This is a genomic window from Pseudodesulfovibrio profundus (genome assembly GCF_900217235.1).
In the GTDB taxonomy this organism is placed as follows: Bacteria; Desulfobacterota; Desulfovibrionia; order Desulfovibrionales; family Desulfovibrionaceae; genus Pseudodesulfovibrio; species Pseudodesulfovibrio profundus.
This window is the reverse complement of sequence record NZ_LT907975.1, coordinates 3882822-3940492: the sequence shown is the minus strand read 5'-3', so window position 1 is coordinate 3940492 and position 57671 is coordinate 3882822. Positions and strand designations below refer to the sequence as shown.

The window sequence follows — 57671 nt, the reverse complement described above, 5'->3', positions numbered from 1 at the left end:
TGGTCTTCGCATTATTGGCATTCTGCTGAATACTTGACGTCATTTCTTCCATGGATGCAGAAACCATCTCAATGCTTGAAGCCTGTTCGGTTGCTCCTTGTGAAAGCTCAATGGCCGATGCAGCCAGTTCTTCACTACCGGCGGCCACCTGTTCCGTGGCCGAAGCCACATCGCCAACAACCCGCCGCAAGGCGACAATCATATTTGCCATGGCCTGCGAGAGCTTGCCGACCTCATCCTGACTCTTCACATTGATTTCGGTAGTGAGATCGCCATGAGCCATGCGATTGGAGACTTCAACCGCCTCCTGAAGGGGCATGACAATGCTTCGTACAACCAACGTGACAACAAGGGCAATCAGGATAATAGCAATAATGGTGGGAATGAGGATCTTGATTTGCAGACTCGCCACCTGCGCCTCAACGTCATCGACATAAATGCCACTGCCTACGATCCAGCCCCAAGGCTTGTAGAGCCTGACGAATGAAACCTTGGCAACAGGTTCCTTGGACCCCGGCTTGGGCCAGTGGTAATCAACGAAGCCCTGTCCCGAGCGCTGAGCGACCTGAACCATATCCTTGAAGAGGTAGACCCCATTCACATCCTTAAGGCCGTCGAGCTTCTTACCGTTGAGGTCGGGGTTGACCGAATGCATGACCATCACGTGGTCCGTGTCGTTGATCCAGAAATACTCCTCTCCCTTGTAACGGAAAGTGCTGATTTCCTTCATTGCCTGCTTCTTGGCATCGTCGACACTCATAGCCCCTGACGCAGCCTGATCGGCCCAGTAGTCGATGACATCGTAAGCCACATCGACCACACTGCTCGTCGCTATCCGCTTTTCTGCCATGAGCGAATCAGCCACTACAGGGATAAAATATCCAAAAAGACCGACCATTACCAAAATTATGGTTGCGGCAAAAAGGCTCAAGACCTTACTGCGCATTCCCCAATCCTTGAAACGCTTCATGGCAAATTCCTCCGTCAAGGTTGCAGAAGCATCTTCGATTCAACAGCTTCTATTTCTGCACAATCAATATGACACAATATACGTCGTTGAGTAATGATAATCTGAACGTAAACTGATGTTTGTTGAATTCTATCGAAAAAAGCCGATTCTACGGCAATTGCCCGCATACGGAAGGTGTGCTATGACCGCGCCTCCAAACGAGAACAACAGGGAGTTACCGTCATGAGTGATCTGAAAAAAATGTACCACACCCTTCAACAGGATCCGTTTCCTGAAGACCTCAAGCTGACTCTGGGCGACCAGGAGCTGACTTTCAAAAAACGGACCTGGGAAATTGATGGCGAGACCAAGGGGCTTCGCTATGGTGAAAACCCGGATCAGCCCGCAGCGCTCTATGAGCCGGTGGAAGGTCAGTTGGAAGTTGGTGGGGTAAAATTCATTGGCGCTGGACAGGGAATGGTATCCGCCCTGACCGAAGAACACATGCTTCAGGCAGGCAAGCATCCAGGCAAGACCAACCTGACCGATGTGGATAACGCACTCAATATTTTACAGTATCTCTCTGCGAAGCCGGCAGCGCTGATCCTCAAGCACAACAACCCCTGCGGCGCGGCTTGGACCGAAGAAGGCGTATCCGTAGCCCTCAAGCGGGCCTTTGAAGCCGACCGCATCGCCGCTTTCGGTGGCGCTGTTGTCGTGAACCGAAAGCTCGACCTGGCCACTGCGGAATTGATCAACTCCGTCTACTTCGAAGTTGTTGCCGCCCCTGATTTTGACGAAGACGCTCTGGCGGAACTCAAAAAGAAGAAGAACCTGCGCATCCTGCGGATTCCTGGCATCACCGAACTTGAAAAGCTGTCCAAGCAGCCTTTCCTTGATATCAAATCTCTGTCGGACGGCGGCATGGTTCTCCAGTTCTCTTTCCGCAATGCCATTCTGACTGCTGACGATTTCCTTCCGGCCAAAGCGGAAAAGGACGGCAATGTCTTTCTCGCCAGAACCCCCAACAAGCAGGAAGCTGACGACCTGCTGTTCGCATGGGCTGTGGAAGCAGGCGTGACATCCAACTCCGTTATCTTTGCCCGCGATGGCGTTACCACGGCCATCGGCACAGGCGAACAGGATCGTGTCGGCTGCGTGCTCCTCGCTACGACCAAGGCCTACATCAAATATGCGGATCTGCTCGCTTCCAAAGAGCTGAACATGTCCCTGTTCGAGTTGAAGCTTGCTGCAATCAAGGATGCCGAGATGAAGGCCAAACTCGAAGACATCGAAAAACGCACTGAAGAGGCTCGCGGCGGTCTGCCCGGGTCCGTGGTGGTTTCCGATGGTTTCTTCCCGTTCCGCGATGGCGTTGATCTCTGCATGGATCAGGGCATCACGGCTATCGCTCAGCCCGGCGGCTCCATCCGCGACTCCGAAGTCATCACAGCGGTAAACGAAGCATCCCCGCAGGTAGCCATGGTCTTCACCGGCCAGCGCTCCTTCAAGCACTAGTCATTCAAGTGAGTTCAAAAAAGGCTTTGCTGTTCATTCAGCAAAGCCTTTTTTATCAAGGATTACGATTGATTGATTTGACGGAAACACCTCGATATCGAATCTTCATGACAAGAACAGCCAAAGCGAGTACCAATGTCACCGCATTGGCCAGTATAACCGCTATGGATTCGACCAGAAGTCCGTAAACGAGCCAAAGAAAAACACCAAGGCACAGCAGCAGGTACATCCGCAAAGAGATGTCCTCAACCGACTTGGTTTTCCATGTTCGCACAACCTGAGGAAGGAATGAGGCTGTAGTACAACACCCTGCGACGATGCCAATAATTTCCATGGTTTCTCTTTCCATAGCTTTCTTTTACGCATGCCCACTTACACTGGCAACCGTTTCATGCTAAAGACTGTGCTTAACCACTCTGAACGATAAAGTAGTTTTCATGGCGAAAAAAACGATTCTCGGCCCCACTATCCGTCCCGGAACTGTTGTGGAATTCATGCACGGCGACCAACCTCAGCTTGCCTGGGTGCTGGAAGATATCTCCGGCAAACTCCGCATAATAACCATCAACAAGCGTGAGATGAAACTCCCCGCAGCCCGCCTGCTGCCTTGGCATGGGCCCGTTCTCAACGCAGAGGCCAACCGTCAGGAAATACAGGACATCCTGAATTCTCATCAGGAAAGACGCGGTGAAATCCAGGCCAGTCTGGATGTCATGGAGCTGTGGGACCTCTCTCAGGGAGAGCTGGAATCCGCGCCATTGACATGGTTTGCCGATCTACTGTGGGAAGAGCCTGACGCAGACCAGTTGGCCGCACTGGGACGTGGCATGCTCAACGCCAAGACACATTTCAAATTCCGCCCGCCCAATTTCGAGATATGGTCCGCTGAACAGGTGGAACTGAAGCTCCAACAGAAGGCCGAAGAAAAAGCTCGCGAAGCGATCACATCCGCCGGTCAGGTTTTGCTGCAGGAACTATGGTCCGCCTTCAATCAGGGCCGCAAGCCCAATCCTCCGGCAATCGACGACGAGTTATCCAAAAGCCTGGCAGGCATTCTGCGACGTAAAGTCGGCGATACACTCGATGAAAATGAACGTAAAATTTGGACAGCCATAAGCAAGGGATTGCCCGACACACCGCATATTGCTCTCCTTCTTTCACAGACATGGGGCATTCTTCCTCCACATCACAACTACCTTCTTGATGAAGCTGAGTATGAATGGGGAAACGAATGGTCTGAATCGTTCTCTAGTGAAATCAGTGAATTGGAAACACGACTTTCTAATCACCAGCATGAAATCGAAAGTGAAGACTTTGTCAGCATCGATGCCATCACGACCAAAGATATAGATGACGCCTTCCGGATTGAATCGACTTCGAATGGGTACAAGGTATCCATTGCCCTTGCCCGTCCAAATATTCACTGGGAGTTTGGCTCTCCTCTGGATCGAGCGGTCTTCAATCGCGCCACATCGCTCTACCTTCCTGAAGGCGATACCCACATGCTTCCCGAGCAACTGGGAACCGGGTTGTACAGCCTGCTGGCCGGAGAGGATCGCCCTGCGCTGATTACCGATTTTGAGCTTGATTCATCAGGCAATCTGCTGTCAGTCTCGCCCCGTCAGGCATGGATACGCGTTGCTGCCAACATTACCTACGAGAGCGCGCAGCAAGCCATCCTCGACAAGAGCGACGCGTCCCTCGTGCTTGCCCATGAGCTGGCAGAAAAGCTCATGGCTCGTCGCATTGAGGCCGGAGCCTGTGTTATCCGAAAGCCCGAGCCGGTGGTCAAAGTCGAAGGTGAAGGTGCGCAATCATCCATCACCATAGAACTGAAAGAGTCGTCCCCCTACTCGGAGTTGGTTGTCAGTGAATTCATGATTCTCGCCAATGCCGGCTTGGCTCTGTGGGCCGCGGACAATACAATACCACTGCTTCATCGCACGCAGGATATTGCCCTGCCGCAGGAATCTGCTGGAATCTTTACGGAGCCTGCCGAGATACTCCGGGCTGTCCGTCTTCTGCTTCCGCCGATTCTGGAGACCACACCCAAACGCCATGCAGCACTGGCCGTTCCAGCATATGCACCCATTACCTCTCCATTGCGGCGCTACACCGACTTCATCAACATGGAGCAGGTTTGCTCCTACCTGACAGACGGCACCCCCCGATTGTCGCTTGAGGAGTTGGACAAGCTCGCGACCAGTCTCGGCCTGCGCATCAAAACCGTCAGTACGGTTCAGCGTTTCAGACCGCGATACTGGAAGCTGGTGTACCTCGCCAAAAGACGCAAGCAGTTGCAGTCTGCCGTCCTTGTAGATGATAATGGCCCCATGGCAACCCTTGCCATGCCGCATCTGCAGGTGAATGTTCGTGCGCCGAAAAAACTGCTGGGTGACAAGCTCTACCCCGGTCAGCAATTTCAAATCAACTTTTCGCGCATCGATCCATTAACCAATGAGATTCGTATAGCCGAGGCTCTCGAAGAGTAGGCCGGTTAGAACAGTATCATTTGCCATAACAGACCGCTTTCACGAGCGGTCTTTACGGTGACTCATCGTTTACCCTAACAAGCAGCCCTCCTTCCATCTTTTCAAGGCTGCGTAAACGTGATATAAGACTCGCACATCAAGACTATTCAGGAGCAATTCATGGAAATAATCGTCTGGCCTATTCTCGCATTTGTTCTCGGTTCCATCCCGTTCGGGCTGCTTATCGCCCAAAAACTGTGCGATATTGATCCCCGTACTGCCGGGAGCAAGAACACCGGTGCTACCAATATAGCCCGCCTCTGCGGTTTGAAATACGGCATCGCCACCCTGCTACTCGACGTAGCCAAGGGCTTTGTTCCCGTTCTCATGGCAGCCGCTTGGGTGGAGAACGATTTCGCCCTCAGCTTCACTGTTCTGGGCGCCATTTTCGGCCACGCCTATTCCTGCTTCATGCAGTTCAAGGGCGGCAAGGCCGTAGCAACCACCATTGGAGCCTTCCTTGCCGTGTCCCCCTGGGGAACCATTTTTTCCGCAGCAGTCTGCCTCGGCATGGTCGCCCTTTCCGGTCATGTATCAATGGGCTCGCTGACCCTGGCGCTGGCTCTGCCCTTTTTCATGCTGGTCACCGGCAATGTGGCATTCGTCCCGGCCGCTCTGGTTGTTATGGTTTTGCTCTTCTGGCGCCATAAGGAAAACATCCACCGACTTGCTCGCGGCGAAGAGAACCCCTGGTTGAAGCCCAAGGTATAAGCATGCTCACGGACTCCCCAAAACGATATGCCATCTATTCGATCATTGCATCGATAGCCACCCTGGTATTGAAATTCGGGGCCTGGGCCATGACCGATTCCGTCGGCATCCTGTCCGACGCTACAGAGTCCATAGTCAATGTAACGGCTGCGATCATGGCACTCACTGCCATCACCATCGCCATGCGTCCGGCAGATTCGGACCATGCATATGGGCACGGCAAGGCAGAGTATTTCTCCAGTGGTATGGAGGGGATACTGATCATCATCGCGGCTTGCGCCATTGCTTATGCTTCCGTTGAACGTTTCTTCAATCCCCAGCCTCTCGGGAATCTTGAACTCGGGCTCGGACTGGCGCTGCTCTCATCGGTGATCAACTTCGTCACCGCCAAGTCCATGCTCGGTGCAGCCAAACGATTTGATTCGATCACACTGGAGGCTGATGCCAAGCACCTGCTGACGGATGTATGGACTTCAGCCGGGCTGGTGGCCGGACTTGCCATTCTCATATTCATCCCGCAGTGGCACTTCCTTGACCCGATCATCGGCTGCATCATGGCAGTGAATATCGTCTTCACCGGGATAGGCCTTCTTCGCCGATCCATCAGCGGTCTGATGGATGACGCACTGCCAGACGATGAACTGCAGGCAATAGCCGAAGCCATTCGCAAACATCAGGGTGAGGAGGCAACCTTCCATGAGCTGCGCACTCGTAAGTCAGGCCCTGAACGCTTCATCGATTTCCACCTGCTCGTGCCAGGGGAAATGTGTGTACATGACGCACATGACCTGTGCGAAATAATTGAAAAGGAAATCGAATCCGTACTGTCAGCAGTGACGGTCACCATCCATGTCGAGCCGCTTGAGTGCGACTCTTCCTATGATGATAGTGGCATCAAGGGAACGTGCGACCACTGTTTCGAAGAGTAGCCTCAGCCCTCTTAGTCCACACTTTTCAGAATCGCCTCTACCACAGGCTCCAGCGAAGAACGTTGTACGGCAACCGCGGGAATGCCTTCCGGGAAGACGTTCCGCATGGCTGCGCGCCCTTCTTCATCCAACCGATCCCACTTATTGAGGACAAGTATGGAAGGAATGTCGTCCAGATCCATTTCGTTGAGGATGGTCCGCACGGCATCAACCTGCTCCTCCACTTCCGGGTGCGACGCATCACAGACAAGGACGAGCAGATCAGCTGAATCAAGCTCTTCCAGCGTAGCTCGAAACGCTTCCTTGAGGTCCGGTGGCAATCGGCGGATGAATCCGACCGTATCGGTCAGCACTACTTCCCGTTCCTGGGGGAAACGAATGCGGCGACTTGTGGGATCAAGGGTCGCGAACAGCTTGTCTTCTGCAATGACCTTGGACTGCGTCAGGGTGTTGAGCAGCGTGGACTTACCGGCGTTGGTGTAACCGACAAGAGAGACAATGGGCAGTCCCGCCTTGGCCCGACGTTCGCGGGTCTGTGTCCGACGCTTGCGCACCTGCTTCAACTCTTTCTTGAGTCGAGTGAGGCGATCATTGGCGCGACGACGATCAATCTCCAGCTTGGTTTCACCCGGCCCACGGCCACCGATGCCACCCATGAGGCGAGACATGGCGCGGTTTTTACCCACTAGCCGAGGCAGGGTGTATTTGAGCTGAGCCATTTCAACCTGAAGCTTGCCCGAAGCACTGGTTGCGTGCTGGGCGAAAATATCAAGAATAAGCTGTGTTCGATCCAGTATCTTGCGCTCCGTAACCTTTGCCAGGTTACGTATCTGTGTGGGCGAGAGTTCCTGATCAAAAATAATGACGGAGGCGTTGGCCTGGAGTGCTTTGACTTCCAGTTCCGCGAGCTTGCCCTTACCCATGATGAACTTGGGGTTTTGCTTTCGCACCCGCTGGATCATGGTTCCGGCAGCGACCAAACCGGCTGTATCTGCCAACTCGGCCAACTCTTCCAATGACAACTCCTGAACAGGACGAGGAGTCTTATCGACACTGACCAAAAGAACCCGGTTTTCGTCGGAACCAATGGTTTTCGCGTCCAACTGCCGCCCGAACTCATCTTCCAGCGCCTCAACAATCTGCCCGAGGTCAAGGTCCATGCGATCCCATTGCACGGGCGCAAAAACTTCATAGCTTTTGTCTTCGGGGTTGGGGGGCAGCAGGTGTGCCGTCTGTGCCGAATCCGGGAACCCTTCGCGCACATTGAGCGCGGTCACGGAATCGAGCCGGAGGAAAACCATATCCATCAGGTCTTCCTGAGACAGGGTTTCCTCACCCAGATGTGTATGAAGCAGGCGGAGACCGCGCAAACGGCCGGAAGCCATTCGGGCGCGAGGTAATTCCGGGATGTAAATGGAGCGGGGATCGCCCACTAAAACCATGGCTACCTTGCCTTGCCTGTCGATAAGCAAAGCGAGTTGTCTGCCTATTTCAGCAGACAGGGCCGCAAGCTCCCTGGCCTGTTCATTGGTATAGTTACCATCGGTAGGGAACTGTCGTTGATAGAGACGCGAAAGTCGTTTGATCTGACTGGGCTTGAGCCCCTGCAGGTTGCCTTTTGGTTTCTGAGCTATGACGGACTCCTTTCCATTATCCTTACGGTAAAAACTGCTTCCAGCATCGATTTTCGGGCACGATCATCAAATGAACGCGCCCGAATGTTTATACGCTTTTCGCAGGTGATGCGCTAGGCATCGTTGTTGCTGAGATATTCCGTGATCATGGCATCGTATTCAGATACCAGCTTGAAGGTCAGTGCAGCCATTTCCTTGCGAAATTCCAGGGAAATGCCACCCTTCTCCTCAATCTCCTTGCGCACGACCGGATAGTATTTCGGGTCGGGAACAACACAGATGGAGTGAAAATTCTTGGCTGTTGCACGAAGCATGGTCGGTCCACCGATATCGATCTGCTCGACTGCCGCTTTCAGATCAAGCCCTTTGGCCACGGCATCGGCAAAATTGTACAGGTTGACACAGATCAGATCGAACGGTTCGATACCGAACTCACGCAAGGTCTCCATGTGGGACGGATCATCCTTATCTGCCAGGATGCCACCATGGATATGGGGATGAAGGGTTTTCACCCGGCCACCCAGGATTTCGGGAAAATCAGTAATGTCGCTGACGGATGTAACCGGCAGTCCTGCATCGGCAAGCATTTTTTTGGTGCCGCCGGTAGAAACCAGTTCGCAACCGTTATCAACAAGAAACGCACCGAAATCAGCAAGACCTGACTTATCGGTGACAGACAGAATAGCCTTTTTGACAGGCAAAAGATTCATACACAGCCCCCTGAATATTGTTTTGTGAGGCTGTTGCCAGATTTACCGCCGGAAATCAAGCTGGATGAGGCCTCCGAGGCTGCTAGCCCCCCAACGCACGACAACGTGGCAGGCTGTTGTCTGATCAACGAATACACCGCAACGCCAACAGTATCCACTGGCTAATCGCCATCGGACCTGCCAGGCATCAACGCCCATTCGCAGATGAGACAACAGTCTGCCGCCGAGGCTGATCCCCCGTCCCATCACCGAAGTGACGAGACAGGAGACCAACGGGGAGGGGAGACCGTGATTAAGACTGGATCGTATCCAGCATCTCGGTGGCTGCTTCAAAGTCAGGAGCCATTTCAAGAATCTTATTCAGATGATCCTTGGCAGCTTCCTTGTCTTCGAGGCAGAGATAGCATCCGGCCAGCGAGTATCGCACTTCATGCTTTGCCGGATCTACCTCAAGATAGTCCCTGAGATACGGGATGATATCCTGAACACGCTCCAGCTCATGGCCGAGTCTGATCAGTGAGAACAGAGCGACCATGTTTTCGGGGTTCATCTTGATGGCTTCGACGAAGAGAGAATACGCATTCTCCTTTTCACCGTTTTCCATCCGGATGAGAGCGATCCCGGAAAGACTCTTGTCTGTCGGTTCAATCTTGTGTGCCTTCTCGTACATGGCGATGGCGTCATCCAGCTGACCTCGCTGAACAGCCACAGTAGCCAGGCCGAGATAGGGATCGGGATGAATGCCATTGGAGCCGACGGCTTTCTTGTAATACTCTTCCGCCTTGTCCAGCTCACCCATAAACAGGTAGCATTCACCAAGTTCCTTGTTGATTTCGTAATCGAGATGTCCACTCATAACGTTTCCCCTCCGTTTCTCCTTTACCCGATGTGTCGGGTTCAAAAGATATTGTCAGATCACACTTGACCTGCACCCTCTGCCTAGCAACGAATGTGCCAACAATCACTCAAAACACTCAAACACACCTTTAAACGCTGATAAGATTAACTTTTTTATAAATACAGCAATATTGAGCAGGAAATTATTGCTTTCTCCTCCTCCGCTTACCTTCACCCATTACTTATAATAGATAGGGCTACCCTCCTCCTCTCAACGGCATCCCATATTCTGACACTCAAAAAAGAGTCACAAATGCAACAAGCTAAAATATATCAAATGGTTACATGTTTGGAACGCAAGTTGCTAATCCTCTAGCGTTATCGGCGGAAAAAAATGCCCGCCAGACGGGACAACCGCTAAAAACACAGGAGGATCAAGGCATGAAGGGAATAATCGGCAGTCACATACATTTGACATCCAAAGTCATGGACATGCGTCTGGAGCGTCAGAATCTTGTCATGGGAAACATTTCCAACGTGAACACGCCTGACTACAAGGCCCGCCGTCTTGAATTCGAAGAAAAGCTGCAGAGCGCACTCAACCAGGACGCTCACGGCAAGATGACCCGCACCCAGCAATCACATCTTCCGGCCGCATTCGAGGCCAACGGATTCCAGGGTGATGGTCTGAGAGATTTCAAGCCACGCCACATCTACGGTGAAGACGCCGTGGATCTCGATAAGGAAATGACCCAGCTGACCAAGAACGGGATGATGTACAACGCCCTCGCACAGGTTATTCAAAAGAATTTCCAGGGCATGAAGAAGGTCATTCAGGAAGGAGCTAAGTAATGGATTTCATGACAGCACTCGACATCGGCGCATCCGGGCTCAAGGCCCAGCGCGCCAATTTGAACGTCATATCCATGAATATGGCGAATATACGGACGACAAAGACACTGGAAGGCGGTCCCTACCAGCGCAAATCCGTGTCCTTCGAATCGTCCCCGGTCTATTCCCCCTTTGATACGGAAATGCAGAACCAGCTCAATCGCGAATTGCATGGTGTCAAAGTTCTGGGCGTCACCGCGGACCAGCGTCCCTTCAAGCAGGTGTACGAACCGCATCACCCTGACGCCAATGATCAGGGATACGTATTTTACCCGGACATCAACGTGGTTGAGGAAATGGCCAACATGATGAACGCCACCCGCGGCTACGAAGCCAATGTCCAGACTATCACTGCCGTAAAGCAGATGTTCCAGCGAGCATTGCGAATCGGCATGGGTGCCTAAATAACAAGGAGCAGGAATCATGGTTGTCAAAAGTGTCGCCATAAACGCCTATCAGAGCGCCATGGATGTGCGCAGCCGTTCTGTCCAGAACACTGTTGCCCAGTCCCTGAAAAAGGCTCCCAAGCCGGTTGAGGATTTTTCTGACACGCTGTCCAACTCGCTGAAGTCAGTCAACGAGATGCAGGCGGAAAAGAAGTCCATGATTGAAGAGTTCGCGTCGGGCAAGAACCAGAACGTACACGAACTCATGATCACCATGCAGAAAGCGGGCATGACCATGCAGATGACCAGTGCGGTCCGCTCGAAGCTCATGCAGTCTTATCAAGAAATCATGCGCATGCCCTTCTAGGCATTGAGACAAACAGTAACACGGACAATTAACGTCTTCGGGAGATAAACGATGCCACCGTCTGTATCCGAATACCTTCAGAAAGTAACCGGCTTCTGGTCTGACCGCACCATGTCGCAACGAATCCTCATCGCAGGACTCGCTGTGTCGGTCATCCTTGCTTTCGCCCTGATGATCTACTGGATGAACAAGCCTGACTACAAAACCCTCATGACCAACCTGTATCCCGAGGATGCAAACCGCGTTGTGAGCATGCTTCAGGCTGCCAAAGAAGATTACCGGCTCACGGACAACGGCAGCACCATCCAGGTACCAGCCGATCGTGTCTACGAACTGCGTCTTCAGGTGGCCGGAGAAGGCAACCTGCACGGCCAGGGCATCGGGTTTGAAATTTTTGATGAAGTACAGATCGGCCAGACCGACTTTGTGCAGCACATCAACTACCAGCGCGCATTGCAGGGAGAACTGGCACGAACCATCACTGAGTTCCCCATGGTCGACAAGACCCGCGTTCACCTGGTGCTGCCTCAGAAGTCGCTGTTCATCGAAGACCAAATGCCCCCGTCCGCATCCATCTTCCTGCAGCTCAAGGATGACGGCAAGCTCGGCGCCAATGAAGTTCAAGGCATCGTGAACCTCGTGGCAATGGCCGTTGAAGGACTGGACCCGAAGAACATTACTGTCACCGACATGAAAGGCCGTCCCCTCTATACACCCGAAGACGACTCCATGGGACTGGCTCTTTCCAATACCCAGCTTGAATACAAGGCGGAAATCGAACGCAAGATGCAGCGCCGCATCATGGAACTGCTCGGCCCGGTCGTCGGTCCTGAAAAGGTCATCGCCCGTGTCAACTCCGACCTCGATTTCAGCCAGAAGACCATCCGCAAGGAAGTATTTGATCCCGACGGTTCCGTGGTTCGCTCCGAGACACGTAGCGAAGAAACCACTGCCGGTGCTGCCAACCTCGCAGGTGGCGAGCCGGATGCCAACTTCCGTGGCGACGGATTCACCGGAACCCGCACCACTCAGGATTCAACCCGTGAATCGCGCACAACCAACTTCGAGATCAACAAGCAGGAAGAAAATATCATCGCCCCCGTCGGGGAGTTGCAACGCCTGAGCGTCGCGGTTATCGTGGACGGAACATGGCAGACCAATGAAGAAACCGGCGAATCCGTTTATGTGCCACGCACCGAAGAAGAGCTGCAACGCATTGAAAACCTGATCGCCAATGCCGTAGGATTTGACTCCGTACGCGGAGACACCATAGAAGTGTCCAACATATCCTTCGGTGAACCCGTACTGTACGACTCCGAGTCCCTGATGCGCACCATGCTGGAATACGCCCAGCGGCTCGGCAAGCCGTTCCTGAACGGTCTCCTGATCTTCCTCTTCCTGATCCTCGTGGTTCGCCCCGTGGTCATGGCTCTGATCCGACCCCGCGTCGCAGAGCAGGAAATCGAAGAAATGGCCGGTCTGCCCGGAGCCGAACGCCTCGCCCTCGAAGAGGAAGAGGTGGACGAAGAGGCCATGGATATCTCCAGACGCCTCGAAAACGCGAAAAACCATGCAGTACAACTGTCTGACGAAAACCTTGATCAGGCCGTTCATCTGCTCAAGACCTGGCTGACCCAGGAGGAAGGTGCGTAAATGGCCGACTTCACCGGACCCCAAAAGACTGCCATCGTGCTGCTCGCCCTTGGTGACAATTTCACGGCGGAAGTGTTCAAGCGAATGGAGCGAAACGAGATCGCCGCCGTATCCAAGGCCATGCTCACGACCGATTCCATTCCCCGTGAACAGGTGCTGGAAGTGCTCAAGGAGTACAACGACGCACTGGCCTATGGCGCGGAACTTCTTGTCGGTGGTCCGGAACAGGTCAAGCGTCTGCTGACCAAGTCCCTTGACAGTGAGACAGCCAAATACATCATGGACTCTCTGGATCTGGATACCGGACCTACCCCGTTCCAGGAACTCGAGAATGTCAGCCCTCGTATTCTGGCCCAGATTCTCCGCAACGAACATCCGCAGACCCTGGCCCTTATTCTGGGTCACCTGCACCCGGATCAGGCTGCGGAGCTTATCCAGAACCTCCCGGCAGGCGTTCGGGCCGAGGTGCTCATGCGCCTTGCCAAGCTCGAAGCCGTTGCAGAGGAAATGCTCATGGAAGTAGACAAGGTTCTCCAGAGCCAGCTCATTGCCATGGGCGGCAAGGAAGGCAAGAAGGTCGGCGGTGTTCCATCGGTTGCAGAAATTCTCAACGCCGTGGATCGCAACACCGAAGAAGAAGTGCTCTCCGAAATCGAAGAGGAATCCACCCAGATGGCGGAAGACATCCGCAACCTCATGTTCGTTTTCGAAGATATCAAGAGTGTCGACGATGTCGCCATCCGCGAGCTGCTCAAGGAGGTTTCCAACGAAGACCTCACCATCGCACTCAAGGGCGCATCCGATGAACTCAAGGATAAGTTCTTCAAGAACCTGTCTGAACGTGCCAGCGCAATGATCAAGGAAGACCTTGAAATCATGCCGCCCAAGAAGCTGTCCGAAGTCGAAGCGGCGCAGCAGAATATTGTCAAGACCGTCCGCCGTCTGGAAGACGAAGGCAAGATTGTCATAAGCCGAGGTGGAAGCGATGTCTTTGTCTAAGCACACTCCCGGCAAGCCCGCGCCCCGTTATACGGGCAAGGTGGTTGTCGGCATGCATACTCCCGGTCCGGATGAAATGACCATCCAGGAACTCGAAGGGAAGCGACGCCTCCAGTGGGACGAGTCGACCAACGAGGAGTATCTGGCACGGGTCAAGGCCAAGGCCAAGGAGAAGGCCAAGGAAATCATCTTGATGGCTGAACTGGAAGCAGAAGCGCTCCGTGCAACTGCCCGTCATGAGGGGTACGATGAAGGAATCGCCCAGGCGCAGGCCGACCTCGAAGCCCATACCCAGGCCATGTCTGCCGAGGTGGAGAATATCCTCTCCCAGATCGGCGCACAGGGAGCGACTATTTTCAATGAACGCCGCGAAGATATCATGGCCCTCATCAAACTCGCCGTGGAAAAGACACTGGACATCGAACTCAAGGAGTCGCGTCTTGAATCCCTGCAATCGCTGATGGCCGAAGCCCTTGAGCGTATCGAGTCACAGCGTCAGATTCTCGTCAAGTGTTGCCCGGAGGACGCTCCAGACCTTGAAGCTTTTATTGCCACCATCCAGGAGCGCAATCCCAAGCTTGAATACTGGACCGTCAAAGGCGATCCGGCTCTCCAACCGGGTGGTATCGTGGTTGAAAGTGCCGACGGCAAGGTCGACAACTCCATTGCCGGACGCTGGAAAGGCGTGGAACCCATTTTTGAACAATTGACCAAGCAGTTGACTGCCCCGGACGAGGGATAGGCATGAGCGGCTCGCCACTCCACATGCTGGAAGAGCTCGATCCGTGTCAGACGTTCGGCAAGGTCACCAAAGTCGTTGGCCTCATCGCCGAAGGACAAGGCATCAAGGCTCCACTGGGGTCGGTCTGCTACCTCATTCCGGAATCCAGTGATCCCATTCCTGCGGAAGTGGTCGGTTTTCGCGACGGAGCATGTTTGTTCATGCCCTACTCGGACATGCGCGGGATCGGGCCGGGTAGCTTGATTCAAAATGCTGCTACGCCACCCCATATCCCTGTCGGCAAAGAACTTCTCGGCCGTGCGGTTGATGCATTCGGCAAGCCCCTTGATGGCAAAGGACCGATTGCGGCTGAGACTTATGCTGCCCTGCACCGTGAGCCACCCAATCCACTGGATCGCCCTCGCATCAACGAACCGCTTGATGTCGGCATACGATCCGTCAATTCCCTGCTGACCCTGGGCAAGGGGCAGCGTGTCGGTATTATGGCGGGTTCTGGCGTCGGTAAATCCACCACCTTGGGCATGATGGCCCGTTACACCAAGGCTGACATCAATGTCATTGCACTGGTAGGCGAGCGTGGCAGAGAGGTTGTGGAGTTCATGGAGCGTGACCTTGGTCCTGAAGGTATGGCCCGTTCCGTGCTCATTGTTGCCACATCGGACAAAAGTCCGCTCATTCGTATGCGCGCAGCCTACGCAGCCACTGCTGTTGCTGAATTTTTCCGGGATCAGGGCAAGGATGTCCTGCTGATGATGGATTCCGTCACCCGTTTTGCCATGGCAGGACGCGAAGTCGGCCTTGCAGCAGGCGAACCCCCGACTCGTGGTGGGTACACGCCATCAGTTTTCGCTCACCTTCCGCAGTTGCTGGAACGAGCAGGCAAAGCCAAGACCGGTTCTATAACCGGTATTTACACGGTTTTGGTTGATGGTGACGACTTTAATGAACCCATTGCCGACTCCACCCGCTCTATTCTTGACGGTCACATCGTCCTCACCCGCGACCTAGCCGATCTCGGTCACTATCCGGCCATTGACGTGCTCAAGTCTGTCAGTCGTCTGCGTAGCGATATCACCAGTGATGAAGCGCAGGCAGACGGTCGAGCCCTGCTGCGACATATGGCGACATTCAAAAAAGTGGAAGACATGGTCAACATCGGCGCCTATCAGAAAGGCGCCAACCCGGAAGTCGACAAGGCCATCTCAATGGTTGGCCCCATCAACAAATTTCTCAGGCAGCTTGTGTCTGAAAATGAACCACTGGAATCAGCCATGCAGAAAATGCATGCGCTCGTCGGTGGACAGCCCTCCAATCAGACGCAGCAACGCCCACAGCAAAACGCTGCTCCCAACCAGCAGCCACAACAGCAGCCACAACAGCAGCAACGCAGACAGGAACCGATCCCTCCAGGGGATATTTCGGTGAAGATGGGATAACCGCTCGGCGGCTATTCGCTTAGATTATCCGGGATGCCGGATACCATGCCTTTGATTTCATCCCGAACCCGACGATAGACATCAAGCATTTCCTCGCCTTCAAGCCCTTGCTCTTTGACGATGGAGGGCGGGTCATCAAATCCGCGGTGAACACGTTTGCTCTGCGCCGGGAAGAACGGACAGTTTTCTGACGCATGTCCACAAAGCGTGACAATGTAATCGAACTTCACGTCAGGCAAATCATCGACGGTTTTGGATGACTGCGCCGAAATATCCACTCCGACTTCGTTCATCATCGTGGCAACATTGGGATTCATCCCATGCTTGACCACACCAGCCGACCAGACCCCGAAATCAGGGTGCAGTTGACGCGCCCACGCTTCCGCCATCTGGCTACGACACGAATTGCCGGTGCATAAGAAAAGAATATTCATTGGAAAGACCTCGAAGTTAGATGCATGTCACCCCATGTCTGCCATCTGAATGTGACAGGCGTATGAAGCTATGCCAAAAGTTTCTTGATTTCGAGGAGCTCGTTATAGATATCTTGCAGCAAAGGAGCGTTGTCACGGCTTTGCAATTTCTTTTTCGCTCCATCAATGGTGAGCCCCTCATCGTAGAGGAGTTGCTTGATTTCGCGGATTTTTTCCAGGTGCTCTTCGGTATACAACCGCTGGCCCGATTGGGTGCGAATGGGCTCGATCTCATCGAACTCCCCTTCCCAGAAACGGAGGACATACGTCTTGACCCCAAGTTCCTTGGCAGCCTGACCTATCTTATATGTCTTGAACTCCTGTAAATCTTCCATCGCCTAGCAATACCAAAAGCAGCCTTTTGCTTCAATATGTTTAGGCATGTGTCGATGAGTTATCGACTAGCCACTTGATAATCATCGGTTTTATGAACTTCGGCGTAGATTATTTCAACAATTTCACGCCGTGATGCAGAAATGTTCACCTCAACTCCAAAGGAATCCACATAAAAAAACCCCACACGACACTGTGTGGGGTTTTAAATCGACATTGTCAGCAACTAGAAGCGAATCGGAAGATTCTTTTCCAGGGCGGCAAGCACTTTTTTATGCTCCTTATCCACCTGTTTGTCCTTGAGTGTCTTCTTGGGGTGACGATAGGTCAAGCGGAACGACAGGTTACGCTCTTCATCCTGCCCCTCGGGGACAAATTCAGCGACCAGCTCCACGGACTCCAGAATGGAGACACCGGCATCGGTTATAGCCTCACGGATGGTCTGGGCGGTCAGCGTGGACGGTCCAATGACAGTCACATCGCGACGGCTCGGCGGAAATACCGGCAGCGGAGCAAAGATGATCTTGTGATCATTGACGATGCTACGCAGTGCATCCAGATCCATGTCAGCCAACCAGACATCCTTTTTCGCGTGATAGTAATCGGCGATTTCTTCCTTAACCTTACCCATGAAACCGATGGACGTATCATCCAGAGTGACTTCAACGCACGGAGCAAGGTAAGGATGGTCTTCCACAAGAGCAAACTGCGGTTCTGCCAGTTTGAGGTGGTTCATGACCAGATGCTCCACATGCCCTTTCACATCAAGGTAGTCAGCTTCACCGGCTTCCCACGGCCATTCGGTCGCATGACGGGGGCCGTACATGAGCATGCCCAGACGGACATACTCGCGGGTTTCGGTTTCGGTTTCGGATTCGGCATCGGCCACAAAGCGCTTGGCTACTTCAAAAATACGGACATGGTTGTTGCCCTGCGCCAGATTGTTCTTCAGCGTATTCAGCAGGCCGGGAGCAAGGTCGGTCCGCAGGACGTTCTGCTCTTCGGACAAGGGATTCGCGATATTGACGCGTCCTTCCTTGGGCAAACCAAGGCGGTCCAAATCTTCATCACCCACGAAGCTGTAGTTGATCGCTTCGTTGAGGCCGATACCCGCGCCCCAGGTCTTGACGTCCTGAATGAAAGCGAACTCAGTCAGACCGGAAGTGGAAGTATTGAGAGACTTTGCCACCTTCGGCAGAACTGCCGGAATCTGATCCAGGCCGAAAACTCGCCCGACCTCTTCGTAAAGATCGACTTCACGTTCCAGATCAAGACGATGGGACGGCGAGGAAACAGTCCAGTTGTCTGCATCGGAATCTTCAACCGTGCACCCTTCACCCTCGAAGACTTTCTTGGCAAAGGACGGTTCCAGATCAAGGCCGAGAAGGGACATGCAGCGAGCATGACGATACACGTGCTTGCGATCTTCCCAAGGCATTGGCTCATTGGAGGCAACGCCGGTGACGACGGTGCCGCCGGAGGTTTCAGCCATCAACTGTGCCGCACGATCCATGGCGAAGCGGGTCATCTGCTGATCGACACCACGCTCAAAGCGATAGGAAGCGTCAGACGGCAGGGCCAATCGGCGGGCGGTTTTGCGAACCGTGCCCGGGCGGAAGACAGCAGCTTCGAGCAGAACGTTGGTGGAGCCTGCCTGCATCTCGGAGTTGGCACCACCCATGACACCGGCCAGAGCGATGGGCTTCTTGCCGTCCCAGATAAGGAGATCATTGGCAGTAAGGGTGCGCTCGACATCGTCCAGCGTGGTAAATTTCATCCCGTCGGTGGCAGGTGCGACTCGAATGGTGGCATCTTCGATCAGATCCATATCAAAGGAGTGCAACGGCTGACCCAACTCGAACATGATGTAGTTCGTGCAATCAACGATGTTGGAAATGGGGCGCTGCCCGAGTGCCAACAATTTAAAGCGCATCCAGTCCGGGGCCTTGCGTGTCTCGACACCATGCAGCACACGAGCATGGTAAGCAGGACAAAGCTCAGGATCATCGATCAGTATTTTCACTTCATCAGCAGCATTGCCACCGGATTCAACCAGATTCAGCTTGGGCAATGTCAGCGGAAGGTCGAAGGCAAGCGCAGTCTCACGGGCAAAGCCGAGGATCGAAAGGCAATCCGCCCTGTTGGGCGTGATGTCAAAATCAAATACTGTGCGCTCAAGTTTCAATGCGTCGACCAACTTGTCGCCGACGGTGAAAGAATCATCGAGAACCCAAATGCCTTCATGATCATCGGAAAAACCAAGCTCATTCTCAGAGCAGATCATGCCCATGGACTTGACGCCACGGAGCTTGGCTTTCTTGATCTTCATACCTTCAGGCATGACGGTTCCGACGGTGGCCACAGGAACCTTCTGTCCCTTGGCGACGTTAGGCGCACCGCACACGATGGTCAGGGTTTCGGGACCGCCGACGTCAACCGTGCAGACCGAGAGCTTCTCGGCTTCGGGGTGCTTTTCGCACTCCACAACATAGCCGACAACGATATCCTTCACATTCTCGAAAGGATCTTCGATGCCTTCAAGCTCCAGACCAAGCATGGTGAGTTTGTCACCAAGAGCCTGAATTTCTCCCTCGTAGGGAACAAATTCCCGCAACCAATTGAGACTGACTAACATTGCACTACCGTAAGCTTAGAAAATTATGAAAAAGCGGCCGCAGGGACCCCGACTGGGATTCCCGGGCCGCACTGCAATCTATGCAAACTGTTCGAGAAAACGAACGTCGTTCTCAAAGAACATACGCAGGTCGCCGATGTTGTATTTGAGCATGGCGATACGCTCAATACCGAGACCAAAGGCAAAACCAGTGTATACTTCAGGATCGTACCCAACGGACTTGAAGACATTGGGATCAACCATGCCACATCCGAGGATTTCAACCCAACCGGTTCCCTTACAGATTCGGCACGTTTTCCCGCCGGTCTCCCCTTTGCCGCCACAGGCCACACAGGAGATATCGACTTCTGCGCTCGGTTCGGTGAACGGGAAGAAGCTGGGACGGAAACGGACATCGGTCTTTGCACCGAAGATGCGACGCACGAAGACCGTCAGTGTTCCGCGCAGGTCAGCCATGGAAACATTTCGATCAACCAGCAACCCTTCGATCTGGTGGAACATCGGGGTGTGGGTCAAATCGGAATCACGGCGATAGACCTTACCGGGGGCGATGACAGCCACAGGCGGTTCCTGCTTGAGCATCGACCTGATCTGCATACCGGAAGTATGCGTACGAAGGACAATGTTCTCGGAAACATACAGCGTGTCCTGCATGTCGCGAGCCGGATGCTCGGGAGGAATGTTGAGCGCCTCGAAGTTGTGCCAGTCGTTTTCGACTTCAGGACCGGCAGCGTGCTCGAATCCCAAACCGGTCAGCACGTCACAGACTTCGTTCATGACGAGGGTAACAGGATGCTTGGAACCGGCCCAAGGCTTGCGCCCAGGCATGGTGGGGTCGAACTGTGCCAACGCCTGACTTGCTTCCGCAGCTTTCAGGTCGGCCTGCCAACCGTCAATCAGCGCAGTGATTCGCTGCTTGATCTCGTTGGCCTTTTTACCGCCTTCCGGCTTGTCGGCATTATCCAGTTTACCAAGCTGCCCCATAAGCTGGGCCAGCTTCCCCTTTCTACCCAAGAACTCGATCCGAAGTTCGTCCAGTTCCTCTAACGAACAAGCCTGGCCCTTGCGAGACTCGCAATCTTGGGCCAGGCTGTCGAGTCCTTCCAGGAAGGACTTCAATTCATTACTCACGGTTTAGCTCACCTTGGCTTTGGCGGCCTCTGCGACTTTGGCAAATACTTCAGGATTGCGCACTGCCATGTCAGCGAGGACCTTGCGGTTCAGCTCAATACCTGCCAGCTTGAGTCCGTTCATCAGACGGCTGTAAGACAGACCGTTGATACGGGCGGCAGCGTTGATACGCATGATCCACAGCTTGCGAAATTCACGTTTTTTACGCTTGCGGTCGCGATAGGCGTTGCAAAGGGCCTTTTCAACGCGCTCACGAGCTGTGCGGTAAAGGCGGCTACCGGCTCCGCGGTAACCTTTGGCCATCTTCAGGTATTTTTTGTGACGCCGCTTGGCGGCTACACCACGTTTAACTCTCATGGTAATTCTCCATCTTTAATCGACCTCCCAGGCTGGAACGGACGCCCCTGGCGAGGCAAGATTCTATAGGTTTAAAACAATAACGCTAGATCTTCATTTGAAGCCGGAGCCGACATGCGTGGACAACGAGTCTCTTGTACGCTGCCGGCAGGCACATATCAAAGGAGATACTAACCGTTGGGCAGCTGACGACGAACGGCCTTCATGTTGGTGGAGTCCACGGTGGTGGACTGCCCCAGGCGACGTTTGCGCTTGGCGTTCTTCTTGGTCAGAATGTGACGCAAGTTCTTTCTGCGGCGCTTGAACTTACCGGAAGCAGTTTTGGAAAAACGCTTTGCGGCAGCGCGACGAGTTTTGATCTTGGGCATAGTAGCCTCCTTAATAAAACGGGACTGGTGTCCCTAAGTGAGTATCGACTATTTTTTCACTGGAGCAAGCATCATTGTCATCGTCCGTCCCTCAGACAATGGCCTGCTCTCGACTTTGGCGATATCTTGCGTATCTTCCACAACGCGTTCGAGCATCATCAGCCCGCGATCCTTGTGGACGATTTCGCGACCTCGGAAGAAAACAGTAACCTTACAACGGTCACCGCCACCGAGAAATTTGACTATTTTCTTGAGCTTGGTTTGGTAATCGTGCTCATCGGTCTTGGGCCGGAATTTGACTTCCTTGATCTTGATTACGGTTTGTTTTTTCTTGGCTTCCTGCAGCTTTTTCTTCTGCTGGAACTTAAACTTGCCATAATCCATGATCTTACAGACCGGCGGATCAGCATTAGGCGCTACTTCTACAAGGTCAAGCCCTTTGCTACGGGCGCGTTCCAATGCGTCGCGGGTGTCCAAAACACCCAGCTGTTCGCCGTCCTCGTCAACTACCCGCACCCGTGGGATGCGAATTCTCTCGTTGCGTCGGACCTGATCCTGTCGTCTCTGGCCTCGACGGTCGTTACCCCGAAAAGCTATAGCTCATTCCTCCTGCTTCGAAAGGCGCCTTCGCAGCATCCAAAATGAGCTGCGCGGCTTCTTCCAGTGTCACCAAACCCGGATCGTCACCATCGCGTGAGCGAATATTGACACATCCAGCCTCAACCTCTTTATCACCGATTACAAGCATATACGGGATTTTCTCAACTTGAGCTTCCCGAATCTTATAACCCAGTTTCTCATTGCGAGTATCCGCTTCAATGCGGATGCCTTTTGCGGCAAAGAGACGCTTGGCTTTTTCAACAAAATCTAATTGTGCGTCCGTTACATTCATCAGACGCGCCTGCACCGGAGCAAGCCACACAGGATACGCACCTGCGCAGTGTTCCGTCAACATGCCGATGAAACGTTCAATGGATCCGAGCATGGCCCGATGGATCATGACTGGCCTGTGACGTTCACCGTCCTCGCCCACATATACTATGTCAAAGCGCTCTGGCAAGGTGAAATCCACCTGAATGGTACCACACTGCCAGGAACGGCCGATTGAATCCAGAAGATGGAAGTCGATCTTGGGACCATAAAACGCCCCGTCGCCTTCGTTGATAGTGTAATCCATGCCGGACTTTTCAAGGGCCTGACGCAACGCTTCGGTTGCCACGTCCCAAGCTTCGTCCGAGCCAATGGATTTCTCCGGGCGCGTAGAAAGCTCCACCTGGAAATCGTAATCAAACAGCGAGTATACATCACTGTAGAACTGCATGAGATCAAGAATCTCAGCCTCGATCTGATCCGGGCGACAAATAAGGTGCGCATCATCCTGAGTGAAGGTGCGAACACGCATCAACCCATGCAGGACGCCGGACTTTTCGTGGCGGTGAACAACGCCGAGCTCGAAATAGCGCTGCGGCAGTTCACGATAGCTCATGATCTTGCGCTTATAAATGATCATGTGAGCCAGGCAGTTCATGGGCTTGACGCCGTAGGCCTGCTCATCGATCTCCGTGAAATACATGTTTTCACGGTAATTGTCATAGTGACCGGACTTTTCCCACAGCTCGCGCTTGAGAATCAGCGGTCCCTGAACCAGATCATACCCGCGCTTGAGGTGTTCCTTGCGCTCGAAGTCCTCAAGGATAGCCCGAAGCAGCATCCCTTTGGGGTGCCACAGAGCCATGCCCGGTCCGACTTCTTCATTGAAGGAGAACAGGTCAAGCTGGGTGCCGAGCTTGCGATGGTCGCGCTTCTTGGCTTCTTCCAGTCGGTTCAGGTGCTTTTTCAACGCCTTGGGGTCCTGCCAGGCAGTACCGTATATACGCTGCAACTGCTTGTTTTTCTCATCTCCACGCCAGTAGGCACCAGCCACGGAAAGCAGCTTGAAGGCTTTGAGCATGCCGGTGCGGGCCACATGAGGACCACGGCACAAATCAGCAAATTCACCGTGCGTATACACAGTGAATTCTTCTCCGCCCAGATCGTCTATGAGTTCGCCCTTGTAATCCTCACCCTTCTCCGCAAAGTAGGCACGCGCTTCATCAGCAGACATGGTCTGTACGGAAAATTCCTTGTTGGCACCAACCGAAGAAAGCATTTCCTTCTCGATGGCCTCAAGGTCTTCGGGAGTGAACGGACGTTCGTAATCGAAATCGTAGTAAAAGCCGTCCTTGATGGAAGGACCGATGGTCACCTGTGCCGTAGGGAACAGTTTTTTGACCGCTTCGGCCATCAGGTGGGCAGTGGAGTGTCGGATAATATCCAGCCCCTCTTCGCTATCTGCGAAGACGGGCTCAAGAGTGGTGCAGGCAGTCGGTACGGTTGCGCCAAGATCAATAAGTGACTCGCCACATTTGGCTGCCACTACTTTCTTGAACTGCTTTTTCGACAGCCCTTCACTGAGGGCATCGGCGCACGAAGCGCCGTCAGCCAGGTCAACCTGCTTGCCGGAAACTTCAATCTGCACTGCATGCTCCTTGTTCCGTATTTTTCGGAATTCTAAAAAATGAAAGGGAGGCTACTAAGCCTCCCTTTCGGGGATTTCTGGTAGGCGCGGAGGGATTTGAACCCACGACCCTTTGCACGTCAAGCAAATGCTCTCCCCCTGAGCTACGCGCCTTCTCGTCGAAGCGGAGTGATATCTATCTGTGACCCGTTTCATTGTCAAGCAGCAATTGAAAAAAAGTTCATTTTTTCTTTCAAAGGGGAAACCTCATAGCTTATCGACAATACACACACTCTATCGAAAACCGCTCCATTCCTACATCTTTGTACCCAAAGCGACTTTCATCCAATATTGAGCACAGAAACAGAGAGTCCCATGACTAGCTACTTCCCCTGCATCTCCTTTTTTGGATTTGCCAATGAACAACACTCTTGCTATCAAAAATCTAGATTAAAAACACAACAAGGATAGACAATGCAAATACTCTTAACGCTTTCATCGAGTGATCCCGAGATAAAATGGAATACGGTTCGCTTCGGCAACTTCCTTCTCAATGCCGGGGAGGAAGTAACCATCTTTCTTAATGGCCCTTCTGTCGATCTGACCAAAGGTGATTGTGCAGACTACCCCATCGCTGAACAGGCCAAGCTATTCACACTCAGCGAAGGCGTCCTGGCCGCCTGAGGCAAGTGCATGAGCATCCACGGTGTGGATGAAAATGATCTCTGTACGTTATCCAATATGCAGTTTCTCTACGAAGAAATGGCTAAAGCGGACAAAATCATGAACTTCTAATGCAAGACGGTGCCCCCATGAATTCATGGGGGCACCGTCTTATGATTTTTCAGCTAAATCTTACAGATTGCCCAGTGCTCTTTCTACAAGCGCTCCGACAGTGGTATCAACCAGCTCATTATCGATGAATGTCCTGATGCCTGTATCATCGGACGCAAGACTCTCCAACTTCTCCCTAGCCCCCTGAGCCCCAATCAGACCCAGTACCCAGGCTGCATACGCCCTGTTGTACGGATCTTCCTCATCAAGGGCCGCCACCAGAAAACGTTCGCCATGCTCGACATATCCAGGCTTTTCTGCAGCCAGCCTTGCCAGTCCCCAGAAAACATCGCGCCGTAACTCCGGATGATCAAGAAAGTTGCCGTCACAGTCTTCGTCACAGAAAATGTATGACGCCAGAATCTTGTGGTATTCCTTGGCCACCTTCTCATTTCTGACCATTGCTTCAGCCATGAAATGCGGAATGCCCCATCCGAGGTTTCCAGACTCCTCGTTCATGTACCACATGCACGTCCGCATGATGACTCGGGCCTTTTCCATGGAAGCCTCGGCCATTCGATCGACGGTCAGTCCGAAAGCAGTAACCGAACGCCATCGCACCTTCTCTTCTCGGTCAAGACGAAGTGAAAGCAACGGCGGGACCAATTCTCCAGGAGGCCGGGACTCCAGCTCTTCCAGGCGATCATGCCAGTTGTCATCCATCAGAATATCGCGAACTTCCATCTTCACTTTGCGAAATCGAGACATGCTATCTCCACGTTTTGATACTATCGTAACAAAGAAAAAGGGGACCGGCCAATGCCAGTCCCCTTCAGTATAATCACTCGATGCGCGAAGGCAATAGGAATGACTACTACTTGGATTCAACTTCCTTCTTGAATTCGGGATCAACGTCAAAACCGAACTCTTCGGCCTTGGCGATGCACTTCTTGGCATCTTCCCATTCTTCAAAGTGTGCATCCACAATAGCTTTGTTGTTCCATGCCGGAGCAAACTCGGGAACCTGATCCAGAACCTGCTTGAGCATCTTGTCAGCTTCTTCGTAATCGCCCATGGCGATGAAGACAGAGGTCATGGTGGCTTTGGCCTGAAGGAAATCGTGGTCGAGCTTCAGGGCCTTTTTCAGGGCCTTATGCGCCTGGTCGACATCACCCTGCTGCAGTTTGACGAATCCGATGTTGCCCCAGGGGACAGCAAAGAAAGGACGTTCCTGCGAAGCGCGGATGTTGTAGTTCAGGCAGCTTTCGAGGTCGCCACGCTGCAGAGCGATACCGCCCAACTGAACATACCCTTCAGCCATCTTCGGAGAGTTGGCAACGGCTTCGAGAAATTCGCGTTCGGCTTCCATGAAATCACGGCGGGACAGGTAGGCCACGCCCAGATTATAGTGGGTGTTGCCGCAAGAGGGATTCTTTGCGAGTTTCGCTTTGAGGTCGGCGATGTATTCGTCGATATTGTCAAATTGTTCCATGCTTCCTATCCTTAATTTAGGGCGTTATGCCGCGTTTCTTCAGATGCTCCGCGTACCACAGACAGTAGTCGTATATGGGACGGACCTTTTCGAAATTCATTACCAGCATGACATTGAATTCGTTGACGGCATCAATATATTCCTGGTTCTTGTTCTGACCACTCTCTTTCACAAACAGATGAGTGAGTTGATCCGAGGTAAGCCCGGATGCGTCCTGGCGGATGTCGATGGGATCGAACGGTGCAGCGAACGGATCCCACTTCTCATAGCCCACGCGGTCGACGAATTTCCGACGACGCTTGGACATTTTCTCATACATGTACAGCTTGCGAGCTTCCACTTCCTCAGCGGAAAGATCTTCGTAATTAATCGTGTCTGTCATAGTTACTCGCCGCCAAGAACTACTGTCTTGGTCTCACAGGTTTCACAGGCAGATTTAGACTCGGTGCAGGAAGAACAGGCATCCCCTTTGGGAGCTGCTCCAGGTGCCACGATCTCTTGGGGGGCTGCAGCTTTTTTCTCTGCAGGAGCCTCTTCTTTCGTTTTCACACCAAGGTAATGCTCGTCATACTCGGTGACAAGCGCCATGGACAACGGCAGCAGCATATCGCCAAGTTCCTTGTAGCGGCTGTTAATGCCTTTCTGCATTTCCCTGCCGATACCGATCAGCTTGTCGATGATGATATCCATGTTCACGGTGGGATACTTTTCTCCACCCTCAAAACCGGACAGGCTGCAGGAATGCGCCTTACCGCCAATGGATGTCGGAACACCATACAGCCGGCAGGTAATGGGGCGATGCTCGTAAATGGAGCACAGATCGTTGTCGTCGAGCATGGGACAGCGGACACGCGCCTTGGACACTTCCAACAGGATTTCCTGTGCGGGGCGACCTTCCTGGCTGGCCTTGAAAACCTTGCGCTTGAGCTTGTGAATCTGACGATCCGCGGCATCAGCACGATCCATGATGGTGCTGCGCTCCATGCCGGAAAACTTTTCGTTGAACTTTGCGTTTATGTAGATGGCCTCGGGCAGGGTAATGTCGAACAGGGCATGACAGCAATCGCTGCATCCCTTGCCACATTTCACCTGCTCGCCCATCTCTTTTTCAAACTTGTCGAATACGGCATCAACTTCCGCAACGACAGCTTCGTATTTTTTGAAATATTCAGTAAAATCAAGCGCCATATGTATTCTCCTCGTCCGGCCCCCAGGACGGAACGTCCGGGCCTTGTCGGTGTTGTGATTCGTTAAATAAGTCGCAAATCAGGGCCGTCAACCGTTGAAATCGGGAAAAGAGAATTTTCGGCCATGTGAAGGAAAACGAATTTGCGTCAGATATGATTCTGGCTGCTTCCGGAGAATTCAACCGGGGACACGGTCAGAATGGTCCGGAAACAGCCAGAAAAATTGAACGGGAGCGGTAGTAACTACCGCTCCCGAAGCCATATCGAGAATCGAAATTAGTTCTCTTCGACGGTGATAGCGTCGGTTTCGCAAACCTCAACGCAGGACTCACAACCGAGACACTCATCTTCGTTCACTGCAACAGCTTTGCCATCCTGAAGCTCGAAAACTTCAACAGGGCAAACATCAACACATTCGCCGTCACCGGTGCACTTGTCGTTGTCGATAGTAATAGTGTAGCCCATTTTTCCCTCCAGAAAATAATTTGGGATTGCCTGCATTTCGCAGGCCGTTATCATCCGCACCGAAGCCTCGATTATTGTCAGCTTTCATGTGCAACAATTTGAAGAACGCGCCAGGCCGAAAAGCCCGGACACGAACTTGCTGATATATTCCAAGTCGCCCCATGTCAAGCCACGAAATGCATTCTCACCGTTACTGCTAAAACACGATTAACAAAGTCACGGTTGAGATCAGGGCCGTAGTTGTTTATTGTCACCAATCGAAACTGTCCATGCACCTTTCACATTATATAAGGATAATCATGTTTACCAAGTCCGAACTGAGAAAATACGCCGAAACACTGTGGTGGGGACTGTCTACCGCTCGCATCAACCCATACAAGCCCGGAGACTACGTTCTTCTTCGGTTTGATACCGATGCACTCCCCCTTGCCGAGGTCATGTTCGACCTGCTCATGGAAAAAGGATTGAACCCCGTTCCTCGGCAAAACATGACTGCCAACATGGAAGTTTCCTTCTATGGCAAGGCAAATGAACAGCAGCTCACCGACATCCCTTCTGGCGACAAGGAATTCATGGGAGGTCTCAATGGACTCATCTCCCTGATTGCCCCCTCTTCCCTAACCCACCTGCAGGATATTGATCCCAAGAAGATCGGCACTGCGGCCGTGGCCCGCAAATTCATGCGCGAAATCATGGAAGGTCGCGAGCAGACCGGCGATTTCGGATGGACCCTGTGCATCTACCCGACCAAAGCGCTGGCAGAATCCGCAGGCCTGAGCATGGAGGAATTCAAGGAGCAGGTCGTCAAGGCGTGTTTCCTGGATGACGATAATCCACCTGCTCGCTGGGATGACATTTTCAACGAGGCCGAAAAGGTCAAGGCATGGCTCAACAGTCTTGATATCGAGCACGTTCGCGTTCAGTCCGAAAACACCGATCTCATCGTTGTTCCCGGCGAAGACCGCCGCTGGCTCGGCGTATCCGGCCACAACATTCCCTCTTTCGAGATATTCCTCTCCCCGGATTGGCGCGGCACCGAAGGTGTCTACTACGCAGATCAGCCCTCTTTCCGCTCCGGCAACTATGTCGAGGGCGTGAAGCTGACCTTTGAAAAAGGCGTCGCCGTCAAGACCGAAGCCAAGGTCGGAGATGAATTCGTAGCCAAGCAGTTGACCCTTGATGAAGGTGCCAACCGTCTTGGCGAGTTCTCCCTCACTGACCGCCGCTTCTCCAAGATCAACGCATTCATGGCCAACACCCTGTTCGATGAGAACTTCGGTGGCGAACACGGCAACTGCCACGTTGCAGTCGGCGCTTCTTACGCCGATACCTACGCCGGTGATCAGAGCACCTTCGACAAAGCCAAAAAGAAAGAACTCGGTTTCAATGACTCAGCCCTCCACTGGGATCTGGTCAACACTGAGCAGAAGACCGTCACCGCGACTCTCAAGGGCGGCGAAGAGCGAGTCATCTACAAGAACGGCGAATTCCAGTACGAATAAATCTGATATCCACATATACATTAAGGGGAGAGGTGCCTTGTGCGCCTCTTCCCTTCAAAGCAGACAGCTTAGACAGCGAATGGCTCGTGCACAGGTAAGCCCTGTCGCACAATCACTCAATATATCTGAACCCAAGGGGAACGGGGTTGGTCATGCCGAAGAGAAATATTTATCTAAGAACGATGCCTCCGGAAGAGGCTGTACAACTGGTCCGATCCAATCTCGACCGACGCACCCTGTTCGGCACCGAACACATTGCCACCCATGAAGCGGTGGGCCGGACCACGGCCAGCCCCATTTTCGCCAAATATTCTTCCCCCACGTTCCACGCCGCGGCCATGGACGGCATCGCCGTGAAGGCTGACAGCACCTTTGCCGCACGCGAAGACGCCCCTGTCTCACTTGAGCAGGACAAGGATTTTCTGTTCGTGAACACGGGCAACCCCCTGCCCGACGGCATGAACGCCGTGATCATGATCGAGAACGTGATTCAGAAAGATGAAGTGACTGCCCTCATCGATACCCCGGCTTTCCCGTGGCAACACGTTCGACGCATAGGCGAAGACATCGTCGCCACCGAGCTATTGATCCCGCAAAACCGCGAACTGACCCCAAGCGATATCGGCGCACTTCTCTCGGCAGGCATCTATGAGATTGAAGTCAGGGAAAAACCAAAAGCCATATTTCTGCCCACCGGCGACGAAGTGCTGAACTTCCTCGACAAGCCAGCGCCAAAAGCCGGACAGGTGATCGAATCCAATTCGCAGGTATTCAAAGCATACGCCGATTCATGGGGCATTGATGCCAAGTGGAGCGCCCCGGTCCCGGACGACGAGGAAACCCTGCGCTCCAGCGTAATGAACGCCTTGCGGGACAACCACATCGTCATTGTGGGCGCAGGGTCCAGTGCCGGTTCCAAGGATTATTCAAAGCGGGTGTTCGAGTCCATCGGCACCGTGCTCGTACACGGTATCGCCGTCATGCCGGGCAAGCCGACCTTATTGGCTATCACTGATGAGCGAAGCGGCCATCCGGGCAAACTGCTGGTAGGCGCTCCCGGCTATCCGGTGTCGGCCATTGTCTGCCACGAAAAGATTCTCGCTCCCATTGTCTCCTGGCTCCAAGCCAAGGCAATGCCCGAGCGGGCCGAAACAACGGTCTCACTCGCACGCAAGACCCCATCGAAACCCGGCATGCGCGAAGCTCTGCGATTGGCGGCTGGTCGCATCGGCGACAGAATCGTTGCCGCACCACTGGCCCGAGGCGCAGGTATGATCACCACCATGACCAAGGCGCAGGCCGTAGCCTACATCCCCGAGGACGTGGAAGGTGTCGAGGAAGGAGAAAACATCAACGCCGAGCTGCTGGTCCCTGCCGACGATCTGGATCGAGTGCTGGTTCATGTGGGGAGCCACGACAACACCATCGACCTGCTCGCCAACGAACTGATGGGGCTGTCTGTTCCCATGCGCCTTGTCTCCAGCCACGCCGGTTCCATGGGCGGGCTTACAGCGCTAAAAAGCGGCTCGGCCCTGTTTGCCGGAGCACATCTTTTCGACCCGGAAACCGAAGATTTCAACTTCCCCTTCATCCAGAAATACCTGCAGGGCATGGATGTCACGGTACTCAACCTTGCCATCCGCCATCAGGGATTGATCGTAGCCAAAGGCAACCCGCACAACATCAGCGGCATCGACGACCTGGCCCATGATGGCATCGTTTTCATCAACCGCCAACGAGGCGCCGGGACACGTATCCTGCTGGATCACCATGTCAAAACCGCAGGGATCAACCCTCGGGATATTCAGGGATACGACAACGAAGAATTCACCCACATGGCAGTGGCCGTGAACGTGCTGACCGGAGCGGCAGACTGCGGACTCGGAATCTACGCCGCTGCCAAGGCGCTCGATCTCGACTTTGTCCCTCTGGCTCACGAACGCTATGACCTGATCATCCCCACACAGCATCTTCAGGATGTTCGGATTCAGACTCTGATCAAAATGATTGCCTCCGATGAACTGAAAGAAAAAATCAGCGAACTCGGTGGATACGAAACCACGCTGACCGGTCGGATCATGCAACCGGGGGAAGGGCTGGGCAACACCAATGGCTAACCGAACCGCATTGATCGTGGTGGATGTGCAGAACATCCTTTTTGAAACACCGGGGTGCACACTGTTCGACGAGCAGCGTGTCGTGGACAACATAGAGCGCCTTATCAGTAAAGCGCGTTCGACAAATACGCCGGTGATCTACATCCAGCATACAACGGAAGGAGAAGGAAGCGAGTTCGCCGAAGGCTCTCACAACTGGGAGATCATTGAGCGCATAGCTCCGGATACGAGCGACGACATTTTCCTGAAGCACACCTATGATGCGTTCACCAATGTCGGATTGAAGCAGAAATTACTGGAGATTGATGTTGACCGGCTGGTGTTTTGCGGCCTTCAGACCGAGGTGTGCATGGATACGACCATCCGCAGTGCTCTGGCCCATGGTTTCACTTCCATCCTGGCCGGAGATGCGCACAGCACCTATGACACGAAAGCCTTACCCGCAGAAAAGATCATTGCCCATCACAACCTGACTTTGCATCGCCGGTTCTGCACCGTCATGGACAGCGAAGATATTGCATTTGGTTAATCAGAGACTGTCGGGTGCTTCCCGCTAGCACGGCAAGCACCTAGCACCTTGATCGTCTGAAGGACTGCTCCTGATGCATGAGCGTCCTCCATTGCCCCGTCTAGGCCACTCCGTCACCGGCTTCGCTGATAGCGGTCTCAACAGCCTCGGCTATTTCCGCAGGCGAATCGACCATGCCCTCTTCCATCATGCCGATCTGAAGATTGAGTTCACGTTGAACGCCGATGGCCTGGGGATTGAAATACTGTTTCCAGAGGGCGACCGCTTTTTCCGGCTTTTCCAACCGCACCATGGTCAGACCAAGATAGAGCAGCGCGTCCTTGTACTCTCGCTGGATACGCAGGGTCCGCTCAAATTCAAGCTTTGCCTGACGGTATTTACCGACCTTGTACAGGCAGACGCCACAGCGATAACGCACATCGGCATCGTTCTTGTCGCAATCAATGCACTCTTTATATTTGGCCCGAGCCTCTTCCCATTGCTCGTCCACATACAGCGCATTGGCTTCCTTGATGGTATCAATGGCTTCGTCAGTGGATGCAGCCGGTCCTTCAGGCTTTTCATTCTTGATACGGCGAACAGCACCAAACAGGAAATTGCGTCGGGATTTATCTATTTTTTTGGCCATAATTCTCCTCCGGTGCGACAGAATACCCATTTCACGATTGCGGTCAACTGATTGCCTTTTCAGGGGGTTCGTGAAAGTATCCACTTCATGACTCGACCCACTTGCGGCTGGACCGGAAAGGTCCTGCATATCGACCTCACCACTCGCGAAACCGTGGTCCAATATCCTGCCCGCGCCATCTATGAACAATTCATCGGAGGCAAGGGAATGGCAGGGTATTATCTTCGCCCGTTCTGCACCCGCGAGACAATGGACCCGGACCTCCCATTACTCATTTTCACCGGGCCGCTCACCGGCACCATTGCTCCGACGTCGGGCCGCAGCACCATCATGTCGCGCTCTCCCTTGACCGGGGCAATCTGCGACTCATCCGTGGGCGGCAAGCTCGGAACCCAGCTCAAGCGAGCCGGATGGGACGGCATTGTCATCACCGGCCTAAGCGACACACCGTGCGGCATCGAGATCGACGATGAAACCATCCGCATCGTGACAACCGATCTATGGGGGGCAACCTGCGACACGGTTTTCGACGCCCTTGACCGAAACGGGAACGCTGTGGCGACCATCGGGCCTGCAGCCGAAAACGGAGCACGCATCAGCGCGGTGATGGTCGATCGCCACCACGCTGCCGGCCGGGGCGGACTGGGGCTCGTTTGGGCGCAAAAAAATCTGAAATACCTGACGGTGAAAGGGACCGGCAAGGTAGCGGTACAGGATCAGGCCGCACTCAAGGAAGCGCGCGAGGAAATCTTTCGACTGACTGCAGCCTCGCCGGTCGTGCTGGGGCAAAACGGATTTTCCTGCTGGGGAACCGGGGCCATATACGACCTCATGGACTCCCGCCGCATGATGCCCACCAACAACTTTCGCGACACGCAGTTCAAGGATGCCCCGCAACTCAATGCCGCCGCCTACCAAAAGGCATACTCGCCTCGAAAGCACGGCTGCAAGGGGTGTCACATTCTCTGCAAAAAGATTGCAAGTGATGGGCGGACCATGCCTGAGTTTGAAACCATGTCCCACTTCACGGCCCTTATCGGCAACACCGACATGGACCTCGTCATGGAGGCCAACGACCTGTGCAATCGATACGGGCTGGATACCATCTCTGCCGGAGCCACCCTCGCCTGCTATCGTGAGATAACCGGCAAGGACTTCACTCCGGCCAGTCTCAGGCAGGCCCTCCAGGATATGGCCGAAGGCGGTTACCTTGGCAACGGTTCACTGGACTTTGCCCAGTCCTGTTCCCAGCAGGAACTCTCCATGTCCGTCAAAGGCATGGAACTCCCGGCCTATGATCCACGCGGTGCATACGGCATGTCGCTGGCCTATGCCCTGTCCACCCGTGGCGGCTGTCATCTGCGCGCCTACCCCATCAGCCATGAGGTGTTGCGCAAGCCGGTGGCCACCGACCGTTTCTCATTCAGCGGCAAAGCTCGCATCGTCAAACTGGCTGAAGATCAGAACGCCGTGGTTGATTCGCTGACAGCGTGCAAATTCACCTTTCTCGCAGCCAGCCTCGAAGAGTATGCCAAGGCGTACACGGCAGTCACCGGTGTCGCGACCACCGGCCACGACCTCCTCGCCGTGGGCGAACGCATCTATTACAATGAACGCATCATGAACGCGGCCAATGATTTTGACAGTTGCGAAGACGACCTGCCGCCCCGCTTTTTCAATGAGCCCGGCACCTCGGGCGGTGGTATTGAAATACCCCCTATTGATAGGGCTGCCTTTCTGGAGGCTCGAAGCAGCTACTACAAGGTGCGCGGCCTTGATGAGTACGGACGCCCAACACCGGAAACGGCCAAGCGCCTCGATTTGGAGCTTGAGCAATGAAACAACTGTGCGATAAATACGCGGCAAAAATGGTCAAGCAGGGACTGACCGCTCCGGGCGAACCGATCATCGGCGGGCTGGATGCCGAACTTGTCTGGAACCGCGATGATGCCCGTTGCGAAATACTGGAATCGGTTTTTCGAGAACTGCCCATCAATTCGCTGGTCTTTGCCAAACCCGCCGCCCCGTACGCAACCATCATTGACTTTCTTGCCACGAGGTACCCGGAGACAATCCGGCCTCAAGACACCGAGACCCGAACCTTTCTGCATGATGTTCCGGTTTGCGAGACCTTCTCTGCCCCGGCGATCATCGATGCACTCAAAAAGCGCAAAGCAGTGATCATTCCCGGGGAAGGTATTGTCTCCTTTGGTACGGTGACGCCCGAACAGGGGTTCGTATTCTATTCTTCCACAGTCTTTGCCTGCTTCGTCCTCTTTTTTTCTGAATACATGGCAGCGGCCCGGCGTGGAACAATCGACGAAGCCTACAAAGCCGTTTTCAAACAAGTGGTTCGGCAACTCCCGGCTCCACGGACCGAACTCCCCAATCTGCAATCAGCCCCCCTTCCTGACGAGGAAGCCATCCTCGGTGCGATGGCCGAAGCAGGACGGGCCGTTGTCGGTTACGGCCTGGTGGATTCCTTTTTCGGCAACATATCCTACCGCGACAACGACATTGTCTACATCAGTCAGACCGGTAGTTCCCTTGATGAGTTGGAAGGATGTATCGATCCCTGTCGAATGGACAAGAGCACGACCCACGGCCTGACTGCTTCGTCAGAGCTTTCAGCCCACGAAGACGTGTACCGGCGAGCAGACGTCCGCTGCATACTGCACGGGCACCCCAAATTTTCCGTCATCATGTCTATGGATTGCGATAAGCCAGACTGCGAACTGCGCGGCAAGTGTCATGTCTTGTGCAACGAGTGCCGAACCATGGAAGGCATCCCCATTGTTCCGGGTGAAGTGGGTACCGGCCCCACCGGGCTGTGCAACACCCTGCCGCCCGCCGTTGCTGCCAGCGGAGCGGCCATTGTTCACGGGCACGGCGTGTTCGTTTCCGGCGAGTCGGATTTCAACGAGGCGTTCGCCAGACTACTCTCTATTGAAAACCAAAGTCGTGAGCGCTACTTCTGCCTGCTAAAGGAACTTGGCACTCTTCCATAACAACCGCACTGTAGATATGGACGAAGGCAACGACCTCAGCTACATTCCATGCCCATGACAACACCTGTACGCACTTCCAGTCTCGCTCCCATCCTGTGGTTTCTGACCATTACGTTTGGCGTCACGTACACCGTTGAATTCAGCCTGATCAACTCCGGCATACGGTTTGATGCGAACACCATACAGACAGCTCCCGCACTCTGGCTACTGGCTGTCATGTGGATTCCGGGTCTGGCAGCCCTCTTCACAACCATTTTCGTGGAAAAGCGCCCTGTATCGGAGTTGCGAGAAGCCCTCCTGCTGCGCATGGGATCCATCGGCCCGTACCTGCTGTTCATCTTCCTGGCACCAATCATTTTTGCCGCCATGTACGGCTTGAGCTGGGCATTGGGGTTGACCGAACCCGACCTGACCATGGCCGCCCTGAGCCGAGCCACCGGCTCCACGGAACAAATCACCACCGACACGGTCCTGTACCTGATGCTGCCCATGTCGATTTTCATTGGACCGTTCATCAACCTGGCTTTCGGCCTGGGCGAAGAACTGGGATGGCGCGGTTTTCTGCTGCCGCGCCTGATGCCGCTGGGCAAAATACCGGCCTACCTGCTGCTGGGAGTTCTTTGGGGATTGTGGCACGCACCGCTTATCCATGTCGGGTTCAACTATCCGGGTCATCCCATGGCCGGAATCGCCATGATGTGCCTGTTATCCGCGACCTTTGGCATATTCCTGAACGAAATGTCGCTCCACTACCGCTCGGTCTTTCTGGCCGCATTCATTCATGGAGCGGTCAACGCCCAGGGCTATGGTATCTGGTCGTGGGTCTTCCCCGGTATTGATCCGATACTTGGCGGCAGCATGGGATTGACGGGGGCGTTTGTCTGGCTGCTGACAGGAGCCGCGACCATGTTCATCCTTTCCCGACTCCGCAGAGAACAATAACTCCCTCCCATACAATAACGAAAGCCCCCGCAGATGCAGGGGCTTTGTTTCAAATTGCTTTTTGGGGTTGCCGAGAGCCGAGCTTCAGCCAAAGGAATTTTTGTTTGTTCCGTTGTTGCCTCGATTCCGCACCTAATTACAAGTAATGAGGTATGTTGATCGTTGACTGGAAACAGTCCTTTGTTCTTGCCTTCATAATACGCCACTCAAGGGGCAATGCAAGCATTTTCGTTCACTCAAGCTGTCTTTTTTCAAAGAGCCGACAACGCGCTAAAACTGTTAGACTTTCTCAAAATATTCTTTTTCCGCGCCACAGAGGGGGCAGACCCAATCGTCCGGAAGATCTTCGAACTTGGTTCCGACTTCGATATTGTTTTCCGGATCGCCTTCAGCAGGATCGTACACATAACCACAAGGGCATTCCCATTTATCCATAACAGAGTCCTCCATACGGTTTACAGATTTGATATCAATGTATCACAGGCTGCATCATATTCAAGAGCAATATAAAAAAGGGAAAAACCGGAACCGGCACAATGCACCGGTTCCGATGAGTAGTAAGCGTATTATGCCTTAACCCGTTTGATGCGGGCGCCGACGCCGGAGAGTTTGGCTTCGATGTTTTCGTACCCGCGATCGAGATGGTAAATGCGTTCAACCGTGGTGCTGCCACCGGCTGCCAGACCGGCAAGCACGAGCGAAGCACTGGCGCGAAGGTCGGAAGCCATGACCGGAGCACCGGTCAACTTGCCAACACCGTGTACCATGGCCGTGCGCCCTTTCAAGCGGACATCCGCACCAAGGCGGACCAATTCCAGCACGTGCATGAAACGGTTCTCGAAGATTTTCTCTTCGATGGTACCCGCTCCCTGTCCAAAGCACATCAGGGCCATGAGCTGGGCCTGCATGTCTGTTGGGAAACCGGGATGCGGCAGGGTCGTAACATCAACGTTCTTGAGCAAACCGTTAGCCCTGCGCACCAGAACGCCCCCTTCTTCCTCCTCAATCGAAACGCCCATTTCGCGCAGCTTGGAGCTGACGGAATCCATGGCGCTGATAGGACAATCAAGAATTTTCAATTCACCGCCGGTGATGGCTGCGGCAACCATGTAGGTTCCGGCCTCGATGCGGTCGGGCATGACCCGGTAGTCGCACCCCTTGAGGGAGGACACACCTTCGATGGTGATGACCGAGGTACCGTGTCCGGTAATCTTGGCGCCCATGGCATTGAGGAAGTTGGCAAGATCTTCGACTTCTGGCTCACGAGCGGCGTTTTCCAGAATGGTGGTGCCCTCGGCGAGACATGCAGCCATGATCAGGTTCTCGGTGCCGCCCACGGTGGGAAAGTCGAGGGTGATGTGTGCGCCTTTGAGGCCTTCAGGGCAGTATCCCTTGATATACCCTTCGGTCAGCTCGAACGTGGCACCCATTCGCTCCATGCCGCGGAGGTGCAGATCGACGGGACGCGCACCGATGGCACAACCACCCGGCAACGCGACGCGGGCTTCGCCGAGGCGAGCCAGCAGCGGGCCGAGGCAAAGAACGGAAGCGCGCATGGTCTTGACCAGCTCATAGGGAGCTTCAGGTTTGAGGCCATTGCAGGTGGAGGTCGCATCATTGCCGTCGAAGGTGGTTTCGCAGCCCAGAATGTTGAGCAGCTTGAGCGACGTGTGAATATCCGCAAGTCTTGGAACATTACTCAGGTTGACCGTGCCTTCCGCAAGAAGGCATGCCATAAGTATTGGCAGAGCAGCATTTTTCGCTCCGCTGACCTGAATAGAACCTTGCAGAGGGACCCCGCCTTCAATGATAAGTTTATCCATGAGTTACCTTTTTTTTATACTTTTACTTGACCGCCGTGGAAACGTTCGCTAGATAGTCTCCCTCACACGGTGGGTGTAGCTCAGTTGGTAGAGCACTTGGTTGTGGCCCAAGTGGCCGTGGGTTCAAATCCCATCACTCACCCCAAGTGATCCCTAAAAAGGGCGGAATGAACATTCCGTCCTTTTTTCTTTTGTTGTCTGAACTTACCCATTTCATCCGATTACATTTGTCCTTGATTACTGTGAATGCAGCGCCCCCGGCACGGAGGCGAATACGTACGCTTGGCGTAAAACCACTGCTCCGAGGTGTCAAGAACGTTTCCTCAGGTGACGCACATCACCGACGCGCACCGTCACCTTTTCCTTATCAAAATATTCCAGCACCGGAATCAGGTACTTGCGGGACAACCCTGTCACGCCCTTGAAATCCGGAGCGCTCATTTCCTGCGAATCCGCAAAGAACGCCAGCATACGGGCCTTGATATCGTTCAGCGCTGCTGCGTGGTAGTACATGTCGTCTTTAACACGAATCAGCTCGCCCTGTTCCTGTAGCACACGAAAGACCGGTGCGGCTTCCTTGAAATCCATATTGAGTTGTTCCAGCACATCCTTCAGATTCGGCGGAGTAAACCCACCCTCCTTGTATGCACCGAGGATGATCTCGCGCACCTTGGCCTGATCCGAAGCCATGGACACCTTGTGATCCTTGAGCCGCAGGACTTCCTGCTCGGCAACGATATCGCCCTGTTTGAGCAGTCGCTCCACAATGAAGTGAAAAAACTTCTGCGGAAGCGCCTTCCCCCACGAAGAGGCCAGTTCGCCTCGCTGGACGCCGGGCTTCATGGAATGCTTCTTGTGAAAATCTCCAAGGAACGCCAGCAGCTCATCCGATAGACGACGTGCCAGTTCCCCGCCACCGTATCGGCGGGTCTCCTTGTCAAAGAGAATAGCCTTCTGCTGCCCGCCAAGAACGCCCAGTGTTTTTTCAAGGGCCTTGGATTCCATGTTGGTCATGGTCAGCAGTTCATTGAAGGTGCGACCTGTCGGGCCAGCCAGCTCCAACTGGGCGGCAGCAACTTCGGCAGGGTCCTCGGCAGCCAGTTGCCCGAGCATGTCCACCTGATCGGAAAAACGCTTGATCTTGTGCCCCACCGGGCCGATGACGCGCCCACCGGCAAATGCCCGGAGCGGAGAAAAGGAACGCAGCACAATACGGTCATCATAGACACCGGCCAGCGGTTCGATGAAGCGAACCTGACACACAGCGGTCTCCCCCGGCAGCAACTCCTCACGATCGAGCAGGAAAATCCGGGCCAGCACTTCACGTGCGCCATGATGAAAATGTATCTCCCGACGATGCTTCAGCGGGATGTGCGAGGACTCCAATACCGTCAACTCGATATCCCAGACATCGGACGGAAACAGCGTGCCGGGACGGGCCAACACGTCACCGCGCCTGATATCGTCCACTTCCAGGCCGTGCAGGTTCACGGCGGTCCGCTTGCCTGCCTCGGCGGTCTCCACGGTTTCGCCATGGGATTGCAGGCCGCGCACCTTGCTCTCGACTTCGCGAGGATACAGCAAAACATCCTCACCTATGGAGATGGAGCCGGAGATCATGGTTCCCGTGATGACGGTGCCATGCCCTTTCATGGAAAAAACACGGTCAGCCGGAAGCCGGAACAAATCGGAACGGCGTTTGGGCTTGTACTCGGAAAGCAAGGTGCGGATTGCGCCCTTGAGTTCGTCGATGCCTGCGCCGGTATGAGCAGAAACCGGAATAATCGGCGCACCACCAAGGAACGTGGGTTCAAGATAGTCGGCCACTTCCTCTTTGACCATATCCAGCCACTCGTCATCGACCATGTCCGCCTTGGTCAACGCCACAAGACCTGTTTTCACGCCAAGCAACTGACAAATTTCCAGGTGTTCCCGAGTCTGGGGCATGATCCCTTCGTCGGCAGCGATAACCAGCGTGACAAAGTCGACGCCAGTGGCACCAGCGACCATATTCTTGACGAATTTCTCGTGGCCCGGAACATCCACGATGCCGACGCGATCCCCTTCGCCCAGATCGAGATGAGCAAAACCGAGCTCAATGGTGATGCCCCGCTTTTTTTCCTCGGACAACCGGTCGCAATCAATGCCGGTCAAGGCTTTGACGAGTGTCGTCTTGCCGTGATCGATATGTCCGGCTGTTCCCATGATAACTGGCATATATGTATCCTTATCTTTCCTGATCCATTTGATTCGGGTACCAAGGGGCGCATAGTAGTGTAAATCGGCTCCAGTCACAAGAAAACAACACTCGCCATGGACCGGCACCAGGGAGGTCGTCATGCCCATACCCTTTGAAGGCCCTGCCGTCTTTGTCGCAGACATCTACAGGTCTCGATGATTTCATGAAACATTCCTGGGTTCCCGTGGATACGGACGTAGCCATGCGCTCAGAACCACTTCGCCCCACCAACAAAAAAAGGCGCAGGATACTCCTGCGCCTTTTCAATTCATAACAATGTCGCCATCTAGTTTTTCAGGAACTCCCTGAAAGCCAGCGTGCAGGCGTAGATATCCGCCTTGGACGATATCTCGAAGGGTGAGTGCATGGAGAGCACCGGCACACCGACGTCAATGACATCCATGCCGTAGATGGCGAGGAACTTGGCAACGGTACCGCCGCCTCCGACGTCCACCTTGCCCAGTTCGGACATGTGCCACGGAATTCCCGCGTCATCGAAAATGCGTCGCAGCCAGCCGATGAAATCGGGGTGCGCATCGTTCGCGCCGACCTTGCCCCGGTGTCCCGTGAACTTGTTGAAGCAGGGACCATAGCCGAGTCGTGCCGCATTGAGCGGTTCGTACACATCCTTGAAATCCGGGTCCATGGCAGCGGAAACATCCGCAGACAGGGCCGAACCGTTGAGCATGACCTTGGAAAGACGGACACCGGGTTCCCAGGAATCCAGCAGTTCTTCCATGCAGTACTCGAAGAACAGCGAGGTAGCGCCCGTGGCTCCGACAGACCCGATCTCTTCCTTGTCCCAGAACAGCACGATCTGAGCATATTCCGGCTCCGGCTCTTCCAGGAAGGCCTCCAGTGCGCAGAATACGCTGGACCGGTCATCCTGACCGTACCCGCCGATCAGAGACTCATCCAACCCGACGTACCGGGCCGGACCTGCCGGAACAGCCTGCATTTCAGCACTGATGAAATCGGCTTCCTCAATGTCATATTTCTTGTGCAGCAACTCGAGCAGGTGACGTTTTACCGGTGCCTTGATCTCATCATCCTTCTTGCCCTTGCCCACCGGGGATTGCCCCATGACAATGTTGAGCTTTTCGGCCTCAAAGGCATCCTCCACCTTCTTGGACATTTCCTTGGCAGCGAGGTGCGGCAGCAGGTCGGTGATGGTGAATACGGGATCGCCCGGATCTTCACCGATACACACGGTTACTTCGGTGCCGTCCCTTTTGACCACGGTTCCGTGCAGGGCCAGCGGGATGGCGAGCCAGTGGTATTTGCGAATACCACCGTAGTAATGGGTTTTCGCCAGTGCAATGTCGGTGTCTTCATAGAAAGGACGCTGCTTGAAATCCAGACGAGGGCAATCGCCATGCGCGCCCAGAAGACGGAATCCTTCGCTCAGCGGACGCTTGCCCTTTCGAGCGAGGAAGCAGGTCTTGTTCCGGTTGAAGCGATACACCTGCGACGACTTGAGATCATCAGCAAACCCGGCTTTTTTCACCTTCTTGCGGACATAGTCCATGACAAGCCGTTCGGTTTTGCATTCGCTCAGAAATTCCACATACCGTTTGGCCATGGCATCCATGGCTTTGCGATCTTTTTTACCGGCATAGACTTCCCAGGCCGATTTCGGTTCGTATTCGAGGGTGTCTTTTTTACTCATGAAATAATCCTTATTGCAAAGAGTCCACGGCCTGCCGCAGAGCGGACGCAGCCAGTTTCAATTCTGTAGAGGTCAGTGTGCGCGGATCGAGCAGGAACAGATCGTCCTCGATGCGCGCAACCAGAGGCGGATCGGTATTGAGCAATTCCTCACGCAGGTCCTCGGCATCAACACCGTCCACTACCAGTGTGATCATGGTTCCGGGAAGATCGTATTCGGGGAACGCACCGCCACCCACTCGGGAAAATCCTTTCTTCATGGCTACGGTTGCCTTGACGCCCAGCTCTGAGCGAATGGCATCCGCCAACCTTCTGGCCTTGCTTTTGAGCGATTCCTGTGAAGCGGTGATCATGCGCAGCGTCGGAATCTTGCGTCGGGCCACATCCATATCGAGATAGAGCCTCAGGGTCGCCTCAAGGGCGGCCAGGGTCATCTTGTCGATGCGCATGGCTCTGTTGACCGGATTCTTCTTGATACGATCAATGTACTTCTTGCGACCAACAATGATACCGGCCTGCGGTCCGCCGAGCACCTTGTCGCCGGAGAACGATACAACGTCAGCACCCTGCGCAACCACTTCCTGCACGGTCGGCTCACCCATCAAGCCCTCACCCTTCAATGAATAGAGAGAGCCGCTTCCCAGGTCTTCGATGACCGGCAGATTGTATTTGTCGCCCAGCTTGCGCATATCCGGCAGGCTGACCTCCTTGGTGAAGCCCACGATACGGAAGTTGGAAGTATGTACCCGCATCAGCGCGCCGGTGTCCTCGTTGATGGCGTTTTCGTAATCATGAACGTGCGCACGATTGGTGGCTCCGACCTCGTGCAAGGTCGCGCCGGATTTGGTCATGACATCCGGTATGCGGAACGAACCGCCGATCTCCACCAACTGCCCGCGGGACACGATGACCTCTTTCCCCTTGGCAAGGGTTTCGAGCATGATGAAAACCGCAGCGGCATTGTTATTGACCACAAGGGCGGCCTCGGCTCCGGTGATATCACACAGAATCTGCTCCACATGTGAGTACCGGCTGCCACGCTGTCCTGTTGAAAGATCGAACTCACAGTTTGAGTAATGTCCACATGCCTCGGTAACCGCTTCGATGGCCGAACGTGCCAGCAAGGAGCGCCCCAAGTTGGTATGCACCACAACGCCTGTGGCATTGAGCACCCGCCGAAAATGCGGTCTGGAATGGGCGCGGACGTACGCGATCATGCGCGGAAGCACAGCCTTCAACTCCAGTTGATCAGCCGTGGTTACGGCACCGGACCGGATTTCCTCACGGCAAACATTCAGAAACGCATCGGCCTGATCCTTCACCAGCGGGCGAGGCAAGGCGGCGATATCTTCATCCTTGGTCAATTCGTCCAGAATCTGATCCATGGACGGGAGGTGTCGGTATAATTCACTCATTATGATCTATCTCTGTGAAGTCAGGAATTCAGGGTACAAGCTATAAAACTCCGCAAGTAAATACAAGGAACCGCAAACCAGAACAGGTCCTTCCATGTCCTCGCATGAGGCAAGGGCCGCCTGCATGGAGTCGGCAGTACGAGCCCTATCACCAATTTTGGCTGCCAGTCCATCAGGATCACCTGCCCTGTCATTCTGCATCTGCGGTATAACAATAGGTCCGTCGGTCAAGGCGAGCAATTGAGGAATTATCGGTCCGGCGTCCTTGTCACCCAGACAGGCAAAAATCACAGCCGAAGGGCGAACGCCTTTCGAGCGAAGGGCAGCGGTCAATGCTTCAAAAGCGTGGCCGTTGTGCGCGCCATCAAGGATAACCGTTTGCCCATTCAGTTCGACACTCTGCATCCTGCCCGGCAAGAATGCGCTCTTCAATCCGAAGCGCTCGGTCTCCGGCAGGCTTCGCACCTCCTGACCGGCAGCATACCAACGCCAGCCAGCCAATCCCAACTGAGCATTGGTGGATTGGTGGATGCCGTCAAGGCCCAGCGGTTCCTTCACCGGCTCGGCGATATCAACGGAGAACATGAAACGAGCGCCCACGTCACGAGCGCGGGCCTGCAACTCATTCATCACCTCACCTTCCTGCGGGCCGGTGATAACCGTCCCTCCATGGTGGATGGCTCCGGCTTTATCGCGGGCTATATCAACCAGCGTCGGGCCGAGAATCTCCACATGATCCATGCCGATGGGCGTGTACAGGGTAAGAAACGGGCTGAACACGTTAGTCGCATCATAGTCTCCGCCCAGCCCTGCCTCCATAATGGCAAGCTGCACCTTGTTGCGTTCAAAGGCGAGCATGGCAAGGGACGTCTGAAATTCAAAGTAGGTCAGCGAATCAGCACCGGGAATAGCCAGCAGTTCATTGGCCAGCTCCACCCATTTCTCATGGGAAAGCATGGCCCGGTTGATCTGCACCCGCTCTCTCGGTGTCACGAAATGCGGCGAGGTAAACATGCCCACCTTGACGCCGTGAGCACGGGCCAGGGAGCACAGGAAAGCCGAAGTAGACCCCTTGCCGTTGGTGCCGACCACATGTACCACGGGAACTTCAGGAATGCCCCGTTTTTCCCAGACGGCATGCATCCGATCCAGGGTCAGGTCCATGTGAAAAAGCCCCAACCGGTCCATATAGGCAGATAATTCGGAATAATTGGTAAAGTGTGTCACCCCACATACCTATCAGGAAGCGTGACCGGCGAAAACCCAAAAGATTCACCTATAACACCACTTAACACTTGACCTCAGGCAAGTCTCTCTTATATCAGGAAGCCCAGCGCGCCAGTAGCTCAGTTGGATAGAGCATCGGCCTTCTAAGCCGACGGCCGGGGGTTCGAATCCTCCCTGGCGCGCCAGTATTTCAAGGGACTTACGGTCATGCCGTAGGTCCCTTTTGATTTTCTCCTAGGCTTACTCTTGGTATATAAAGCTAGAACCGCAAAAGAGTGGAGTTCTAGCTCTCCCCTTTCCTTCTACCCAACAGCACATATCGACGAAAGAGCATACGTCTATAAAATCAAGATTTAGGGCTTATTATGCCTTCAATCAATGGAGGACACAGAACCTTGAAGCGTTATCGGTTTTTTGATATAAAAAAGAGACTTATAGGGCTATCTAACTTGCTTCGACTTGATATAAATGAGACCTCTGCACGGCAAATCCCACACTTTTACTCTTTAACTATTTGATTTATTATGCTATTATTTCTCCATCCAAAGGAGGAAGGCATGGCTATTCGGCAGAAAGGACCTCGGTTGGGTGATTACTTCCTGGGGCACCGCAGAACCAAGACCACATTTCTGGATGAGATCAACGAACTCATCGACTGGCAGCCCATCAACGCCTTTCTGTGCAAGAAGATCAGGCGCAAGGCCAACGCCGTGGGCAATCCCGCCTATCCGCCTCTGGCGATGTTCAAGATTCTGCTCTTGCAGCGTTGGTACAACCTGAGTGATCCGGGCGTGGAGCAGGCGCTGCTCGACCGGCTCTCCTTTGTCAGATTTACCGGTTTTTCCATCGAGGACGACGTGCCGGACGAGACCACCATATGCCGTTTCCGTAACGGTTTGATCCGCCTGAAGGTGCTGGACTCCTTGCTCGACATGCTTAACCGCCAGCTTGAAGGACAAGGGCTTCTTGTCCGTGAGGGAGCCGTGGTGGACGCCTCGGTAGTCGAGTCGCAGCGGCGGCCGCGCAAGGTTATCGACGTGATGCCTGAGGACCGTTCCGAGGACGCCGAAGAACAGGATGGGCCGGTGGACTGCCGGGTCAGCTATTCGGATGACGAGGAGGCGGCCTGGCTCCGCAAGAGAAATCGGGCCTATTACGGCTACAAGCTCCATGCCGCGACGGACAGTCGAGACGGGTTTCTGCTCTGTGGTCACATCACTCCCGCGAACCATTCGGACACGGGCGAATTCGAGCGGCTCGTGAATGGCGTCGGCCTTGATCCCGGCGCACGGGTTTATGCGGACAAGGGCTATTGCAGCGGGAAGAACCGGGACATTCTGTTTGATCGCGATTTGGAGGACGGAACCATGGACAAGACGCCTCGTGGCGGCAGGCTGACAGACTTCGAAAAGACCCGCAACCGTGACATCAGCAGCATTCGGCAAATAGTCGAGCGGGCCTTCGGCACACTCAAACGTGGCTACGCATTCTTTCGGTCCCGATACGTGGGTCGTGAGAAGGTGGAGGGAGAGTTCCACATCCTCGCCATGGCGTTCAATTTGAAAAAAGCTGTTCGACTGGCGCGAGCCTGAAGGGAGAGGTGCGTCCAAAATCCGGCATTTCGGCCAGAAATGGCAGGAAAAGGCCGGGAATGAGCCCAAGCTGGGGTGCGGTCAGAACATCAAATTGGGTGCGGAGCGCAAGGCACGGACGCGAAAAGGGGATGCGCAGAGGTCTCATAAATGGTCAAGTAGCGGGGTTGACAACTTCAATAACCACTGGCTTAAAAATATAGGTAAAGACATGTCGAATACACAAAATGAAAATGGCCGCGAGTGGAAAAAACTTCGCTCTAGTTATTATTCAGCAGGAAGATTGCTTTATCTACAAGGAATGTTTCACGCTGGGATTCTAATGATGTCGTATGCTGTCGAGGTGAGTATCAAATCTTACATAGTCTTATTTAGACAAAATGAAATTGTAAAAGAATACAAGAAAATAAGGAACAGCCACAACATTGTTAAGCTTGCCAATTTCGTTGAAAGATACTGTGAGTATAAAATTCAAGCTTCTGATGATTTTTTAAAATATGTAACTAGAGACCTCTGCACGGCAAAGCCCACACTTTTACTCTTTAACTATTTGATTTATTATGCTATTATTTCTCCATCCAAAGGAGGAAGGCATGGCTATTCGGCAGAAAGGACCTCGGTTGGGTGATTACTTCCTGGGGCACCGCAGAACCAAGACCACATTTCTGGATGAGATCAACGAACTCATCGACTGGCAGCCCATCAACGCCTTTCTGTGCAAGAAGATCAGGCGCAAGGCCAACGCCGTGGGCAATCCCGCCTATCCGCCTCTGGCGATGTTCAAGATTCTGCTCTTGCAGCGTTGGTACAACCTGAGTGATCCGGGCGTGGAGCAGGCGCTGCTCGACCGGCTCTCCTTTGTCAGATTTACCGGTTTTTCCATCGAGGACGACGTGCCGGACGAGACCACCATATGCCGTTTCCGTAACGGTTTGATCCGCCTGAAGGTGCTGGACTCCTTGCTCGACATGCTTAACCGCCAGCTTGAAGGACAAGGGCTTCTTGTCCGTGAGGGAGCCGTGGTGGACGCCTCGGTAGTCGAGTCGCAGCGGCGGCCGCGCAAGGTTATCGACGTGATGCCTGAGGACCGTTCCGAGGACGCCGAAGAACAGGATGGGCCGGTGGACTGCCGGGTCAGCTATTCGGATGACGAGGAGGCGGCCTGGCTCCGCAAGAGAAATCGGGCCTATTACGGCTACAAGCTCCATGCCGCGACGGACAGTCGAGACGGGTTTCTGCTCTGTGGTCACATCACTCCCGCGAACCATTCGGACACGGGCGAATTCGAGCGGCTCGTGAATGGCGTCGGCCTTGATCCCGGCGCACGGGTTTATGCGGACAAGGGCTATTGCAGCGGGAAGAACCGGGACATTCTGTTTGATCGCGATTTGGAGGACGGAACCATGGACAAGACGCCTCGTGGCGGCAGGCTGACAGACTTCGAAAAGACCCGCAACCGTGACATCAGCAGCATTCGGCAAATAGTCGAGCGGGCCTTCGGCACACTCAAACGTGGCTACGCATTCTTTCGGTCCCGATACGTGGGTCGTGAGAAGGTGGAGGGAGAGTTCCACATCCTCGCCATGGCGTTCAATTTGAAAAAAGCTGTTCGACTGGCGCGAGCCTGAAGGGAGAGGTGCGTCCAAAATCCGGCATTTCGGCCAGAAATGGCAGGAAAAGGCCGGGAATGAGCCCAAGCTGGGGTGCGGTCAGAACATCAAATTGGGTGCGGAGCGCAAGGCACGGACGCGAAAAGGGGATGCGCAGAGGTCTCACATGGGATTATTTTCACACAGACAACACGGTATCAGCCATCTGCTATTTCCTACCTTGTGCGTCTGAAATAGCCACTTATTGTTCGGTCGAAGAAAAAAATCCAAGAATGTGAATGGGTGAGAGCCTACCGACAAGAGCTAACAACCCAGAATATTGCAGCTATTCCTCTTGCCCCATTCATGATAGTATGCCGCCATGAGAAGAGTACTCCAGTTTGAATTGATCCTATATGCCCTGATACTGGTGGGTGGATTTTCCCTGCTGTCATCAATGGATGGATTCGAACGATTCCATGATTTCAGCAGAACCCACGAAGACCTTGAGCTAGACGAAGCCGCACTGATACTGCCCATCGCGCTCATCTGTCTCGCCATCTATTCCTACCGCCGAAAAAGAGAAGTATTTCAGAAAAATAAAGCAATAGAGGATGCACGAAACGAGCTGCAGGAAGCGTATGACCGCATACACGACCTGACGAAATCCAAGGAAGAATTCATGGCCATAGCCTGCCATGAACTCAAAGGACCGCTCGGCGGGGCCATGAGTGCTCTGAAGCTGGTTAGTAAAGATGCGTGCGACAGCCACGCGTATGAAATGGTGGATTTGGCCCGGGAAAGCATGAACAACCTGCAATTGCTCATCAATGACGTTCTTCTCTTTTCCAGCCTGTCGCAACAGCAGGAAATTGTGCGCAGCGCCCCCTTCTCCCTACGAAAGGTTGTGACATCCATTGAGCGGATCACTCGTGTAACCGCCGAATCAAGAGGATTGGAATTATCTGTTTCAGTGGATGACGATGTACCCGAGCGGTTGGTGGGACATGAGGGGTGGCTGCGCCTCATCTGTCTGAACATTCTCGGCAATGCCATCAAGTTCACTGAAGCCGGACGTGTTACATTCACATGCAGCTATCAGAACTCCCCTGACAGTCGGCTTGTCATCTCCATAGGGGACACAGGTCCGGGTATCCCTCTGGAAAATCAGGAGATGATATTTGAGCCCTATGAACAGGTGGAAACATCGCGCTGGAAGAGAAGCAAAGGTGTCGGCCTCGGATTGGCCGTAGTAAAGAAGATCGTCGAACTCCTGAATGGCACCATCTACCTGCACAGCTCTCCAGGGAAAGGCTCAATTTTCACAATCACCCTTCCTGTTGAATCCATAGACTAATTCTCACCCGTTCACAGCTGTGCCATTAGGCACAATCAAGCTATCACGCGGCCTGGCGGCCTATTTTACCACCACAGACAGCCTTACGGGGCTGCTTCAACGGGTTGAAGATGGTTCAAATCTCCCAAAATTCGCTCCATGGTGCCATCGGATTGCATGGATCGGATCGCCTCGGACAACCGAGGAATAAGGTCGACATGCGCCTTGTTCACGACATGGTACATTTTTTCCGAGAACAGCGTCCCTGACCGGCGCACCCCTTCCCCAAGGCCTTCCCCTTTATAGAGTGCCAATGTTCCCGTTTCTGTGAGCAAGGCTCTGATCCGGCCCTGATTCAACATTCGGAGGCCTGTTTTGAACGAATTGACGTAATAAACCTGTTTTTCGTGCTCAGCCATGATCTTGCTGCCGTACATGTCTCCCCGGATAATACCAACCTTGAATTCATGCAGATCATCAATCTGCCTGATTCGATCTCCAGATCGTGTCAGCGCAACATATCGCACCTCGACAATGGGAACAGGGACAGGAACAAGGTTCTTGAACGGGGAGAGGATGGAAAGTGCACGGGCTCCGCTGGCATCGATGACTTTGTGGTCGGCATCGGCCAATTCACGCATTTTGGGTTGGTATCGAAACTCGACCTCGATCCCTACCCTTCGGTACATCTCCGTGACGAGGTTTTCCAGGGGAATGGAGCGACAATCCTTGTCTGAAGCGCATGGCAAACCGACAATATAGGAGCCGGCAACAACACTTCGTGCAGGCAATATAAAAATGGCAATGAAAACAATCATCAAAAGTGAGACCTCTGCACGGCAAATCCCACACTTTTACTCTTTAACTATTTGATTTATTATGCTATTATTTCTCCATCCAAAGGAGGAAGGCATGGCTATTCGGCAGAAAGGACCTCGGTTGGGTGATTACTTCCTGGGGCACCGCAGAACCAAGACCACATTTCTGGATGAGATCAACGAACTCATCGACTGGCAGCCCATCAACGCCTTTCTGTGCAAGAAGATCAGGCGCAAGGCCAACGCCGTGGGCAATCCCGCCTATCCGCCTCTGGCGATGTTCAAGATTCTGCTCTTGCAGCGTTGGTACAACCTGAGTGATCCGGGCGTGGAGCAGGCGCTGCTCGACCGGCTCTCCTTTGTCAGATTTACCGGTTTTTCCATCGAGGACGACGTGCCGGACGAGACCACCATATGCCGTTTCCGTAACGGTTTGATCCGCCTGAAGGTGCTGGACTCCTTGCTCGACATGCTTAACCGCCAGCTTGAAGGACAAGGGCTTCTTGTCCGTGAGGGAGCCGTGGTGGACGCCTCGGTAGTCGAGTCGCAGCGGCGGCCGCGCAAGGTTATCGACGTGATGCCTGAGGACCGTTCCGAGGACGCCGAAGAACAGGATGGGCCGGTGGACTGCCGGGTCAGCTATTCGGATGACGAGGAGGCGGCCTGGCTCCGCAAGAGAAATCGGGCCTATTACGGCTACAAGCTCCATGCCGCGACGGACAGTCGAGACGGGTTTCTGCTCTGTGGTCACATCACTCCCGCGAACCATTCGGACACGGGCGAATTCGAGCGGCTCGTGAATGGCGTCGGCCTTGATCCCGGCGCACGGGTTTATGCGGACAAGGGCTATTGCAGCGGGAAGAACCGGGACATTCTGTTTGATCGCGATTTGGAGGACGGAACCATGGACAAGACGCCTCGTGGCGGCAGGCTGACAGACTTCGAAAAGACCCGCAACCGTGACATCAGCAGCATTCGGCAAATAGTCGAGCGGGCCTTCGGCACACTCAAACGTGGCTACGCATTCTTTCGGTCCCGATACGTGGGTCGTGAGAAGGTGGAGGGAGAGTTCCACATCCTCGCCATGGCGTTCAATTTGAAAAAAGCTGTTCGACTGGCGCGAGCCTGAAGGGAGAGGTGCGTCCAAAATCCGGCATTTCGGCCAGAAATGGCAGGAAAAGGCCGGGAATGAGCCCAAGCTGGGGTGCGGTCAGAACATCAAATTGGGTGCGGAGCGCAAGGCACGGACGCGAAAAGGGGATGCGCAGAGGTCTCAAAGTATGTTGATCCTCATTGCCACCTTGTTGCCCTCCGGTTCACAAATATTTTGCGCGCACAATATCGGGCATAGTATACCAATATGTTTTTTGGGCAAATAGCTTCATCTGTATTTCGTATTGCCACCAATCATGAGCACCTCTTACCTCTCAGAAGGTGGTGTTAATTCAAGGGAGTTGTCCTCTTCGGTTTTGCGCTCCTGGCGGAACTCGTACTGGACACCTCGAATCAGGCAAAAGCACAAGGCAAGCATGATCCCAGTGAAGGGAAGCGCGGCCGCGATAGCCATTCGCTGCAATCCCTCCAGGCCGCCGGTAAAGAGCAGGATCGCGGCTGTACATGAGACCGTCAGGCCCCAGATAAGCTTCTTGGATGCCGGGGGGTTCTCCTCTCCGCCCGAAGTCATCATCCCGAGCACGAAAGTGGCGGAATCCGCTGATGTCACGAAAAAGACGACCAGCAGCAGGATGGTCAGCAGTGTCAGCACATTGCTCAGCGGATAGAATGAATACAGCTTGAACAGGCCGGTGGAGATATCCTGCGCAACGGTTGCCGCTATATTCGCTCCTTCATTGAGTTCGAGATGGAAGGCCGAGCCACCAAACACGCTGAACCACAGGAAGGTCAGCAGCGTGGGAACCATCAGAGCACCTGTTACGAATTCGCGAATGGTGCGGCCACGGGAGATACTGGCCACGAACAGTCCGACGAACGGGCACCAGGAAATCCACCATGCCCAGTAGAACAGGGTCCAATCCTGGGTCCATTGCAAACCACGGAACGGATTGGTGGACAGGCTCATTTCAAATAACGATGCCGCGTAATCGGCCAGTGTGCTGGTCAATATGTTCATTATCATATTGGTCGGGCCGACAAAGAGCATGAACAACAGGATGGTGATAGCCAGCATGATGTTCGCTTTACTCAACATCTGAATACCCTTGTCCAGACCGGTCATGCTGGAAATCAGGAACAGCACCGTGACCACGGCAATGATGATTATGGTCGAAGTGAAGCTCGCCTCAAACGGAAGAACCGAAGCCAGACCACTGTTGATCTGCATGGCCCCGAGACCGAGGGAAGTAACGATTCCGAACACCGTGGCGAATACCGACAGAATATCGATACAGTATCCGGCAACACCGTAAATTCGGTCACCGATCAGCGGGTAGAAACAGCTCGATATGAGCGGCGGCATGCCTCGGCGGAAGGAAAAATAGGCAATGGACAGGCTCATGACGATGTAGATGGCCCACGGGTGGACGCCCCAGTGGAAGAAGCTGTAGCGCATGGCAAATCGGGCCGCCTGTGGTGATCCCGCTTCAATGTACGATGGCGGGTTCAGGTAATGGCTCATGGGCTCTGCCACGCCCCAGAAGATCAGTCCGATGCCCATGCCTGCGGCAAAAAGCATGCTGAACCATCCGAAATAGGAAAAGCGGGGCTTTTCGTGGTCGCTGCCGAGCTTGATATTGCCGTATTTGCTGAATGCCATGAACAGGCTGAAAACAAGGAATATGAACGCAGACAGGAGGTACGCCCAGCCAAAGTTACGAATGATCGAAGCGTGCAGCTGCACGGTCCATGCGTCGAGCTTCTCCGGGATCATCACTCCCGCGAGGATCAATAAAAAGACGATGCACAGGGAGATGCCGAAAACGATATGCTTGTTCCATTGAATATCCCGCATGTTACGCCTCCTCTCCATCGGCTGCCAGGCTGCAATAGCCGGGGATAATGAAGACGCTGCAAGGCGCTTTATGCGGCAATACTTCCGCAGTCGAACCGAGCATCCTGCTCATGGTTCCGGGTTTTTCCGACTTGCCGACCACAACAAGATCCACTTTTTTATTCTTGGCGATTTGAACGATTCGACGACGAATCATGCCGATGGTTTCAATGGTCTCGACGTTGTCATAGGCGTGTGAACATTCTGTCGCCAGTCGCTCCAGATTGTCGACAATCCGCTCCTTCCGCTTTTCCTCGGTGACAGGGTCCGGGGCGCGTTCCCCAACATGCAGAAGATAGAGGGTGTGCGCACTGAAGCGGCTGTTGATGAGGTACGGCATGACTGCTGCGTCCGTGAACTTGAAATCCGTGGCGTAAAGGACGCTCCCCAGATCTTTGGAAGATTTGAACAAGCCGGGATTATAGATGAACGTCGGCAGGTTGGACATGCGTATCAGGTCGGAATCATCGCTGCCCAGCAATGCCTGCCGCAACAACGCCTTGGCGCTCCAGCATATGGCGACGAAATCCGCCTCCACAGAATGGGCAACTTCCATGATCGTCAGGGCCGGACTCCCTGTTCGGATGTGGATTTTGACCGAATACCCAAGGGCCTCGGCTGCGTCACGCAGCTTTCCAAGCCGGGATTCCGCCCCTTCCTTACCCCGGTAGCTCGTATCGGTCCGCACGTGGATCAGGTGAATTTCCGTAGTGCCGTAGTTTTCGAGAAAAGCGATCATCTCCATGAATTTTTTTCTCGGCTCATCCAGATTGACTTTCACGGCCGCGCGTTTCAGCACAGCTCCCCCTTTGTTTGCTGTTTGAAGGTCATCTTCATTCTGTTTGGCGGAGGATACTCATGTATCCGGGTATTCGTCAAAAATTACATATGGTTCTCGAAATCAACCGGCAAAACAGAAACTTAATTGATTGGAACTGGTGGTGTGTGAGTCGGCCAAACAAACAGGTGTTCATACAAAAGAATAATATAATTATAATTGTATCATAGATAAAATCTATGAAGATCACTTTTTCTTTATCAATCACAAAGGGGATCACCATGAAATGGTATCACTCAATCCAATCAAAAATAATGGCCATGCTCATGCTCATGACACTGTTTTCAGCCAGCCTGAGCGGTGTCATCCTGTTTAACCAATATTACAACAGCGAACTGGACAACCTGGAAAAGGCCCTTCGCTGGGGCGTTGAGGCGACACGCGAAAAAATTCAAATGACCGACGTCACCCCATATGTTGAGGGAGGGCCGGGCATGAACGAATTTTTCGTTAACAAGCTTCAGGAAGTGAAAAGGCTGACTGAAATATTCGGCCTGACCTACCTCTACGTCGTAGACAAATCAGACAATGGAAGGTTCCGTTTTCTGCTCGATGGCAGCATGCTGGAAGGTGATCCAAAGCCTCTGGAGATATATGAGGACGCCCCTGCCGAACTGAACGATGCATGGGCATCACGCAGCCTCGTCTACCCCGAAATCTACACCGACTCCTACGGTACCTTCAAATCCGCCTTCCTGCCCGTGGTTTCGGGTGGACAGACCATTGCCATCATCTGTGCTGACCTGGATGTTTCCTTTCTCAGTGAAATCAGAAACAAAGCCATGCTGACCCTGTTTCTGGCCATTGCCGCATCAGGCGTCATAGCGATCATGATCTCCCTGTATTTCAGCCGAAAGGTGCGCAAAGCCGTTGATACCGGTGCAAATATCGCCAAGGCCATCGCTTCCGGGGACCTCTCGGCCAAGGAAGCCCATGAAGGCAAGGATGAAATCGGCGAGATGGTCCGAACACTCGTCACCATGAATGACAAGCTCAGACAGGTGGTGACCGATGTCCGCTCCACGACCGAACAGGTAGCCGGTGGTTCCGAAGAAGTATCCTCCACTGCCGAGACCCTCTCGCAGGGGGCCACGGAGCAGGCATCGTCCCTTGAAGAAGTGGCTTCGAGCATGGAAGAGATGTCTTCCAACATTGCCCAGAATGCGGAGAGCGCCACCAAGACCAAAGAGCTTGCCAACGGTGCGGCCGTCCAGGCCCAGGATTCGGGTGTCGCCGTATCCCAATCCGTGGAAGCCATGCGGGAAATCGCCGATAAGATCGGCATCATCGAAGAGATTGCCCGACAAACCAACCTGCTGGCACTCAACGCCGCCATTGAAGCGGCCCGAGCCGGTGAGCACGGCAAAGGCTTTGCCGTGGTTGCCGCCGAAGTACGCAAGCTGGCAGAACGCTCCGGGGTCGCTGCCGGTGAAATCAGTCAATTGGCAGGAAGCAGTGTGGAAGTGGCCGACAAGGCAGGTGAGATGCTGAGTAAGCTGGTGCCGGACATTAAAGAGACAGCGGTGTTGATCGAAGAAATAGCCGCCGCAAGCAACGAACAGAACACCGGAGCATCCCAGATCAATAACGCCCTCCAGCAACTGGAGAGCGTGGTCCATCAAAACGCATCCGCTTCGGAAGAGATGTCCTCCACTTCCGAACAGTTGTCCGGTCAGGCGGGGCACCTCAAGCAGGTTGTCTCATTCTTCAGGCTGGGGAGTGGCCAAGGCGCGAGAACCGCACCCACCCGACGCGTCAGAGCACAATCCGCACCGCCCAAGCGACTGGCGGCCGCCGCCCCCAAGGCGAGCAGCGGAGTCGCCCTGGACATGGACGACTCGGATGACGGATTCGAAAAATTCTAGCTGACCACGCAAGGCGTGTGCATCAGCGCACGCCTTGCACCCGCTGCTCCTCCTGCCTGATATAGGCGAAGAGCTGACGGGACATGTCGCCGTACACCCGGATTGCGTCCATATTCAGTGGCACACTGACATGCTGCAGCAGAATCCTGTCCTGACCGTCATGGATGTGCGGCATGATACCGGCGAAGAAAAACCCCATGCGCTCACACTCCTCCACCAGATGCGGGCACGCTTTATCTCCGGCCGGAAGGAATGCGTAGACCGCGTCCATCCTGTCGGAGCGGCAGCGGCGCAGTCCTTCGGAAACGTCCTTCACCGTGTCTCCTCCAATGGAATGAACGATGATGAAGGCCACGTTCAGCTCATCGGGCAACGGGAAGACACTGATAGCGGATTCACCCGTGGGTGGCTGTGTTTCAACCGGTCCAAACTCCCGCGGGACCTCCATCCAATCATAGATTTCCGCCACCATCGGCTGGTGATGAGCCGGAATGTAAACCGTGTCAGGCGAACGATCAAAGGCAAAGTAATGGTTCATGACCGACCCCTTTTCCTGCTTTGACGTAGCCAGCTCCTTGGCCTGCATGCCGCTGGCGGCGATGCCCAGCATCAGGCAGCAGGGGCGTGATCCCATCTGCTGCATACCCTTTTGTGAGAAAGTGTGCGTGGTCACGGAACAATCGAAAATCCCTTTGGAGCCTTCGGCCTGCGCCATATCAAACAGGAGCTGGGCCATCTTGAGGGGCAGTCCCGGCGACCGATAGGCCGGATCAACAAATGCCAGCCCCAACTCGGGAACCAGTGCAGACGGATCATGGTACTTGAGACCGGCGTGGCCGATCATTTGCCCGCTCTCCGGATCGACACCCACCACCGACTTGAACTCACCCTTCTTCACCTTCTCTTTCAATTGTTCGAGATCATAGATGAAGGCCTCCTGCGTAAAGCCGTAACAGCGCCAGGCAAGGCGGCTGACTTCTGCCAACTCTTTCTCGCGAACAAGGCGGATTTCCGGTTCCTTGACCGTAGGCCGTTTGCGACGCCGGGCAACAGGCTTGGTGTCTACCAGCTCCTCCGGCAGAACACCGTAGCGAATCTTCTTGGTCAACCGAACTTCCTTGCCCTCCCTGCCATGGACGAAAAGCTCGACGGTATCCATGGCATTTTGCATGAGCAACGAACCCAGTCCGGGCTGGTTGGCGCTTTTGGGATCACCGGGGGTGAACCGCTCGGAACCGGAATGGTCAAAGGGAATGCCTTTCTCGCGAATGGAAATGACCAGACTGTCGCCCTCCACGTAGAACTCGATGTGGATACGCTCATCGCCTTTTATATCACCCGAAAAATGGTCCACGGCATTACAGAAAGCCTCATCCACGGCCAAGGTCACGCTATAGGTCTCTTCCTTGCCGTAGGACAGGGTTTCCGCCACCTGTTCGGCGCAGGATATCGCCGTGCGGACCATGATTTTACGCACTGGAAGAGACAGTTGGGCCAGGAAAAAACGGACAGGAGTGTCGAGA

At 54.0% G+C, this 57671-nt stretch carries 53 protein-coding genes and 3 tRNA genes (2 of these 56 cut by a window edge); 26 read left to right on the top strand and 30 right to left on the bottom strand.

Annotated elements, in window-relative coordinates; genetic code table 11:
- Nucleotides 1–970, bottom strand: partial view of a methyl-accepting chemotaxis protein gene (locus tag DPRO_RS18490; protein WP_097013401.1) — the 5' portion only. The gene continues 689 nt to the left of window position 1, outside the view; 970 of the gene's 1659 nt are visible here — the first part of the coding sequence; it begins with the start codon at nt 968–970; its stop codon lies off the left edge, out of view.
- Between the two features lie 222 nt (nt 971–1192).
- Here DPRO_RS18490 and DPRO_RS18485 point away from each other — a divergent pair, with 222 nt between their 5' ends.
- On the top strand, nt 1193–2467 hold the full coding sequence (locus tag DPRO_RS18485; protein ID WP_097013400.1) for an IMP cyclohydrolase: 1275 nt from the start codon (nt 1193–1195) through the stop codon (nt 2465–2467).
- A gap of 55 nt (nt 2468–2522) precedes the next feature.
- Here the strand turns inward: DPRO_RS18485 and DPRO_RS18480 are convergent, their stop codons facing one another.
- On the bottom strand, nt 2523–2801 hold the full coding sequence (locus DPRO_RS18480; protein WP_097013809.1) for a SemiSWEET transporter: 279 nt from the start codon (nt 2799–2801) through the stop codon (nt 2523–2525).
- A 103-nt stretch (nt 2802–2904) separates the two neighbouring features.
- Between DPRO_RS18480 and DPRO_RS18475 the strand changes: the two genes are divergently transcribed.
- The 3 genes from DPRO_RS18475 (at nt 2905) to DPRO_RS18465 (ending at nt 6638) form a co-directional block, all read left to right on the top strand.
- Nucleotides 2905–4959, top strand: a complete 2055-nt coding sequence (locus DPRO_RS18475) for an RNB domain-containing ribonuclease (protein WP_097013399.1) — start codon at nt 2905–2907, stop codon at nt 4957–4959.
- A gap of 159 nt (nt 4960–5118) precedes the next feature.
- Nucleotides 5119–5709 carry a glycerol-3-phosphate 1-O-acyltransferase PlsY gene (gene plsY, locus DPRO_RS18470; protein WP_097013398.1) on the top strand — a complete coding sequence of 197 codons (591 nt, stop codon included), beginning with the start codon at nt 5119–5121 and terminating at the stop codon, nt 5707–5709.
- A gap of 2 nt (nt 5710–5711) precedes the next feature.
- Nucleotides 5712–6638: a cation diffusion facilitator family transporter gene (locus tag DPRO_RS18465; protein WP_097013397.1), complete on the top strand. Its 927-nt coding sequence runs from the start codon at nt 5712–5714 to the stop codon at nt 6636–6638.
- A gap of 11 nt (nt 6639–6649) precedes the next feature.
- Here the strand turns inward: DPRO_RS18465 and hflX are convergent, their stop codons facing one another.
- The 3 genes from hflX to DPRO_RS18450 form a co-directional block, all read right to left on the bottom strand.
- Nucleotides 6650–8080 carry a GTPase HflX gene (hflX, locus tag DPRO_RS18460; protein ID WP_232005648.1) on the bottom strand — a complete coding sequence of 477 codons (1431 nt, stop codon included), beginning with the start codon at nt 8078–8080 and terminating at the stop codon, nt 6650–6652.
- Between the two features lie 305 nt (nt 8081–8385).
- Nucleotides 8386–8982: an IMP cyclohydrolase gene (locus DPRO_RS18455; protein WP_097013395.1), complete on the bottom strand. Its 597-nt coding sequence runs from the start codon at nt 8980–8982 to the stop codon at nt 8386–8388.
- A gap of 292 nt (nt 8983–9274) precedes the next feature.
- Nucleotides 9275–9838: a tetratricopeptide repeat protein gene (locus DPRO_RS18450; RefSeq protein ID WP_097013394.1), complete on the bottom strand. Its 564-nt coding sequence runs from the start codon at nt 9836–9838 to the stop codon at nt 9275–9277.
- 422 nt (nt 9839–10260) lie between these two features.
- Between DPRO_RS18450 and flgB the strand changes: the two genes are divergently transcribed.
- From flgB to DPRO_RS18415, 7 genes are read left to right on the top strand one after another with little or no spacing between them, the layout of a single operon-like run.
- A complete protein-coding gene (flgB, locus tag DPRO_RS18445; protein ID WP_097013393.1) occupies nt 10261–10671 on the top strand; it encodes a flagellar basal body rod protein FlgB in 411 nt (136 codons plus the stop codon).
- Nucleotides 10671–11114, top strand: coding sequence for a flagellar basal body rod protein FlgC (gene flgC, locus DPRO_RS18440; RefSeq protein ID WP_097013392.1), 444 nt, complete (start codon nt 10671–10673; stop codon nt 11112–11114). The genes flgB and flgC overlap by 1 nt, the downstream gene beginning before the upstream one ends.
- 19 nt (nt 11115–11133) lie before the next feature.
- Nucleotides 11134–11463, top strand: a complete 330-nt coding sequence (gene fliE / locus DPRO_RS18435; RefSeq protein WP_097013391.1) for a flagellar hook-basal body complex protein FliE — start codon at nt 11134–11136, stop codon at nt 11461–11463.
- Between the two features lie 51 nt (nt 11464–11514).
- Nucleotides 11515–13116: a flagellar basal-body MS-ring/collar protein FliF gene (gene fliF / locus DPRO_RS18430; protein ID WP_097013390.1), complete on the top strand. Its 1602-nt coding sequence runs from the start codon at nt 11515–11517 to the stop codon at nt 13114–13116.
- Nucleotides 13117–14115 carry a flagellar motor switch protein FliG gene (gene fliG / locus DPRO_RS18425; RefSeq protein ID WP_097013389.1) on the top strand — a complete coding sequence of 333 codons (999 nt, stop codon included), beginning with the start codon at nt 13117–13119 and terminating at the stop codon, nt 14113–14115.
- Nucleotides 14102–14857 (top strand): FliH/SctL family protein, encoded by a 756-nt coding sequence (locus tag DPRO_RS18420; protein ID WP_097013388.1) that lies wholly within the window; start codon nt 14102–14104, stop codon nt 14855–14857. Before fliG ends, DPRO_RS18420 begins: the two co-directional genes overlap by 14 nt.
- A 2-nt stretch (nt 14858–14859) precedes the next feature.
- Nucleotides 14860–16293: a FliI/YscN family ATPase gene (locus DPRO_RS18415; RefSeq protein ID WP_097013387.1), complete on the top strand. Its 1434-nt coding sequence runs from the start codon at nt 14860–14862 to the stop codon at nt 16291–16293.
- Between the two features lie 11 nt (nt 16294–16304).
- On the opposite strand, the gene DPRO_RS18410 is transcribed toward DPRO_RS18415, so the two are convergent.
- From DPRO_RS18410 to DPRO_RS18370, 9 genes are all read right to left on the bottom strand, one after another.
- Nucleotides 16305–16727, bottom strand: coding sequence for an arsenate reductase ArsC (locus tag DPRO_RS18410; RefSeq protein ID WP_097013386.1), 423 nt, complete (start codon nt 16725–16727; stop codon nt 16305–16307).
- Between the two features lie 68 nt (nt 16728–16795).
- Nucleotides 16796–17101, bottom strand: coding sequence for a MerR family transcriptional regulator (locus tag DPRO_RS18405; protein ID WP_097013385.1), 306 nt, complete (start codon nt 17099–17101; stop codon nt 16796–16798).
- A 224-nt stretch (nt 17102–17325) separates the two neighbouring features.
- Nucleotides 17326–19734, bottom strand: a complete 2409-nt coding sequence (gene pheT, locus DPRO_RS18400; RefSeq protein WP_097013384.1) for a phenylalanine--tRNA ligase subunit beta — start codon at nt 19732–19734, stop codon at nt 17326–17328.
- A gap of 78 nt (nt 19735–19812) precedes the next feature.
- Complete coding sequence (gene pheS, locus DPRO_RS18395) at nt 19813–20865, bottom strand: phenylalanine--tRNA ligase subunit alpha (protein ID WP_097013383.1); 1053 nt, start codon at nt 20863–20865, stop codon at nt 19813–19815.
- A gap of 3 nt (nt 20866–20868) precedes the next feature.
- Nucleotides 20869–21222 (bottom strand): 50S ribosomal protein L20, encoded by a 354-nt coding sequence (rplT, locus tag DPRO_RS18390; RefSeq protein ID WP_097013382.1) that lies wholly within the window; start codon nt 21220–21222, stop codon nt 20869–20871.
- 170 nt (nt 21223–21392) lie between these two features.
- Nucleotides 21393–21590, bottom strand: a complete 198-nt coding sequence (rpmI, locus tag DPRO_RS18385) for a 50S ribosomal protein L35 (RefSeq protein WP_097013381.1) — start codon at nt 21588–21590, stop codon at nt 21393–21395.
- Nucleotides 21591–21638: 48 nt separating this feature from the next.
- Nucleotides 21639–22187, bottom strand: a complete 549-nt coding sequence (infC, locus tag DPRO_RS18380) for a translation initiation factor IF-3 (RefSeq protein ID WP_097013380.1) — start codon at nt 22185–22187, stop codon at nt 21639–21641.
- Nucleotides 22171–24108 carry a threonine--tRNA ligase gene (thrS, locus tag DPRO_RS18375; protein ID WP_097013379.1) on the bottom strand — a complete coding sequence of 646 codons (1938 nt, stop codon included), beginning with the start codon at nt 24106–24108 and terminating at the stop codon, nt 22171–22173. Before thrS ends, infC begins: the two co-directional genes overlap by 17 nt.
- 78 nt (nt 24109–24186) lie before the next feature.
- Nucleotides 24187–24261 (bottom strand) — tRNA-Val (locus DPRO_RS18370).
- A gap of 300 nt (nt 24262–24561) precedes the next feature.
- On the opposite strand from DPRO_RS18370, the gene DPRO_RS18365 reads away from it, so the two are divergent.
- Nucleotides 24562–24882 carry a DsrE family protein gene (locus tag DPRO_RS18365; protein WP_232005647.1) on the top strand — a complete coding sequence of 107 codons (321 nt, stop codon included), beginning with the start codon at nt 24562–24564 and terminating at the stop codon, nt 24880–24882.
- A 60-nt stretch (nt 24883–24942) separates the two neighbouring features.
- On the opposite strand, the gene DPRO_RS18355 is transcribed toward DPRO_RS18365, so the two are convergent.
- The 5 genes from DPRO_RS18355 to DPRO_RS18335 all read right to left on the bottom strand — a co-directional run bounded on the left by DPRO_RS18355 (nt 24943) and on the right by DPRO_RS18335 (nt 28041).
- Nucleotides 24943–25629 carry a DVU0298 family protein gene (locus DPRO_RS18355; RefSeq protein WP_097013376.1) on the bottom strand — a complete coding sequence of 229 codons (687 nt, stop codon included), beginning with the start codon at nt 25627–25629 and terminating at the stop codon, nt 24943–24945.
- Between the two features lie 106 nt (nt 25630–25735).
- Entirely contained in the window at nt 25736–26353 is a 618-nt protein-coding gene (locus DPRO_RS18350) for a tetratricopeptide repeat protein (RefSeq protein ID WP_097013375.1), read from the bottom strand.
- A 16-nt stretch (nt 26354–26369) separates the two neighbouring features.
- Complete coding sequence (locus DPRO_RS18345; protein WP_097013374.1) at nt 26370–26735, bottom strand: hypothetical protein; 366 nt, start codon at nt 26733–26735, stop codon at nt 26370–26372.
- 2 nt (nt 26736–26737) lie between these two features.
- Entirely contained in the window at nt 26738–27541 is an 804-nt protein-coding gene (locus tag DPRO_RS18340; RefSeq protein WP_097013373.1) for a YkgJ family cysteine cluster protein, read from the bottom strand.
- Between the two features lie 275 nt (nt 27542–27816).
- Nucleotides 27817–28041, bottom strand: coding sequence for an indolepyruvate ferredoxin oxidoreductase subunit alpha (locus DPRO_RS18335; protein ID WP_407681392.1), 225 nt, complete (start codon nt 28039–28041; stop codon nt 27817–27819).
- A gap of 263 nt (nt 28042–28304) precedes the next feature.
- Between DPRO_RS18335 and DPRO_RS18330 the strand changes: the two genes are divergently transcribed.
- The 3 genes from DPRO_RS18330 (at nt 28305) to DPRO_RS18320 (ending at nt 32153) form a co-directional block, all read left to right on the top strand.
- Nucleotides 28305–29507, top strand: a complete 1203-nt coding sequence (locus tag DPRO_RS18330) for an aminopeptidase (RefSeq protein WP_097013371.1) — start codon at nt 28305–28307, stop codon at nt 29505–29507.
- 152 nt (nt 29508–29659) lie between these two features.
- Nucleotides 29660–31624: a molybdopterin biosynthesis protein gene (locus DPRO_RS18325; RefSeq protein WP_097013808.1), complete on the top strand. Its 1965-nt coding sequence runs from the start codon at nt 29660–29662 to the stop codon at nt 31622–31624.
- On the top strand, nt 31617–32153 hold the full coding sequence (locus DPRO_RS18320) for a cysteine hydrolase family protein (protein WP_097013370.1): 537 nt from the start codon (nt 31617–31619) through the stop codon (nt 32151–32153). Before DPRO_RS18325 ends, DPRO_RS18320 begins: the two co-directional genes overlap by 8 nt.
- 100 nt (nt 32154–32253) lie before the next feature.
- Here DPRO_RS18320 and DPRO_RS18315 read toward each other — a convergent pair whose 3' ends face one another.
- On the bottom strand, nt 32254–32781 hold the full coding sequence (locus DPRO_RS18315; protein WP_097013369.1) for a tetratricopeptide repeat protein: 528 nt from the start codon (nt 32779–32781) through the stop codon (nt 32254–32256).
- 87 nt (nt 32782–32868) lie between these two features.
- Here DPRO_RS18315 and DPRO_RS18310 point away from each other — a divergent pair, with 87 nt between their 5' ends.
- The 3 genes from DPRO_RS18310 to DPRO_RS18300 are packed head-to-tail and all read left to right on the top strand — an operon-like array spanning nt 32869 to nt 36731.
- Nucleotides 32869–34620 (top strand): aldehyde ferredoxin oxidoreductase family protein, encoded by a 1752-nt coding sequence (locus tag DPRO_RS18310; RefSeq protein ID WP_097013368.1) that lies wholly within the window; start codon nt 32869–32871, stop codon nt 34618–34620.
- Nucleotides 34617–35789, top strand: coding sequence for a class II aldolase/adducin family protein (locus tag DPRO_RS18305; protein ID WP_097013367.1), 1173 nt, complete (start codon nt 34617–34619; stop codon nt 35787–35789). The genes DPRO_RS18310 and DPRO_RS18305 overlap by 4 nt, the downstream gene beginning before the upstream one ends.
- 54 nt (nt 35790–35843) lie before the next feature.
- Nucleotides 35844–36731, top strand: a complete 888-nt coding sequence (locus DPRO_RS18300; protein WP_097013807.1) for a CPBP family glutamic-type intramembrane protease — start codon at nt 35844–35846, stop codon at nt 36729–36731.
- A gap of 279 nt (nt 36732–37010) precedes the next feature.
- On the opposite strand, the gene DPRO_RS18295 is transcribed toward DPRO_RS18300, so the two are convergent.
- Nucleotides 37011–37166: a rubredoxin gene (locus DPRO_RS18295; RefSeq protein WP_097013366.1), complete on the bottom strand. Its 156-nt coding sequence runs from the start codon at nt 37164–37166 to the stop codon at nt 37011–37013.
- 131 nt (nt 37167–37297) lie between these two features.
- Nucleotides 37298–38554, bottom strand: a complete 1257-nt coding sequence (gene murA, locus DPRO_RS18290; protein WP_097013365.1) for a UDP-N-acetylglucosamine 1-carboxyvinyltransferase — start codon at nt 38552–38554, stop codon at nt 37298–37300.
- 69 nt (nt 38555–38623) lie between these two features.
- Here murA and DPRO_RS18285 point away from each other — a divergent pair.
- A tRNA-His gene (locus tag DPRO_RS18285) sits at nt 38624–38699 on the top strand.
- Nucleotides 38700–38863: 164 nt separating this feature from the next.
- Here the strand turns inward: DPRO_RS18285 and selB are convergent.
- The 4 genes from selB to DPRO_RS18265 all read right to left on the bottom strand — a co-directional run bounded on the left by selB (nt 38864) and on the right by DPRO_RS18265 (nt 45103).
- Nucleotides 38864–40771: a selenocysteine-specific translation elongation factor gene (gene selB / locus DPRO_RS18280; protein ID WP_097013806.1), complete on the bottom strand. Its 1908-nt coding sequence runs from the start codon at nt 40769–40771 to the stop codon at nt 38864–38866.
- 308 nt (nt 40772–41079) lie between these two features.
- A complete protein-coding gene (locus DPRO_RS18275; RefSeq protein ID WP_097013364.1) occupies nt 41080–42462 on the bottom strand; it encodes an aminopeptidase in 1383 nt (460 codons plus the stop codon).
- A 10-nt stretch (nt 42463–42472) separates the two neighbouring features.
- On the bottom strand, nt 42473–43876 hold the full coding sequence (selA, locus tag DPRO_RS18270) for an L-seryl-tRNA(Sec) selenium transferase (protein ID WP_097013363.1): 1404 nt from the start codon (nt 43874–43876) through the stop codon (nt 42473–42475).
- 6 nt (nt 43877–43882) lie between these two features.
- Entirely contained in the window at nt 43883–45103 is a 1221-nt protein-coding gene (locus DPRO_RS18265) for a bifunctional folylpolyglutamate synthase/dihydrofolate synthase (RefSeq protein ID WP_232005646.1), read from the bottom strand.
- 108 nt (nt 45104–45211) lie between these two features.
- Here DPRO_RS18265 and DPRO_RS18260 point away from each other — a divergent pair.
- The 5 genes from DPRO_RS18260 (at nt 45212) to DPRO_RS18245 (ending at nt 49641) form a co-directional block, all read left to right on the top strand.
- A tRNA-Arg gene (locus DPRO_RS18260) sits at nt 45212–45288 on the top strand.
- A gap of 339 nt (nt 45289–45627) precedes the next feature.
- Nucleotides 45628–46695, top strand: coding sequence for an IS5 family transposase (locus DPRO_RS18255; RefSeq protein ID WP_097010253.1), 1068 nt, complete (start codon nt 45628–45630; stop codon nt 46693–46695).
- A gap of 211 nt (nt 46696–46906) precedes the next feature.
- Nucleotides 46907–47323, top strand: a complete 417-nt coding sequence (locus DPRO_RS20275) for a hypothetical protein (protein WP_162291198.1) — start codon at nt 46907–46909, stop codon at nt 47321–47323.
- Nucleotides 47256–48323: an IS5 family transposase gene (locus tag DPRO_RS18250; protein ID WP_097010253.1), complete on the top strand. Its 1068-nt coding sequence runs from the start codon at nt 47256–47258 to the stop codon at nt 48321–48323. The genes DPRO_RS20275 and DPRO_RS18250 overlap by 68 nt, the downstream gene beginning before the upstream one ends.
- Before the next feature lie 343 nt (nt 48324–48666).
- Entirely contained in the window at nt 48667–49641 is a 975-nt protein-coding gene (locus tag DPRO_RS18245) for a sensor histidine kinase (RefSeq protein WP_097013362.1), read from the top strand.
- A gap of 83 nt (nt 49642–49724) precedes the next feature.
- On the opposite strand, the gene DPRO_RS18240 is transcribed toward DPRO_RS18245, so the two are convergent.
- Nucleotides 49725–50438 (bottom strand): substrate-binding periplasmic protein, encoded by a 714-nt coding sequence (locus DPRO_RS18240; protein ID WP_097013361.1) that lies wholly within the window; start codon nt 50436–50438, stop codon nt 49725–49727.
- A 61-nt stretch (nt 50439–50499) separates the two neighbouring features.
- On the opposite strand from DPRO_RS18240, the gene DPRO_RS18235 reads away from it, so the two are divergent.
- Complete coding sequence (locus DPRO_RS18235) at nt 50500–51567, top strand: IS5 family transposase (RefSeq protein WP_097010253.1); 1068 nt, start codon at nt 50500–50502, stop codon at nt 51565–51567.
- A 291-nt stretch (nt 51568–51858) separates the two neighbouring features.
- Here the strand turns inward: DPRO_RS18235 and DPRO_RS18230 are convergent, their stop codons facing one another.
- Nucleotides 51859–53406, bottom strand: a complete 1548-nt coding sequence (locus tag DPRO_RS18230; protein ID WP_097013360.1) for a glycine betaine uptake BCCT transporter — start codon at nt 53404–53406, stop codon at nt 51859–51861.
- A gap of 1 nt (nt 53407) precedes the next feature.
- On the bottom strand, nt 53408–54244 hold the full coding sequence (locus DPRO_RS18225) for a universal stress protein (protein ID WP_097013359.1): 837 nt from the start codon (nt 54242–54244) through the stop codon (nt 53408–53410).
- A 260-nt stretch (nt 54245–54504) separates the two neighbouring features.
- Here DPRO_RS18225 and DPRO_RS18220 point away from each other — a divergent pair, with 260 nt between their 5' ends.
- The gene (locus DPRO_RS18220) at nt 54505–56148 is read left to right on the top strand and encodes a methyl-accepting chemotaxis protein (RefSeq protein ID WP_173806817.1); all 1644 of its coding nucleotides are present in this window, start codon (nt 54505–54507) and stop codon (nt 56146–56148) included.
- Nucleotides 56149–56170: 22 nt separating this feature from the next.
- On the opposite strand, the gene DPRO_RS18215 is transcribed toward DPRO_RS18220, so the two are convergent.
- On the bottom strand, nt 56171–57671 hold the 3' portion of the coding sequence (locus DPRO_RS18215) for an ATP-binding protein (RefSeq protein WP_097013357.1). Its footprint extends 8 nt past the window's final position; the window shows 1501 of its 1509 coding nt (coding positions 9–1509); its start codon lies beyond the right edge, outside the window; its stop codon occupies nt 56171–56173.

What these genes read in the sequence shown, in the direction of transcription:
- DPRO_RS18485 (WP_097013400.1), top strand. Translation starts at nt 1,193, where the DNA reads ATGAGTGATCTGAAAAAAATGTACCACACCCTTCAACAGGATCCGTTT.
- DPRO_RS18480 (WP_097013809.1), bottom strand. Translation starts at nt 2,801, where the DNA reads ATGGAAATTATTGGCATCGTCGCAGGGTGTTGTACTACAGCCTCATTC.
- DPRO_RS18475 (WP_097013399.1), top strand. Translation starts at nt 2,905, where the DNA reads ATGGCGAAAAAAACGATTCTCGGCCCCACTATCCGTCCCGGAACTGTT.
- plsY (WP_097013398.1), top strand. Translation starts at nt 5,119, where the DNA reads ATGGAAATAATCGTCTGGCCTATTCTCGCATTTGTTCTCGGTTCCATC.
- DPRO_RS18465 (WP_097013397.1), top strand. Translation starts at nt 5,712, where the DNA reads ATGCTCACGGACTCCCCAAAACGATATGCCATCTATTCGATCATTGCA.
- hflX (WP_232005648.1), bottom strand. Translation starts at nt 8,080, where the DNA reads ATGGTTTTAGTGGGCGATCCCCGCTCCATTTACATCCCGGAATTACCT.
- DPRO_RS18455 (WP_097013395.1), bottom strand. Translation starts at nt 8,982, where the DNA reads ATGAATCTTTTGCCTGTCAAAAAGGCTATTCTGTCTGTCACCGATAAG.
- DPRO_RS18450 (WP_097013394.1), bottom strand. Translation starts at nt 9,838, where the DNA reads ATGAGTGGACATCTCGATTACGAAATCAACAAGGAACTTGGTGAATGC.
- flgB (WP_097013393.1), top strand. Translation starts at nt 10,261, where the DNA reads ATGAAGGGAATAATCGGCAGTCACATACATTTGACATCCAAAGTCATG.
- flgC (WP_097013392.1), top strand. Translation starts at nt 10,671, where the DNA reads ATGGATTTCATGACAGCACTCGACATCGGCGCATCCGGGCTCAAGGCC.
- fliE (WP_097013391.1), top strand. Translation starts at nt 11,134, where the DNA reads ATGGTTGTCAAAAGTGTCGCCATAAACGCCTATCAGAGCGCCATGGAT.
- fliF (WP_097013390.1), top strand. Translation starts at nt 11,515, where the DNA reads ATGCCACCGTCTGTATCCGAATACCTTCAGAAAGTAACCGGCTTCTGG.
- fliG (WP_097013389.1), top strand. Translation starts at nt 13,117, where the DNA reads ATGGCCGACTTCACCGGACCCCAAAAGACTGCCATCGTGCTGCTCGCC.
- DPRO_RS18420 (WP_097013388.1), top strand. Translation starts at nt 14,102, where the DNA reads ATGTCTTTGTCTAAGCACACTCCCGGCAAGCCCGCGCCCCGTTATACG.
- DPRO_RS18415 (WP_097013387.1), top strand. Translation starts at nt 14,860, where the DNA reads ATGAGCGGCTCGCCACTCCACATGCTGGAAGAGCTCGATCCGTGTCAG.
- DPRO_RS18410 (WP_097013386.1), bottom strand. Translation starts at nt 16,727, where the DNA reads ATGAATATTCTTTTCTTATGCACCGGCAATTCGTGTCGTAGCCAGATG.
- DPRO_RS18405 (WP_097013385.1), bottom strand. Translation starts at nt 17,101, where the DNA reads ATGGAAGATTTACAGGAGTTCAAGACATATAAGATAGGTCAGGCTGCC.
- pheT (WP_097013384.1), bottom strand. Translation starts at nt 19,734, where the DNA reads ATGTTAGTCAGTCTCAATTGGTTGCGGGAATTTGTTCCCTACGAGGGA.
- rplT (WP_097013382.1), bottom strand. Translation starts at nt 21,222, where the DNA reads ATGAGAGTTAAACGTGGTGTAGCCGCCAAGCGGCGTCACAAAAAATAC.
- rpmI (WP_097013381.1), bottom strand. Translation starts at nt 21,590, where the DNA reads ATGCCCAAGATCAAAACTCGTCGCGCTGCCGCAAAGCGTTTTTCCAAA.
- DPRO_RS18355 (WP_097013376.1), bottom strand. Translation starts at nt 25,629, where the DNA reads ATGTCTCGATTTCGCAAAGTGAAGATGGAAGTTCGCGATATTCTGATG.
- DPRO_RS18350 (WP_097013375.1), bottom strand. Translation starts at nt 26,353, where the DNA reads ATGGAACAATTTGACAATATCGACGAATACATCGCCGACCTCAAAGCG.
- DPRO_RS18345 (WP_097013374.1), bottom strand. Translation starts at nt 26,735, where the DNA reads ATGACAGACACGATTAATTACGAAGATCTTTCCGCTGAGGAAGTGGAA.
- DPRO_RS18340 (WP_097013373.1), bottom strand. Translation starts at nt 27,541, where the DNA reads ATGGCGCTTGATTTTACTGAATATTTCAAAAAATACGAAGCTGTCGTT.
- DPRO_RS18335 (WP_407681392.1), bottom strand. Translation starts at nt 28,041, where the DNA reads ATGCAGGCAATCCCAAATTATTTTCTGGAGGGAAAAATGGGCTACACT.
- DPRO_RS18330 (WP_097013371.1), top strand. Translation starts at nt 28,305, where the DNA reads ATGTTTACCAAGTCCGAACTGAGAAAATACGCCGAAACACTGTGGTGG.
- DPRO_RS18325 (WP_097013808.1), top strand. Translation starts at nt 29,660, where the DNA reads ATGCCGAAGAGAAATATTTATCTAAGAACGATGCCTCCGGAAGAGGCT.
- DPRO_RS18320 (WP_097013370.1), top strand. Translation starts at nt 31,617, where the DNA reads ATGGCTAACCGAACCGCATTGATCGTGGTGGATGTGCAGAACATCCTT.
- DPRO_RS18315 (WP_097013369.1), bottom strand. Translation starts at nt 32,781, where the DNA reads ATGGCCAAAAAAATAGATAAATCCCGACGCAATTTCCTGTTTGGTGCT.
- DPRO_RS18310 (WP_097013368.1), top strand. Translation starts at nt 32,869, where the DNA reads ATGACTCGACCCACTTGCGGCTGGACCGGAAAGGTCCTGCATATCGAC.
- DPRO_RS18305 (WP_097013367.1), top strand. Translation starts at nt 34,617, where the DNA reads ATGAAACAACTGTGCGATAAATACGCGGCAAAAATGGTCAAGCAGGGA.
- DPRO_RS18300 (WP_097013807.1), top strand. Translation starts at nt 35,844, where the DNA reads ATGACAACACCTGTACGCACTTCCAGTCTCGCTCCCATCCTGTGGTTT.
- DPRO_RS18295 (WP_097013366.1), bottom strand. Translation starts at nt 37,166, where the DNA reads ATGGATAAATGGGAATGCCCTTGTGGTTATGTGTACGATCCTGCTGAA.
- murA (WP_097013365.1), bottom strand. Translation starts at nt 38,554, where the DNA reads ATGGATAAACTTATCATTGAAGGCGGGGTCCCTCTGCAAGGTTCTATT.
- selB (WP_097013806.1), bottom strand. Translation starts at nt 40,771, where the DNA reads ATGCCAGTTATCATGGGAACAGCCGGACATATCGATCACGGCAAGACG.
- DPRO_RS18275 (WP_097013364.1), bottom strand. Translation starts at nt 42,462, where the DNA reads ATGAGTAAAAAAGACACCCTCGAATACGAACCGAAATCGGCCTGGGAA.
- selA (WP_097013363.1), bottom strand. Translation starts at nt 43,876, where the DNA reads ATGAGTGAATTATACCGACACCTCCCGTCCATGGATCAGATTCTGGAC.
- DPRO_RS18255 (WP_097010253.1), top strand. Translation starts at nt 45,628, where the DNA reads ATGCTATTATTTCTCCATCCAAAGGAGGAAGGCATGGCTATTCGGCAG.
- DPRO_RS20275 (WP_162291198.1), top strand. Translation starts at nt 46,907, where the DNA reads ATGTCGAATACACAAAATGAAAATGGCCGCGAGTGGAAAAAACTTCGC.
- DPRO_RS18250 (WP_097010253.1), top strand. Translation starts at nt 47,256, where the DNA reads ATGCTATTATTTCTCCATCCAAAGGAGGAAGGCATGGCTATTCGGCAG.
- DPRO_RS18245 (WP_097013362.1), top strand. Translation starts at nt 48,667, where the DNA reads ATGAGAAGAGTACTCCAGTTTGAATTGATCCTATATGCCCTGATACTG.
- DPRO_RS18240 (WP_097013361.1), bottom strand. Translation starts at nt 50,438, where the DNA reads ATGATTGTTTTCATTGCCATTTTTATATTGCCTGCACGAAGTGTTGTT.
- DPRO_RS18235 (WP_097010253.1), top strand. Translation starts at nt 50,500, where the DNA reads ATGCTATTATTTCTCCATCCAAAGGAGGAAGGCATGGCTATTCGGCAG.
- DPRO_RS18230 (WP_097013360.1), bottom strand. Translation starts at nt 53,406, where the DNA reads ATGCGGGATATTCAATGGAACAAGCATATCGTTTTCGGCATCTCCCTG.
- DPRO_RS18220 (WP_173806817.1), top strand. Translation starts at nt 54,505, where the DNA reads ATGAAATGGTATCACTCAATCCAATCAAAAATAATGGCCATGCTCATG.